Below are 56900 nucleotides of genomic sequence, written 5' to 3'. Positions count from 1 at the left end.
GTCGCGGCTCATGAGTCGCTCATGCTGGCTGCCCCACCATCCTCCCGGCGGTCCCCTGCAGGGCCGCGCGCAGTTCCGGGGTCAGGATCTGGCCCACCCGGTCCACCAGCAGCGTCATCTCGTACGCCACCTGGCCGATGTCGCAGGTCGGGGCCGCGAGTGTCGCTAAACACGACCCGTCGCTGATGGCCATCAGCAACATGATCCCGCGCTCCATCTCCACCACGGTCTCCTTCACCGCGCCCGCCTCGAAGCAGCGGGCGGCCCCCTGGGTGAGGCTGACCAGCCCGGAGGCGACCGCGGCGAGCTGGTCGGCGCGGTCGGTGGGCAGCCGGGCCGAGGAGGTGAGCAACAGGCCGTCGGCGGACACCACCACGGCGTGCGCCACCCCGGAGACGCGCTCCGCGAAGTCGTTGACCAGCCAGCCGAACTGGCCCGGCTTGGCCTGGGTCGGTGTCATCGTGCTCCATTCCTGGTCCGGGTCGTGCTCGGGGGGAACTCAGGCATCTGGCTCCTTGTCCTGGGAGGGGTGGTCGCGGCGCCGGGCCACGCTGTCGCGGCCGCGGCCGATGCCCCGCTGCAGGCTGCCCAGCCGCGAGCGCAGCGCCTCGGCGTCGCGTTCGAACGGGGCCGGGGCGGGGGTGGGCGGTTCGGCACCGACGCTGCCGGGCAGCAGCCGTTCGCGCGGGGTGCGCCGGGGCAGGCCGTCGGCGGACTGTTGCGGTCCGGTCCGGGTGAGCGCCTCGGCGGCCTGCCAGCCCGCGTCGGCGGCGAACCGCCAGCGCGCACCGGTCAGGTCCAGACCGGCACCGTCCGCGGTGTCGGTGTTGTCCACGATGTCTACGCCATCAACACCGTCTACGCCGTCAACACCGCCAACACGGTCTGCGCTGTCTGTGCTGCCTGCGCTGTCGATGCCGGGTGCGCTATCCACACCGTGCGTGCTGCCCCGGCCATCCGGACTGTCCGGACCGAACATGTCGTCCGTGCGCACGACACCGTCCATACCGTCCATCAGGTCCTGGCCGTCGGCGGCGTCGGGCTCGCCGTGCGCGGGTCCGGCGTGGTGCGCGCCGCGGGCGCGGTGGATACCGCGCTGGTAGCTGGACAACCGGACCCGCAGTTCCTCCGCACCCCGGCCGTGGCGCGCGGCCCCGGTCCGGTCGGCGCGGCGTTCCCGACGTGGTCCGCCCGCGCGCCGGTCGCGGTCCTCGACCCGGCCGGGCACCAGGTGCTGCCGCGGCGTGCGGCGCGGCAGCCCGGACTTCGTGTAGTCGGCAGGCTCGGCGGCCGAGACCGCCTGGGCGGTGTGGAAGCCCTGGTCTGCGGCGAAGTCCCAGTCGGGGCCGCGGCGCGCGTCGGCGGCGGTCGAGTTGGGGTCGTCGGTGACCGCGCGGAACCAGGCGGACACCATCTCGTCGAAGATCGGCGTCGTCTCGCGCAGCGCGTCCGGCGCGGGCGGGCGTTCGACGGGCGCGGCCTCCTCGGCCTGCCACCAGCCGCCCTGCTCGGCCGCCGGTCCCGGGTCGGCGGCGACCGGGGCGAACAGCTGGGTCTGCTCGGCGGGGTCCGGCGGCGGGTCGGCCTCAAGCGAGCGGCGCGGCGAGCGCCGGGGCAGCGGCACGCCGCCGTCGGCGCGGCCGGGATCCCGGGGGCGCGGCGGGGTTTCCGGCAGTTCGGCGCCGTCGCCCCCGGGCATCCAGGTCGGGTTGTCCTGGCCGGTCCGACGCGGCAGGGTGGTCCCGTTGCGGCCCGCCCGGCCGCGGCTCCCGTTGGCGCCGTTGACGCCATGAGCCCCGTTCGTCCCAGTGGATCCGTTGGTGCCATGGGATCCGTTGGTGTGCGGGACACCGGACCCGTTGGTGCCGTTGGATCCACCGCCGTTGGATCCACCGCCGTCGGATCCGTTGCTGCCGTTGACGGTCCGGCCGGTGCCGTTGGCGCGCCGGGACCCGTTGGCGCCCGTCGCGCGGGACATGCCCTCGAAGTCCGGCCCATCGTCGACGTCACCGCCCGCGAGGTCACCGCCCGCGTCGACGTCACCGCGGCCGCCGCCATCGGGCGCGGGATGCCCGTCGGCGTTCGGGGCGTCCGGCTCCTCCCGGGGCGCGGGCGGCACCGACGGCAGGTCGACGACGTTGCCGGTGACCAGGTCCGCCGGGATCGTCACGGTCGCGCGCAGCCCGGACTGGCTGCCCGCGCGCAACCGCACCTGCACGCCGAGCCGCGCGGCGAGCCTGCCGACCACGAACAGGCCCATGCGGCGCGCCGTGGACGCGTCGACCGCGCCGGTGTCGGCGAGCCGGGCGTTGGCGTCGGCCAGTTCCGCGGCGGTCATGCCGATGCCGCGGTCCACCACCTCGACGCGGACGGACCCGTTCTCGGAGTAGTGGTAGCTGGCGATGGTGACCTGGGTGGCCGGTGCGGAGAACGCGGTGGCGTTGTCCAGCAGCTCCGCGGTGAGCCGGACCAGGTCGCCGACCGCGTAGCCGACCACCAGCGCGGCGGGCGGCGGCTGGATGACCACCCGCTGGTACTGCTCGATCTCGGACACGGCCGCGCGCAGCAGGTCGCCCAGCGCGGTGGGCTGCTGCGCGCGCCGGGCCAGGTCGCTGCCGGAGAGCACCATCAGGTTCTCGTTGTTGCGGCGCATCCGGGTGGCGAGGTGGTCCAGCTGGAACAGCGTGGCCAGCTGGTCGGCGTCCTCCTCGTCCCGCTCCAGCCGTTCCAGCAGCTGCAGCTGCCGCTGCACCAGGCCCTGGCTGCGGCGGGACAGGTTCACGAAGACGGTGCTGTAGTTGGCGCGCAGCGCCGCCTGGTCGGTGGCCAGCCGCAGCGCCTGCCGGTGCACCGCGTCGAACGCGCGGGCCACCTGGCCGACCTCGTCGTCGGGCAGGTGCGCGATCGGCTCCACCACCGGGTCGGCGGTGTCCACGTCCCGGCTGTCCCGGATCCGCGCGACCGCGGCGGGCAACCGGGTGTGCGCGACCTCCAGCGCGCCGCGGCGCAGCTCGCCGAGCGACCGCAGCAGCTGCCTGCCGATCACGATCATGACCGCGGCGGCCACCACCAGCGCCAGGATGAGCACCACCGAGGCCAGGCCCGCGGCGTTCCCGGCGGCGTCCTGCATGGCCGCCGAGCGCGCGGTGATCTCGTCCCCGAGCAGCTCGCTGACCTTGCTGATCTGGTCGGAGACCTGCTCGGACGCGGACCGCCAGGCCACCGAGGTGATCGGCAGCGGCGCGCCGGGCGGGGCGCCGTCGCCGACCGCCAGCCGCAGCAGCCCGACCCTGGCGCGCACGCCGGGGGTGTCGTGCAGCTCGTCGTAGCGGGCCGCCTGCGCGGTGGTGGCGATGGCCCGGAAGTCGGCGACCCGCTCGTCCAGCCGGGACTGCGAGGCGCGCACCGAGTCCTGGTCGGCCGCGTCCAGCCCGCCCCGGGCGATGCCGATCGCGACCAGGCCCTGCTGGAAGTAGACCTCCTCCTTCGCCGCCTCCAGGTCGTGCAGGGCGGCGGCGGTGCCGGACAGCGCCGGGTCGGCGACCTCGCCGGTGATGGCCCGGTCGAAGTCCAGCAGCGCGCGGATCACCTTGGTGTACCCGGCGAGCGCGGTGCCGCTGTCCACCGAGCCCGCGCCGACCGGGCGGCGCAGCGCGCCCAGCGCGTCGAAGGCGGCGGTGACGTCGCGGAACCGGGCCCTGGTCACCTCGGAGTCGAAGCTGGCCCGGCCGACCGCGCGCATCAGCTCCTCGTGCGCGTAGTCGGCGCTCTGCCGCTCGCCCGCCAGCTCGGCGGCGATGTCGGTGCCGCCGGTGGCGCCGGTGGTGAGCAGGACGGCGGCTTTGGTGCGCTCGCGCTGCAGCCAGGTCAGCTCGCGGCGCAGGCAGTCGTCCACCGCGACCAGGCGGTCGACCCGCTCGTAGGAGTCGGCGCGGGCCACCTGGCCGCTGATCCGCAGCACGCCGAGGACGACGGCGAAGGCGACCGGGACCAGGATGACGGCGGCGAGCTTGATCGGGATGTTCCAGTCCCGCCAGCGGGTGAGCGCGGCCAACCGGGACCCGCCGCCTGCTTCCCCACCGGCGGCGACCCGGTGCGTCCGTCCGCCCGCGCCCGTCGTCGTCGGATCGACGGGGTCGACGGGGTCGATGACACCGGTGTCGAGTCGGGACACGTTCTCCCTCACGCGTGAGCCTCTGCGGCGGACACTTGCCGTTCTCGGAATAACTGCCGCACCGTCACCGCGCCGATCTCCTTCCAGGCGAAACCGGGTGACCGGTCTTTCCACCGGGCCACCGCGGCGGGAACCCGCGGGAATGCGGGCACACCGATTCTCGGGTTTCCGTCGGCCGCGCCGTCCTATCCGGACGCGCGGCCCCGGCGCGAACTTGAGCACAGATCGTACCCGTGGTCGGCGATCACGAAACCGCTCCGCGAATAGGCGGCTGACCAGCCAGGACACGGACGAAGCGGACAGTGCGGCGACCGCGGGGCGGCCGCCGGGACGCCCGGGATCGAAATTCGGTCACGCTTCGCATGGACATTCCCGGCTTGATCGCTCGAACGGGTCATTCCCCGCACAATGATCGAGATCATCCATCGTGGACAGCTTCCACCAGCGGATACCGTGGTCGGGCCACAGTCGATCATCCCAGTCGGAGCGTCCGGGGCGGACCGCGCGGGTACCGCGGAGGTACCCGCCGAAAGCAGGGTTCACCATTAAGTGTGAAGGGTTCGCGTCGAGGGGACACGCGACCAAACCGGTATCGTACAGTGACCCGCGCGGGTACCCACCCGTGCGCCGACCGCGTCCGACAATGCGACCGGCGAAACACCGACCGGACCCCGTCGAATCCCGGGCGCGAATCCCGTACCACCCGGACGCGGTTCCCGGGAATGAGCGACCGGCCGGACCGGTCGATCCGCGACGCCATTCCGCGCGACTATCCGCGCTCGACCGCGAGTTCGGCTGTGAGTTCGACAGCGAGTCTCGGTGAATGCCCGCCGGAATCCGCGCCGGGCCCGGCCGACGCCCCACCCGATCCGAAAGGAACCCGCATGACCGAGGTCGTCCCGCGCCGGGTCGCGCCGCGGCCGCGCCCCGCGTCCGCCACCTTCGGCGGCATCGGCGCCGAGCAGCCGGGCGTCGAGCCGCCCGCGGGCCCGGACTTCGCCGCGCTGCACGCGGGCCCCGAGTTCACCCGGCTGCGCGCCCGGTTCCGCCGCTTCGCCTTCGCGCTGACCGCACTGTTCCTGCTCTGGTACCTCGGCTACGTGCTGCTCGCCGCGTACGCGCACGAGCTGATGGCGATCCGGCTGACCGGCTCGATCACCGTTGGCCTGGCGCTGGGCCTGCTGCAGTTCGCCTCCACCATCGCCATCACCGCGCTGTACGTGCGCTGGGCGCGCAGGCGCCTGGACCCCGCGGTGGCGGCCCTGCGCGCGGACGCCGGGGTGGACCGGTGATCGCCGCCGCGAGCGAGCAGACGGGTGGCCAGGTGGGCGACCCGGTGCTCAACACCGTGGTGTTCGGCGCCTTCGTGCTGATCACCCTGTACGTGGTGTACCGGGTCAGCAGCCGCAACAGCTCCACCGCCGACTACTACGCCGCGGACGGCGGCTTCACCGGACTGCAGAACGGCATCGCGCTGTCCGGCGACTTCCTGTCCGCCGCCTCGTTCCTGGGCATCGCGGGCGCCATCGCCATCCACGGCTACGACGGCTTCCTGTACTCCATCGGCTTCCTGGTGGCCTGGCTGGTGAACCTGCTGCTGATCGCCGAGCTGGTGCGCAACACCGGCCGGTTCACCATGGGCGACGTGCTCGCCTTCCGGATGCGGCAGCGCCCGGTGCGCGCCGCGGCGGCCACCTCCACGCTGGTGATCTCGCTGTTCTACATGCTGGCCCAGATGGCGGGCGCGGGCGCGGTGGTGGCACTGCTGCTGGACGTGCACACCAAGGGCGGGCAGGCGCTGGTGATCGCGGTCGTCGGGCTGGTGATGATCTTCTACGTGCTGGTCGGCGGGATGAAGGGCACCACCTGGGTGCAGATCATCAAGGCCGCCGTGCTGCTGCTGTGCGTGGTGCTGATGACCGTGTTCCTGCTCGGCAAGTTCGGCTTCAGCCTGACCGACCTACTGGACCGGGCGGCGGCCAACAACAGCAAGGGGGAGAAGATCCTCGACCCCGGCGTGCAGTACGGCCGGACGCCGATCACCACGCTGGACTTCATCTCGCTGTCGCTGGCCTTGGTGCTGGGCGCGGCGGGTCTGCCGCACGTGCTGATGCGCTTCTACACGGTGCCCGACGCCCGGCAGGCGCGCCGCTCGGTGGTCTGGGCGGTGGGCACGATGAGCGTGTTCTACGTGGCCACCCTGGTGATCGGCTACGGCGCGTCGGCGCTGGTCGGCTCGGAGCGGATCGAGGCGGCCACCGGCAAGGAGAACGCGGCCGCGCCGCTGCTTGCCTTCGAGATCGGCGGCACCGTGCTGATGGGCGTGGTGGCGGCGGTCGCGTTCGCCACCATCCTGGCCGTGGTGGCCGGGCTGACGATCACCGCGTCGGCCTCGTTCGCGCACGACGTGTACGCGAACATCCTGCGCCGGGGCAACGCCGACGCCGTCTCCGAGGTGCGGGTCGCCCGGCTCACCGCGGTGGTGGTGGGCGTGCTGGCGATCATCGGCGGGATCATGGCCAACGGGCAGAACGTGGCGTTCCTGGTGGCGTTGGCGTTCGCGTTCGCCGCGTCGGCGAACCTGTCCACGCTGCTGTACTCGTTGTTCTGGAGGCGGTTCAACACCAGCGGCACGCTGTGGGGCATGTACGGCGGGCTGGGCTCGTGCCTGCTGCTGGTGCTGTTCTCGCCGGTGATGTCCGGCGCGCCGACGTCCATCGTGTCCGGTGTGGACTTCCACCTGTTCCCGCTGTCCAACCCGGGCATCGTGTCGATCCCGGTGTCGTTCGTCTGCGGCTGGCTGGGCACGGTGCTCAGCCGGGAGAAGGCGGATCCGGCGCTGGCCAAGGAGATGGAGGTGCGGGCGCTCACCGGCATCGGCCGCTGAGCCCGGCGGACCGCGCGGTACCACGAACGCCGCGAGGAACACCAGGGTCCGCCCACCGCGCCGCCGGGTGTGACGCGCGCAACACGGCGCGGGTGTCGATGTGGACACCCGACGCGCCGGGAACCGTCATCCGGTAGCCGTACAACGATTTCGCGCCCCGGTCCGGCTCGGGCCGGGGCGCCATGTTGCCGGGTCACCGATCCGGCGGGCTATCCGCTGGAACGCCACCGGCCCGGCCCCGGGCGGCGGTCCCCGACGACTCGCCGACCGGCCCGGCGGCTGACCACGGCGACGGGCCGGGTGTGACCGAGAACGCCCTGCCGCCAAGGGATCCGATCGCGTAACCCACCCGGTTCCCAGGCGTCACAGTGGCGTACCGCCGTCGCTCCCCGTCGCCCGGGACCCCGCCCGGTCCCGGTCCCCTCGCCCGGATGGTACGGCCACTGTGATCGAGTCGGTGACGGCCAGCCCGTCCACCCGCCCAGGTCGCGGTATTACAGTGCACGCCGTGCTCGACTCTGTGGCGTCGCCGGACCTGTCCCCCCGGCTGCGCGCGTTCCTCGCGGACCGCGCGCCCGCGACGCCGTGCCTGCTGATCGATCTCGCGGTGGTCCGGACCAACTACCACGCGATGCGCGCCGCGCTGCCCGAGGCCGCGATCTTCTACGCGGTCAAGGCGAATCCGGCGCCGGAGGTCGTGCGCGCCCTGGCCGCCGAGGGGTCCGCGTTCGACGTGGCCAGCACCGGCGAGATCGACCTGTGCCTGGCGCAGGGCGCGGCGCCGGAGTCCTTGTCCTACGGCAACCCCATCAAGAAGGCCGCCGACATCGCCTACGCCCACGCGCGGGGCGTGCGCCGGTTCACCTTCGACGCCGAGGGCGACCTGGAGAACCTGGCCGAACACGCGCCCGGGTCCCGGGTCTGGTGCCGGTTCCTGGTGGACGCCCCGCAGTCCGGCACACCGTTCGGGAAGAAATTCGGTTGCGCGCCCGCGATGGCGCGACGTCTCCTGATCCGTGCCCACGAACTGGGTCTGGCCGTGGACGGCGCCTGCTTCCACGTCGGCTCGCAGCACACCGACCCGGCCGCCTGGGTGGCCGGGATCGCCGAGGCGGGCGCGATCGCGCGCGACCTGGCCACCGTGGGCGTGCCGACCCGCTCGCTGAACCTGGGCGGCGGTTTCCCTGCCTCCTACCGCGACCAGCAGGCACCACCGCTCACCGCGCACGCCGAGGCGATCCGCGCGGCGGTGGCCGAACACTTCGACCAGGCCCCCGAGCTGGTCGTCGAGCCCGGCCGGGCCATCGTGGCCACCGCCGGGATGATCCGCTCGGAGGTGGTGCTCGTCTCGCGCAAGTCCGACGACGACGAGTACCGTTGGGTGTATCTCGACATCGGTCGCTACTCGGGGCTTGCCGAGACGGAGAACGAGTACATCGCCTACCGGCTGCGCACGGCGCACCCGGCCACACCGGACGGTCCCGTGGTCATCGCGGGACCCACGTGCGACGGCGATGATGTGATCTACCAGAACACCCCGTATCGTCTTCCGATGGCGCTGCGGGCAGGCGACCACGTCGACATCCTCGACGCGGGCGCGTACACCGCGAGCTATTCCTCGGTGTCCTTCAATGGTTTTCCGCCCCTTCCGACGGTGTTCGTCGGCTGATTCCCCTCGCAGGAGGTTAGACAGATGTCGTATGACCGTGCGCCCGATCAGGGCGTGGGCAACTTCGCGGGCCGACACGTGCTCGCCGAGTTCGACGGGGTCGATCCGTTGCTGCTCGACGACCTGGGCTTCCTGCGCGAGACGCTGGAATCCTCGTTGCGCGACGCCGGAGCGACCATCTGCGACGTGATCTCGAAGCAGTTCCAGCCGCAGGGTGTGACGGTGCTGGCGCTGCTGTCGGAGTCGCACGCGTCCATCCACACCTACCCGGAGATCGGGTCGCTGTTCGTGGACATCTTCACCTGCGGCGAGACCGCCGACCCCGAGCTGGCCGCCGCCCTGCTGCGGGACCGGCTGGGCGCGCTGGACGCCCGGATCACCACTGTCCACAGGGGACACCCGATTCCCACGGAGAGCGCCCGATGATCGTCGAACCGCTTGGTCCTGGCCTCACCCGGACGTGGGAGATGTCCGAGGTCCTGGTGGACACCCGGACCGACTTCCAGCACCTGGTGATCGGCAAGACCGCCCAGGGCCTGAGCCTGTTCTGCGACGACGACCGGCAGAGCACCGAGTTCAGCCAGCTCACCTACCACGAGGCGCTGCTGGTGCCTGGCCTGCTGCTGGCCCGGCGCATCGACCGCGTGCTCGTGGTCGGCTCCAGCGAGGGTGTCGTCTCCCAGCTCTCGGTGGCGGCGGGCGCCTCGGTGGTCGACCACGTCGACATCGACCGTCAGGCCGTCGAGCTGTGCGCCGAGCACCTGCCCTACGGCTACACCGAGTCCGAGCTGGCCGCCGCCGTGGCCCACGAGGGCCCGGTCCGCGTGCACTACACCGACGGCTGGCAGTTCCTGGTCGAGGCCGAGGCGCGTGGCGACCGGTACGACATCGTCCTGGTGGACCTGCCGGACGAGCGCCCCGAGTTCGCCCAGCACAACCGCCTCTACGAGGAGGAGTTCCTCACCCGCTGCCGCTCGGTGCTCACCGAGGGTGGCGTGGTGATCTGCCAGGCGGGCTGCCAGACCATGTGGCGCAACGAGACCCTGCTGCGCTCCTGGCGCCGGTTCGACCAGGTCTTCGACACCACGGTGTACTACGGCTCCGACGAGCACGAGTGGGCGTTCCTGTTCGGACTCGCCGAGTCCGTCCCGGACACCACCGCCCGGATGATCGAGCGCCTCGCCACGCTCCCGTACCGCCCTGAGACGATCGACGCGGACGCGCTGCGCGGCTGCACGATCCCCCCGTACACCGTTCGCAAGTCGCTGTGACCCGGGCCGGGTCGGGAGCCGCTAGAGCTTCCGGCCCGCCCGCACGCGGTGCGTGACCCGCCGCTCCACGACGAACGACACGAACGGGATCATCCCCGCGACCAGAACCAACAGCGTGCCCTTGACCGACCAGCGCGCCTTGAGCGCCAGGTCGAACGCGGTCAGCAGGTAGACGGCGTAGAGGAACCCGTGCGCGGGCCCGATGATGGCCACCGGTGTCGAATTGTCATAGCCGTACTTGATGACCATTGCCGTCACCAACGCCAACAACCCGACACCGACCACGTAGGCGAGCACCCGGTACCGGGCCAGCGCCCCGCGCACCCCGGGCGCGCCGACGGCCTGCGCCGGGTTCTCCTCGTCGGTCATGCTCATCGGGACTCCCGCTCCTGTTCCTGCCCCTGGTGGATCCGCACCGTCAACACCGGCGCGTCCGACTCGGGGGCCACACTCCCCTGCTCGCGTTCCCGGGCCCTGAGCTGCCGAAACCGCCAGAACATGTACGCGGGCGCCACCCCGAACAGCGGCCACTGCAGCACGTACCCGAGATTCTGGAAGGTCCCACTGACCGACTCGTACCGCTGCCACTGCCACCAGGCCAACCCGCAGCACACGGCCAGGGAGACCAGGGACACCCCGACCACGAGGACCCTACGCCCGACACCCGACCGACCGCTCACCGCCCGATGCTAACCCGACCCCCCTGAGAGACCCCCGTCACCCTGGCGGTCGTCCCGGCGGGGGAAACGCGTTCCCGCCTTCAGGAGCCCAGCAGTTCCCGGCCCCATTCCCCCAACGGCCGCAACGCGCTGTTCAAGGCGAGACCGCGAGCGCTCAACGAATACTCCACCCGGGGCGGCACCTCGCCGAAATCCTCCCGGACCACCACCCCGTCCCCTTCCAGTTCCCGCAGCTGACCCGCCAACACCTTCTCCGTCACGCCCAATACCCTGCGCAGCTCACCGAACCGGCACACCCCCTCGCCCAGCGCCCACAGGATCGAGACCTTCCACTTCCCCTCGATGACCCCCATGGCGGCGTCCACCCCGCAATGCCCGGTCCCCGGCCGATTCCGCACCAGACCACCCTTTCCCGGAGGAAACCACTATCCCCAAAGTACGTACTTGATGACACCGACGGCCGACCAGCACGCTCACCCCATGACCGTCACCCTCCTCGGCCTCGGCGCCATGGGCACCGCCCTCGCCACAGCCTGGCGCGACACCGGCGTCACAGTCTGGAACCGCACCCCTCGGCAGGTCCCGGGCACCATCGCCGCCGCCACCCCGGCGGCCGCCATCGCGGCCAACGACCTGGTCGTCGTCTGCCTCCTCGACGACCGGTCGGTCACCGAGGTCCTGGCGGACGCGGACCTCGCGGGCAAGGACGTCGTCAACCTCACCACCGGCTCCCCCGGCCAGGCCCGCGCCCGCGCGGGCCTCATGCGGGCCCGTGGCGCCAGGTTCCTGGACGGCGGGATCATGGCCGTCCCCGCCATGATCGGCACCCCGACGCCCGGCCACACCCTCTACAGCGGCTCCCGCGAGCTGTTCGACGACCACGAACGGACTCTCGCCGTCCCCACCGCGGCCCGCTACGTCGGCACGGACCCGGGATTCGCCGCCCTGTACGACATCGCCCTGCTGAGCGGGATGTACGGCATGTTCGCGGGCGTCACCCATGCCCGTGCCCTGATCGGCGCGGAGGCCGTCGACCGGGCGGGGTTCACCGAGCTGCTCACCGGCTGGCTGCGGGCCATGTCGGCCTCGGCCGCCGATCCCGGCGCGGGCGCGGGTTCGAGCCTCGCCATGCAGGTAGCAGGCATCCGCACGTTCGAGCTGACCGCCCGGGAACAGGGCGTCGACCCCGCGTTGCTCGCCCCGTACTTCACCCTGATGGCGCGCGGACTCACGGACGGCGAGCCGGACCTGGCGCGGTTGCTGACCGGTCCATAAGCGACTGTCCACTAGCCGCGCGCGGCCGCCCGTCGGGCATACTCATCGGCCAACCCGAACACCTTCTGCCCGTACTCCACGGAGTTGTTGTAGGAGAACACCGCCCCCCACCACCCCTTGGCAGAAGTCAGATCCCGCCCCTGCGCACACAGATACCGCCCGGCCGCCAGCGCCGCGTCATCGATCTGCTGCGGATCCGCGACCCCGTCCCCGTTCCCGTCAGCACCCCACTTCCGCCACGTGGACGGGATGAACTGCATCGGCCCCACCGCCCGATCGGCGGCCGCGTCCCCGTCGAGCTCACCCCGGTCGGTGTCCGCGATCGCCCGCACACCAGGAGATCCGTCCAACGGCACACCGATGATCGGTATCGACGGTCGCCCATCCGCACCCAGCACGGCACCGCCATAGCGACCATGATCGCTCTCGACGCGCCCGATACCCGCCAGAGTCGCCCAGGACAGACCACAGCGCGGCATGGCGGTGCGCACGACAAGCTCCGCGTTGCCATAGGCCATCAGCGCACGAGCGGGGACGCCGGTGGGCCCGGTGAGCTTGTTCGCCCAGGCACGCAAGGTTTCCACGCCCGCGGACCGCTCCGGCGCGACCGCGCCCGGTCCGGTGTCGACCGCCTCGATGGGCGCCGCGGAGTCCGGTTCGACCGCGGCGGGTTCCACCCCCGCGGCCGGGCTCCGCGCGTCCGTGTCCGACGCCGTGACGACCCGTACGACCCACACCACGACAGCGGCCACGATCAGCAGCGACAGCACGACCAGGAGTCGCGCCACCACGCCATGTCCGCGTCGGGTCCGGGTGTCCGCCACCGTGCTCCAGCCGGGATCGAGGCTCGACCGGGGCGCGGGCGCGCGCCGGTCGTGGACAGCATCGACGACGTGAGCACAGTGGCGCTACGCGAGGTGGGTCACGCGGCCCCGTCGCGGCGCTGCCGCTGCAGCCGGGCCACGCACCAGGCGGGGGCGCTGCCCCGGCGCAGGTGCTCCAGCACGGTGAGCGGGCCGAGCCTGCGGGCCAGGTCGGACGGGGCCAGCCCGGCCGCCCGGTAGTCCAGGGCGCGCTGGTCCAGCGGGCTCATGCCCGCGTCCCACCACTCCTCGGCCTCGGCCACGCCGCCGACCATCTGCCACCAGCTCGCCGCGGCGGCCAGCAGCTCCTGCGGCACCTCGGGGAGCCGCTTGCGCATGGCCGAGAGGTAGCGGGGGTCCGCGGTCTCGACCGTCGCCCAGCGCGCGGCCCCGGCACGGGCGCGCTGACCGGGAATTCCGGGCGTGGCCACGGTGGGGGCGTCGGCGAGCCACTCGGACGCGATCCGCCGCGCCTCGTCCGCGTCGGCGTCCTGCGCGCGCTCCGCGGTCCACTGCCGGACCAGGGCATCGACCCCGGGATCGTCGAGCATTCTGCCTCCTGGAGGTCTCATGATCACTCGATGGCTGAAACCGTAGGGGCAAGGACCGACAGATCGCCAGAGGCAAAACGGGCCAGTTCGGTGAACGGCGCCTCCCAGCCCGCAGATCCACCCGGACGGTCCAATATGGATCTTGCCGGATCACCGTTGGTGACCCCGATCGCGGGCAGCGTCGAGCCGGGACGCGCGCGGCGTCCCCGAACGGACCTGCCTAGGCGAAGAGGTTCTTCAGGAACGTGATGATGGCCTCGGCCCCGTCCCGCAGCCAGGACAGCAGCCCCTGGACCGCCCCGGCCGCCTGGGTTGGCTGACTGACCACGTAGAACAGCACCAGGGCGACCACCACGAGCATGACGACTTTCTTGGCGTTCATCGGTCCACTCCGTCCCCTCGCGCACCGCCGGTCACCATGATCCCCCAAAACGACGATCCGCGGCGGATCTTTCCGCCGAAACAGGGCACCCAGCGTGAGAAACCGGCCGTGGCCGACGTTCCCGGCCACCCACGGCGCCGAAGGCGTCACCCTACGGGTCCAAGGCGGGATCACGGAGCCGACACACCGGGACCGGCGGCCGATGTCCCGGAAACCGTGTCACCTTTGAGCCGCCGGCCGGTCCTGGACACCACGGCGACCGTTGGCGTTGTACAACTTGCCCCGCGTCACCGGAGAATCTCCCACGGCGCGGGGCCCGAGAGCCGTCACCCGGCGCCCTCCCAGCAGGCGGGCACCACCGCGGCCACCACGCGCGGCCGGACCGTGGCTGTGCGGACGCCACAAGCACCCGCACAGCCCGACACCCGGGCCATCAGGCGATCGCGCCCGACTCCCGCAGCCGTTCGATCTCCGCCGCGGACAGGCCCAGCTCGGCCAGCACGTCGGCGGTGTCGGCGCGCGGCTCGCTCGGCGGGTTCGGGGTTCCCGGCGCGGTACGGCCGAACCTGGGCGCGGGCGCGGGCTGCACCCGTCCGCCCACCGAGGCGAACGTGCCGCGCGCGACGTTGTGCGGGTGCGTGGTCGCCTCCTCGGGCGTGAGCACGGGCGACAGGCAGGCATCCGTGCCCTCGGCGAGCCTCGCCCACTCGTCCCGGGTCCGGGTCCGCACTGCGGCGGCGATCCGCTCCCGCAGGTCGGGCCAGGTCGACGGATCGAGGTGGTTCGCCCCCTCGGGCAGCCCGAGCAGCCGGGCCAGCGCGGCGAAGAAACGGACCTCGATCGCGCCGATGGCCACATACTTTCCGTCCGCGGCCGCGTATGTGTCATAAAACGGCGCGCCACCGTCGAGGAGGTTCTCCCCGCGCGGGTTCGGCCACAGACCCTGTCCGCGCAACCCGTGCAGGGTCGTGGTGAGCAGCGCGGCGCCCTCCACCATCGACGCGTCCACGACCTGGCCGCGCCCGGACGTCTGGCGCTCGAACAGCGCCGCCAGCACGCCCATCGCCAGCATCAGCCCGCCGCCGCCGAAGTCGCCGACCAGGTTGAGCGGCACGGTCGGCTTGCCGCCCGCCTGCCCGATCGGGTCCAGCGCGCCCGCCACCGCGATGTAGTTGATGTCGTGCCCGGCCGTGGCGGCCAGCGGCCCGTCCTGGCCCCAGCCGGTGATCCGGCCGTAGACGAGGCGGGGGTTGCGGGCCAGCAGCACGTCCGGCCCCAGCCCCATGCGCTCGGCCACGCCCGGCCGGAAGCCCTCGACCAGCACGTCGGCCCGGTCCACCAGGCGCAGCACCAGGTCGAGCCCGGCGGCGGACTTGACGTCGACCCCGATCCACCGGCGGCTCCTGGCCAGCGGGTCGTCCGGCACGGCCAGCACGTCGGCGCCCGGCGCGGCCCGGTCGACCCGGATCACGTCGGCGCCGAGGTCGGCCAGCACGGTGCAGGCGAACGGAGCGGGGGCGAGACCTGCGAGCTCGACGACCCGCAGCCCGGACAGCGGTCCCAACACGGACCTCCTCGAAGTCGGTGGCGGATCAGAGCGTGCGGGAGATGATCTCCTTCATGATCTCGTTGGTGCCGCCGTAGATGCGCTGCACGCGCTGGTCGGTGTAGATGCGGGCGATCGGGTACTCGGTCATGTAGCCGTAGCCGCCATGCAGCTGCAGGCACTCGTCGATCGCCTTCATGGCCCGGTCGCTGGTCCACCACTTGAGCATCGCGGCCGTGGGCACGTCCAGCTCGCCGCGCAGGTGCTTCTGCACGCAGTCGTCCAGGAACACCCGGGCGATCCGGGTCTCGGTGGCGACCTCGGCGAGGGTGAACCGGGTGTTCTGGAAGTTGTAGACCGGACGGCCGAACGCCTGCCGCTCCTTGGTGTAGGCCAGGGTCTGCTCCAGCGCCACCTCCATGGCCACCACCGAGGACACGGCGATGATCAGCCGCTCCTGCGGCAGCTGCTGCATCAGCTGCACGAAACCCTGCCCCTCGACCCCGCCGAGCAGGTTGGCCGCCGGGACCCGCACCTCGTCGAAGAACAGCTCGGCGGTGTCCTGCGCCTTCAAGCCGATCTTGTCCAGCACCCGGCCGCGGCGGAAGCCCGCCCGCCCGGTCTCCACGATCACCAGCGAGGTGCCCTCGGCGCCCTTGGCCGGGTCGGTCTTGGCCACCACGACCACGAAGTCGCACTGGCCGCCGTTGGTGATGAACGTCTTGGCGCCGCTGACCACGTACTCGTCGCCGTCGCGGACCGCCCTGGTCCTGATGTTCTGCAGGTCCGACCCGGCGCCCGGCTCGGTCATCGCGATCGCGCCGACCCACTCGCCGGAGGCCAGCCGGGGCAGCCAGGCCCGCTTCTGCTCCTCGGTGCCGTAGGCGACCACGTAGTGCGCGACGATCCCGTTGTGCAGCGACACGCCCCAGCCGCTGTCGCCGGACCGCGCCTGCTCCTCCAGCAGCACGACCTCGTGCGCGAAGCTCCCGCCGCCACCGCCGTACTCCTCGGGGACCGACAGGCACAGCAGCCCGACCTCCCCCGCCTTGTGCCACAGCCCCCGATCGACCTGCTTGTTCTCGATCCAGCGCTCGATGTTCGGGGTCAGCTCCTTGGCGCAGAAGGTGCGCGCGAGGTCGCGGAAAGCATCCAGGTCGGTGTCGGGGTCGGCGTCCATCCAGGGGGAACGCTGGGTCACGGGAATCCTCCCAGTTCGCGGTGACCGTCCAGAAACATTCCGGACTGCATGTAAGTTTGGTTTCGAAGGTACATGCTGGCCGGACTGACCGTAAAGTGCCGTGTCGGTCGAACGGAGGAGGGCGCGGGTGGCCGTGCGCACGCACCGCACGCAGCAGGAACGCCGCGAGCAGACGCGCGAGGCGCTGCTCGACGCGACCATCGACTGCCTGGTGGAACTCGGCTACGCCCGCACGACCGTGCAGGAGATCTGCGCCCGTGCCGGGGTCTCGCGGGGCGCGCAGCAGCACCACTTCACCACCAAGGCCGAGCTGATGACCGCCGCCCTTGAGCACCTGTTCGCCCGCCTGATCAACCAGCTGCGCGCGGCCGAGGCCGACCTGCCGCCGGGCCGGGCCCGTGTGGTGGAGGGCATCGACCAGCTGTGGGAGGCCTACTCGGGCACCCTGTCGACGGCGGCGGTGGAGCTGTGGGTGGCCGCCCGCACCGACGCCGAGCTGCGCGAGACGCTCCGCCCGGTCGACCGCGCCCTCGGCCACGCCACCCTGGAGTTCTGCCGCGCCGCGGCGGGCGGCGACCTGCCCGAGGCCGACGTGGAGACGGTGCTGCTGCTGAGCGTGAACTTCGTCCGCGGCCTGGCCCTGGACGCCATGATCGGCGGCGGCGCCGAGCGCCGCACCCGCCTGCTGGACGAGTGGAAGGCCACCGTCCTGTCCCGCTACCTGGGGTGACGGGCCTCCCCCGTCGGACGGGACCGCGCCTGCCGGATGCAGGCCGACCGGCCCGGTCCCGTCCACCTCCTGGTGCCTGTACTGCTTCCGCAGCGGCCGACCCGGCCCTCGCTCGGGTCGGCCCCTGCACCAGAGATGACAACCGCGGGACGCCAACGGGACGTTCGCTTTCGCTAATTGTCTGACAGCTGTGAGCACGCCCACGCTGACCTGCAAAGATCACCGCGTGACCGCTTCCTTCCCGCCGGTACCGCCCGGGTACCCGACCCAGCCAACGCCCCGCCCGCCGCTGTGGTGGGCCGGGTTCGTCGCCGCCTTCCTGCTGCTGGCGGGCGCGACCCTGACCGTGATCGGCTCGACCGCCACGGTCTTCCGCTTCACGCTCACCTACCCCGACGTCGAGCAGACCGGGGTGACCGAGCAGACGCTCTGGCACACCACCGTCAGCAACTCCTACTTCAAGGGCATGGCGGGCGCGCTCACCGACTCCCAGGGCATCCCGGTCGCCACCGGCGCGGGCCTGGCCGCGATCGCGGGTCTGCTGGCCCTGCTCACCGCGATCCGCGCCCGCCCGGCCCTGCTCACCGCCACCCGCGTCACCGCGGCCGCGGGCGCGGGCGTCGCCCTGGGCGCGGCCGCGATGGCCGAGCTGTCGGTCCTGGACTTCATCGACCTGATGAACCGCCCGCAGGACCCCGAGTCCCTGAGCTACCAGTTCACCAGCTCGATCGAGACCGGCATGACCCTCCTCCTGATCGCGGGCGGCGCCATCCTCCTGGGCGTCCTGGCCGCCCTCCTGCCGATCCGCAGCCGCCGCGTCGAACCGGCCACCCCACCGATGGGCTTCCGCCCCCCGTTCGGCCCGCCCCCCGGCTTCGCGGGCTCACCCCCCGGCCAGTTCCCCGGCACCGGCCAGTTCACCCCCGTCGGAGCCCCCGGCAGCACCCAGCCCGGCAGCCCTCAGCCCGGCACGGCCCAACCCGGCGGCACGCAGTCGGGCGCCGCACAACCGGAGGGCTCCCAGCCAGGCGCAGGCGAGCACGGCGGTGCCCAGCCCGGCGTCGCACACCCCGTGAACGCACCCGACCCGTTCAACGGCACGACGGCGGCCGCACAGGCATTGCAGGCGGAAGCCCCGGCCGGGCCGGGCACGGCACCTCAGCCCGGCGCGGTCCCGGGAGCCGCACCGCAGTTCGGTGCCACCCCGGTGTTCGCACAGCCGGGGCAACACGCCCAGCAGCCGGTGTCCGGCGGCCCGGCCCAGTTCGCCACCACCCCGGCCGTGACCCCTCAGGCCCCGGTCCCCCCGCCCCAGCCGACCACGCCCTACCCGATCACCGGCGCCCTGTCGGGCGGCCTGGAACCACCGACGGCTCAGCCCACGCCGCCTGCCTGGCCGGACGCCCCGGCAGCCGCGCCCACGCACCCGGCACCGACCGCCGCCACCCCGGAACCCACGCCCGAGGCCACCACCGAGGCACCTCCGCCCTCGACGGACACCCCGTCGTCCACGAGCGACGTCCCGGCGACTACCCAGGCCGAGCCTTCCTCGGAAGCGCCCCCGGCCGACGCGACCCCGGCAGTCACCGCGACCTCCGAGACCGTGTCCTCGCCTGCGACGACATCCGCCGAGGCAACCCCCACCGGGGTCGCCCCCGTCGAGCAGGCACCCGCCGCCCCGGCACGAGCCGAGACCCCGCCGAACGAGGCGGCATCGAGCAGCACCCCGGCAGGCGACGTGGCATACACCGACACCGCGTCGAGCGTCCCCACGCCAACCGCGTCCACACCGAGCGGCGCCACATCGACCGACTCCGCGTCCAGCGAAGGCGTACCGGGCGAAGCCGTGCCCGGTCCCGCCGCGACGGGTGGCTCCACGAGCAGTGGATCCGAGGCCGGTGGGTCCGGGGCAGCGGCGCAGGCCGGAGCCTCTGACGAGGAGCCGTCCGGGGATCCCGAGCGGACCCAGGTCGTGCCCAAGGGCTAGCCCCCGAGGACTGGACGTCCCGAAGTCGTTGTCGTCCCCGTGGCCGGGTACCGGTCCCGGGGACGACGCGTCTCCGAGGTTCGCCGAGTGGTCGCAGGCCATTGAGTTGTGTGAATCCTGTTCGCGTCACCTCCCCTGTCGAAACCCGCCCTCAAATCGCGAACAGCACTCGCATCACTTCCTTTCAGTCGGGCAGCGGCCGCGCCGGACCGGACAGTCGCATTCGGACGGTCGGCCTCGGGAGCGGGAGCCGCCACCCCATGGGGACGACCGCATACCCGTTCGCGTTCACCCACCGCAGTGTCCTTTCGACACCGTCGCGGGCCGTCTGTGCGCCCGGCTAGGCCGAACAGGTGACCAGGCCGATGTCGACCAGGGGACATGTCTGGGTTTGGTCCGTGCGCTGCGGGATGATCCAACCGTGTCCGGTGGCTCGGCGGGCGCGCGGCGGGTTTCCGCCGCGTACGTTCTGCTCACGCTCGCACTCCTCGGGGTAGCCGGGTGGTGCCTGCTGACACGCGCGTCCGCGCCCGGCGACGGAACCACGATCAACCTGGGTGACAACGCCCTGGCGGCGGACCGGGTCACCGTGGTCGACGGCCCGCCCCCGCTGCGCGCGGGCGACGAGGTCGTGGCCATCGACGGAACCGTTCTGTCCGAACGGGTCAGCGCCGCACCGGGCGGCCCTCCGGCAAGAACCGACGACGCATCGGTCTACCGCGTGCTGCGCGACGGCCACCTCCTCGACCTGACCGTGACCACCCGGCCCTACCCGTGGCTCGCCGCACTGGCCGACAGTTGGCCGACCCTGGCCGTCGGCTGCCTGGTCGCCGCGACGGCCGGGGCGATCTTCTGGTTCCGGCCGCGCGAACCCGCCGCCCGAGCCGCACTTCTGGCCACCGGCCTGACGGCGGTCACCACGGCGGGCGCCGCGTTCTTCCCCCTGCAGGCCCTCGACCTCGTGGCAGGCACCCAGTTCTGGCGCTGGTGGCTCGGCGAGGCCGCGTTCGCCCTGCTGTGGTCCGCCATGCTGCACTTCGCACTCGCTTTCCCCTCTCCTCCCGACTGGCGCCACTACCGCCGATGGGTCACGCTCGCCTACCTCGGCAGCCCGCTGCTCTACGCGGCGTTCACCGCAGGCGCCATGCTGTGGCTCGACTCCCCGACCGCCGTCCTGGCCGTGGTCGGCTCGCCTGCCGTGCCCGCCTTGTTCGTCTATCCGGTGCTCATCGTGGCCGTGCTTGCCGCGAGATACCTGACCAGCACCGATCCGGCTGTCCGGCGCAAGCTGCGCCGGACGGCCGTCGCACTGGGCGCGGGGGCGGTCGTCTACCTCGCCGTGTGGGTCCTGCCGACCGCCCTCGCAGGCGAACCACTGCTGCCACAGCGCTTCCACGCGCTCGCCTTCTCCGCCGTGCCGGTCGCCGTGGGTCTGGCCGTGCTGCGGCACCGGGCGCTCGACATCGAGGTGGTGATCAGCCGGTCGGTGGTCTACGGCGCGCTCAGCGCGGGCGTGGTGGGCACCTACGTGGCCGTCGTGGCGGGCCTGGCACTGCTGTTCCCATCGGTGGACCAGGTGTGGCAGCAGGCCGTGGCCGCCGCGTGCGTGGCGTTGGCGGCGCAGCCGCTGCGCAACCGCTTGCAGGGTCTGGTGAACAAGCGGTTCTTCGGCTACACCGACGACCCCTACCGCGTGGTGTCCACTTTGGCCGCCCGGTTGGCCGACACCGACGTGCCCGAGGACCTGCTGCCAGGCATCGTGGAGAAGGTCGCGCAGGCGCTGCGGCTGCCGCACGTGGCGATCGAGATCGACGCGGGCGGGCAGGCCGAGACCGCCGCGCGCGTGGGCACGCCCGGACCCGACGACACCGAGCTCCCCCTGCTCTTCCACGGCGAGCGGGTGGGCGCGCTGGTCGTCGGCGGGCGGGCCGTGCTGCGCCGACGCGACCGGGCCGCGTTGGCCGAACTGGCCCGGCACGCGGGCACGGCCGTCTACACCGCGCGTCTGACCCGCGACCTGCGCCGCTCGCGCGACCGCCTGGTGTGCGCGCGTGCGGAGGAACGCCGCCGTCTCCTGCACGAACTGCACGACGGTGTCGGCCCCACGCTCGCGGCCGTCTCGCTCGGTCTGGACGCGTGCGTGCGCGGGCTGGACCGCGAGGGCACGACCGGTGTCCTGCTGGTCCGCCTGCGCGACGAGCTGCACGGCGCCATCGCCGAGATCCGGCGGCTGGCGCACGGACTGCGCCCGCCCGTGCTCGACCGGATCGGGCTGGTGCCCGCGATCCGCGAGTACGCGGGCGCGCTGGCCAGCCGGTCGGCCCGGATCCCGGACGGCGGTGTGTCGATCATGCTGGAGGTGCCGGTCGCGTTGCCCGACCTGCCCGCGTCGGTGGACGTCGCCGCCTACCGGATCGTCTGTGAGGCGCTCACCAACGTCACCCGGCACGCGCGCGCGTCGTCCTGCGCGGTCCGGCTGTGGGTGGACGACGACCTGCACATCGAGGTCGTCGACGACGGCGTCGGCCTGGCCAGGCGGGCCGCCGGGATCGGGCTGGTGTCGATGCGGCAGCGGGCCGCCGAGCTGGGCGGGGACTGCCTGGTGGCGGCCGAGGACCGGGGCGGGACGCGGGTGCTGGCCACGCTGCCGCTCCCCAGGGAGAAGGTATGACCGCGGCTGGATTTCCATGTTCGCTCCTGGGCAGAGGTTTCCGGCGGCCCTGGTCGGGTCGCCGAGGTCCATGGTGCTGGCGCGCAAGGGGAAGCGAAAGGAGGCCCGGCGGGCCTGTGGACAACTTCGGGGGTTGTGGATGAATCCTCGGGTGCTGGTGGTGGACGACCACCCGCTGTTCCGGTTCGGGCTGTGCACCGTGCTGGCGGGCGAGCCCACGGTGTCGCTGGTCGGTGAGGCCGCGACCGGCGCGGAGGCGATCGCGGCGGCCCGCGAGCTGGCGCCGGACGTGGTGGTGATGGACGTGCACCTGCCGGACACGACCGGCATCGACGCGACCCGGGTGATCGTCGGCGAACGGCCGGGGACCGGCGTGCTGGTGCTGACCATGTTCAACGACAGTGAGTCCGTGCTCGCGGCCATGCGCGCGGGCGCGCGCGGGTACCTGCTCAAGGGCTCCGGCCAGGACGAGATCGTGCGCGCCGTGCACGCGGTCGGCCGCGGGGAGGCCATCTTCGGCTCCGGTGTGGCCGACCGGGTGCTGAGCTTCTTCAGCGAACCGACGCCTGCCGTGTTCCCGGAGCTGACCGGCCGGGAACGCGAGGTGCTGGCGCTGATCGCGGACGGCGAGAGCAACACGGTGATCGCGCGAGCGCTGTCGTTGAGCCCGAAGACCGTGCGCAACCACGTGTCCAGCATCTTCACCAAGCTGCGGGTGCCCGACCGGGCCCAGGCGATCGTGCGCGCCCGCACCGCGGGTCTGGGGTCGCCGCCGCGCGTCCGGGCAATTCCGGGACACCGGTCCCATGCGGTCGGGACGCCCGATCGGGCACCGTCTGGGTTCCACCCGGGGGACGAGGAAGCGGGGTAGGACATGCGGGAAGAGAATCGGACAGCGGTGCTCGTGCGGGCCACGGACCCGATCCTGCGCAACGGGGTGCACATGGCGCTGCGCGCCCGTCCGGAGCTCCGGCTGGTCGAGGAGGACGACGCCACCCCGGAGGCGGTGGCCCTGGTGGTCGCCGACCGGTTCGACACTCGGGCCGAGCAGCTGCTGAAAACCCTGCGCTGCCGCGGCTTCACGCACGTGGTGCTCATCGCGGGCGACCTGGAGGAGAGCGAGATCCTGGCCGCTGTGGAAGCGGGCGTGTGCGCGGTGGCCCGGCGCGCGGACACGACCCCGGACGTCCTGGTGCGCCTGGTGAAGGCGGCGGCGGTGGGTGAGGGTGCGTTGCCGCCGGATCTGCTGGGGAGGTTGTTGAACCGGGTTTCGCGGTTGCAGAGGCACGTGTTGGAGCCGCGTGGGCTGCACCTGGCGGGGATCACGAACCGGGAGACGGAGGTGCTGCGGTTGGTGGCGTCGGGGTTGTCGACGAAGGAGATCGCGGACCAGCTGTGTTACTCGCAGCGCACGGTGAAGTCGATCCTGCATGATGTGACGAACCGGTTCCAGCTGCGGAACAGATCGCACGCGGTGGCGTATGCGTTGCGGGAGGGGCTCATCTGAGCCGGTGGCGGTGGCCAGGACGCCTGGCCACCGCGCCGTGAACCGCACCCCGACAACATGGCACTCGACCGCACAGCACAACAGCCGCCCAGGTCGAGGTGGGCTCGCGAAGGGGGAGTCAGCCCGCGAGGCGGCCGGAGAAGGAGACGGAGGGGGTGCACTTGCCGGTGGGGGGTTGCGGCGCCCCGGGGAGTTGGCAGTTGACGGCCACCTTCAGTTCCTGGCCCGGCGGGAACGTCAGGGGTTCCAGGTAGTGGTAGTCGACGTCGCGGAAGTTGTTGAGGCCGAACTCCAGCAGGATCTGGTCGCCACGGAGGATGCGGAGGGTGCCCGCGTCGCCGCGGGGGTTTTGCAGGACCAAGTCGGTGATGACGAGGGTCTTGCCGTCCGGGATCGGGGTGGGGGCGGTGAAGGTGGGGAAGTCGGCGGGATTGGGGGTGGCGGTCGGGGTGGTGGTGACGCGGAAGTCGAAGGCTTGGCCGCGGGCGATGTCGACGCCCTCGGGACTGGTGACCGAGGGGGCGGCAGCGGCGGCGGTGTTGGCGTCGCCGGTCTTCTTCTCCACTGCTGCGGCGTGTTCTTCGGCGGCGGCCGCCTTCTTCTCCGCCGTGTCGGCCTTGTCTTCCAACCGCGCCTGTTCGGCCTTGACGAGCGCGGCGGCCGTGTCGCGCGCGGCGGACTCGATGCTCGGTTTCACCAGTGTCAGCCACAACGTCACCGCGACGATCGCCAACGCCAGCAGAACCAGCACGGCGGGCAGCAGCCACTTCGGCAGCAACTGGTGCTGCACGACCGTCCCCTCGGCGGCCATCGGCGGTACGTCACCGACGGCGACGACGACCTGGAACGGATGACGGCGTTCCTGTCCGCGCAGAAACCGGTCGTGGGGGCGGACGCGGAGGCGTAGGAACGCCGACGTGCCGGGAGCGATGGTCAGCGTCGGGTGGTCGACCGCGAGCCGCAGCGCGTCCTCGGGATCCGACACCGCGATCTCGACGCCCAACGGGTAGTTGCCCGCGTTGTCCACCACCAGCTCACACCGTGCACGCGAACGACACTTGATCGTGCGCGGCACCAATTCGACGCGCAGGTCCGTATACGGCAGAACCTCTACCGCGCTCTCCACCACCACGGAACCGGCAGGGTCCTCACGCGAGACAACGCGAGCCCCGAACGGAACAGGACCGGCGGCGACAGAACCGTCGCGGGGTGGGGTGAAGAGCAGTGTCACCTCGCCCTCGGTGCCGGGCAGCAGGTTCAGGACCGGCGGCTCGACCCGCACCCACTCCCCCGCGTCGCCGACCACGTCCACCGTGAACTGGTCGACGAGTGGGCCGGAGTTGGCGATCCGCACTGTCGTGCGCGCGGTGTCCCCCGGGGTGACGGTGAGTGTGTCGCCCGCGAGCGAGGTCGTGGCTCCCATGACCGGCAAGTGTCCGGACCGACCACACGCGCGCGGACCCTGCGATCGGGTGCGTCACCGGGCAGTGCCGCCTGCCCTTTGGTGCGCGTGACCGCGTCCGGTTCACCACCCGCGAGCCGGGTCGCGCGCGATGCGGACTTCCTAGGCTGCGATGGGCACCCGAGTAACCCTGTCGGAGGTCGCCGTGTTCCGTCGTGTCGCCGTGGCTGCGTTGGTACTCGCCGTGGGCGCGAGTGGGGTGATGGTGCCCGAGTCTGCTGCGGCGGTGAACGGGTCGACCGAGCTGGTGTCAGTGGACGCTGCCGGAGTCCCGTCGCCGACAGGCGGGCGGGAACAGGACATGTCCCAGGACGGGACGGCGGTGGCGTTCACGAGCTACTCCCCTTTGGACGGTCCAACGAGAGAGGACACCGACAACGTCTACGTCCGCGACATCGCCCGCAACCGGACTGTCCTGATCAGCCGAGGCCAGTTCATCGATGACGAGCCGGTTCCACTCCGGGGCAAACGTTTGCTCGCCGCGCAGATCTCGGAGACGTCCGCCGACGGCGACAGCTACCTGCCGACGATCTCCCGCGACGGCCGGTTCGTCGCGTTCCTCAGCCGCGCGACCAACATCACCGAGACCGACACCGACGTCAACATCCTCGTATGCGACCGCGCACCGAACGGCGTGTTCGACGCGCGCAGACCGGACGGGGCGATGGACTACCGCTACCACGTGGTCACCGCGTCCGAGCCCGACCGACCACGCATCTCGGCCGACGGCTCGCGGATCGCCTGGGAGGAACCGGACGGCCTCTTCGTGGCGGACCTCTTGGCGGGCACGCCTGGTCCTGCCCGCGCACTGCCGGTGACGATCGGGACCGAACGGGTCGATCGGGCCTACGACCCGGAGATCTCCGGCGACGGACGGTTCGTGGTGGCGGCCGCTGCCGCGTCGTCCTTCCACGCCGTGGTCCGTGTCGAGGTCGCCACCGGTCTCGCTCTGCGTGTCGATCTCGACGAGAACGGCGCGCCGCTCGACACGGACGAGTCGGTGGACTTTCGTCGGCCCGCGATCTCCGGGGACGGGTCGGTGATCGCGTTCGTGGCGGAGCAGGTCACGAGCCAACCGAACGTGTATGTCGTCCGGCCCGGTGTGGACTCCGTGTTGGCCTCGCGCAACGCGGCCGGTGTCCCGGTCAACGGGAGCCTTCCGGGCCTGTCTGCGGACGGCCGCTACCTCGCGTTCGTCACCGACGCGCGCGCCGTTCACGATGGCGCTGACGTGCCACTGGGCTACTACGAGCCATCCTGTCTTGAACCGTCGGACTACGTGTCTGTGCCGCCGCCGGATGAGAGTCGGGATGTGCGTGTGCAGTGTCAGGTGGTTGTGCGGGATCTACGCGCGGGCCTGACAGCGCTCGCTTCCAGTTGCGCGCAAGTCTGTGACGGGCAGAGCACACCGAGCCGGTGGGCTGAGGCGCCTTCTCTGTCCTGGGATGGTGCGCGGGTGGCGTTCGAGTCCGACGCTCGGTTGGCCGGGGGTGACGCGGCGGATGCGGACGACGTGTTCGCACATACCTTCGAGCCTGGCCTCAGCGCGGATGACGTCGACTTCGGTCCGGTCACGGTCGGTCATACGGCCACTCGGACAGTGTCGCTGTCGCACAAGGGGTTTGGTCCGCTGCCCATCGGTTCGTTGGCGCTTACCGGATCTGGTGACTTCTCGCTCGGGGCCGATGCCTGCTCGGGACACGTGCTGCATTCGGGCGAGAGTTGCGAGGTCTCACTTCGGTTCACGCCGTCCACGGCTGGAGACCGTGCGGCGGTTTTGGTCGCGCGAGGGTTCACCGTGGCGGTACGAGGGGAAGGGGATTCGCGGGTTGTTGTTCAGGCTGGTGCGGAGTTTGCGGCTGGTCCTGATCCGGTGGATTTCGGGGACCGGCTGTTGTTGTCGGATGGGCCGGTGGAGCCGCTGACCGTGCGGAACCTCGGTGGCGCGGCGATGACCGTGACCGGGATAGGAGTTGATTCACCGGAGTTCGGGGTCACGGGGTGCGTTGGAGCGGTCGTTGCGCCTGGGGGGTCGTGTGAGGTTCAGGTGCGGTTCTCACCGGGGGCGGCAGGGGCACGCACCGGGGTGGTGAGGTTCACTACCACGCCTGGCGAGGTGCATTTGGTGGGGGTTCGCGGAGCGGGAATCTCGCCGGTGTTGGTGGTGAACCCCGGGGTGCTTTCTCCTGGGCGCGTCACGGAGGTCGACGGGATCGGGTTCCCGCCCGGCCGGGCCGTGACCGTGGGGTTTCGCGACTCGGTCGAGAGCGTGACAGCCACCACCGGCTCCGACGGGCGATTCGGGGCTCAGCTATTGGTGTTTCCCAAGGCTTCGGTCGGACCGCGAGTGGTCGTCGCGGTGGTGAACGGGACAGGGATCTCGGTTGCGGCCGGGCTGCTGGTGGTCAGCAACACCGTGACACCCGCCGAGTTCGTCGGGCGGCGCTGACCGAGCCGCCCAAGCGCACCCCCCAGCACACGCCCCTCCCTCCCGGGGGGCTGACCCGCCCTATACGTGGAACCCTAGGCGGTCCGACTCGTTGTCAATATCGCCCAGTCGTGAGCTGTGGATGGATCGGCGGGGTTGTGGACAACCCGCACCGCCCCGGCGGGGCCGGAACCGCCGGGTCCGGTTGAGGGGTGTCGGGGGCGGGGGCTGGGGTTGCCGAGCGTGCCGAGGGGGGTGGCTGGGCATTAGGGTGAGGTCGTGACACCGGCGCCGTCCGACATCCCCGCTCTGTTGGCCATGGCGTTCCGCCTGATCATGGATGAGGTGCACGCGGCGCTGGCCGTGGAGGGGTTCGGCGATGTGCGGCCCGCGCACGGTTTCGTGTTCCAGTACCTGTCGCATCATCCGACGGCGACGGCCGTGGAGTTGGGGCAGCACCTGGGGGTGACGAAGCAGGCGGCCGTGCAGTTGGTGGATGAGTTGGAGCACCGTGGTTACGTCACCCGGGGGCCGCATCCGACCGATCGTCGCAGTCGTACGGTCACGTTGACCGAGCGCGGGTGGGCGTGTGTGCGGCGGGTGGTGGAGTTGTGGGGTGGGATCGAGAACCGGTGGGCGGACAGGGTCGGCCGGGAGCAGGTGGCCGGGTTGCGGACCGTGTTGCTGACCCTGATCGGCGACATGTCCGGTGGCGCGCCGGTCGCGTTGCGACCGGTCTGGTGACTCACCAGCGGTACGGTTCCAGCGGGGCGTCGAGTTCGGCGTCGACCAGGCGGTTGGCGTAGGTCGAGATCGTGTACGTGCCGATGCCCAGCACGACCTCCAGCGCGTTGCGGCGGGTGAACCCGGCGGCCAGGAACGTGTCCAGGATGTCGGGTTCGACCTCGCCGCGACCGGCCATGACGGCCAGGGTGAACCGGCGCAGCGTCTCCAGGCGTTCGTCCGGTAGGGACTTCTCGGCGCGCAGGGACTCGATGAGGTCGTCCGGGGCGGACTGCCTCGTCAGGGTGGCGGTGTGCATGGCGACGCAGTAGTGGCAGCCGACGTGGGTCGCGATCGTCATGACGACGGTCTCGCGTTCGAGCGGGGTCAGCGTGGTCCGGTCGAACGTGGCGGTGTTGGCGAGGAAGCCGGACAGCAGTTCCGGCGACTCGGCCAGCTTGGCCATGGGGGCGGGCAGGTAGCCGAACTTCGCGGTGGTGGATTCGAGGATGCGCCGCGATGCCTCGGGCGCGCTGTCGGGGGTGTGTGCGACGAACATGGGAACGACGGTACGGCGACGCTCGACAAGTAGTCAAGCTGATTGTCTATCTACTGTTCGGTGAAGAACTCGATCTCGGTCAGGGCCACGTCGGTCCCCTTGACGCTCTGGTACAGCGACACCACATGCACCTCCACCGAGGTCACGCCCGCGCCGTCGGCGAGATCGACCTGCTGCGGGTCCGGGTTGTCCTTGAGCTCCACGTCGGCGGTGCGGCCGGTGGAGAACACCAGGTGCAGCCGGTGCGGGCGGTGACGGGCCTGGAACTCGTCGCGGGCGCCGGTGCGGATGATCGCGCGGGACAGGGTCACCGGTTGGGCGAAGCGGGCCACCAGCACGGGTTCCGGGCCTGCGGCGGGGGCCGCCCAGAAGGTGTTGCTGAAACCGTCGAACGCGGACGCGCCCGGATGGTCGAGCAGCTCGCTCGTCGCGGTGATCTCCACGGGCGCCACCGGGGCGTACTGCGGCAGCACGACCCCCTCGACATCCTGTTCGAGCGCGATCGCGTGGGCGTTGACCCAGCTGCGGAAGTCGCCGGAGATCCCGTAGGCGATGCCCGCGATCACCAGCACCGCCGACACCACGCGACGCGTCACGCGGAAGACGGCACCGAACGCGGCTCCCAGCTTGGACTTGCCGCGCCGGTTGCGGGGCCGCTCACCGGATCTGCGCACCTTCGCGCCGCGACGCGGGAGCAGGCGGCGCCACCACGGGGTTCGGACGACGTCCGCCGCCGCCAACGAGTTCCCGCACCGGCCGCAGAACTTCCGCGTCGGTTGGTTGCCCTCGCCGCACTCGCCACAGACCAGGTCGCCGGGCTTGAGTGCCCTGGTCGGCGGCTGCCTGCGTACGGTCGGCCGCGCCGGAGCACTATCCTGCGGCAGCACCGCTCCCGGCTGCGAGTCCCCGGGCGTGATACCCGCCACCAGCCCGCTCGCCGCTGTCTGCCGGGCCGATGATTCGTCGTTGACCGACGGCAGTGCCGGTCTCGCGGAGTCGATGGAACCGTCCGAGGGCGATTGCTCGTCTGTGGTCGGAGGCAGGGGCAGCTTCGGTGGCACCTCGTTTCCTGGCGGAACAGGTGGTACTGCCAGCGCTGCATCTCCGGGTGGTTTGGGCGGCGCCGCGCTGCCAGGTGGCGCAGGCGGTTTGGGCAGGGCCGTGCTTCCCGGCGGCGCTGGCGGTTTTGGTAGCACCGCGCTTCCAGGTGGAGATGGTGGAACTCCCGGAGGAGGAGGCGGTTTGGGTATGCCGGGTGGTGGCGGCGGTTTGGGGGGACTCGGCGGCTGGGCGGTCCCTCCGGGTGGGAGAGGCGGGCGGGGTGGGCCCCCAGGGCGGGGTGGGGCGGGCGGGGTCGCGCCGGGGCGGGCCGGGGTGGCGGGGCCTGCCGGGCGGGCGGAGACCGGGGACACAGGCCGGTCCCCCACATCCAGGTAGAGCGCCGACTGCAACCGTGACAGCAGACCCCGCCGTGGGGCTTCCTCTTCTTCTTCGGGTTCTCTCGCCGCCGGTACCACAGGCGCGACCTTCTCCCCCGTCCACTCCAGAAACCCCCCGCACTTTCCGCAGAACGTGTCGGTATCTCCGTTGTGATAGGCGCAGGACTTGCAGACGATCACGGGGTCACCTCCACGCGGTGCACGACGTGGGCGGGTTTGGCGGCGGCGACGACATCCGTCACCAGGTCGAGGGGCGCGTCCGGCGCGCCCGACACGCGTACGGCCAAGCGGGGATGTGCGTCACCCGGCAGGTCCGCGTCCGGGTCGAGAGAGTGCGCCACCCCGCCACTGTCCGCGATCTCCACCGTGCCGCCGGTCAGCACTTCGAGGTTCGCCCGCAGTCCCGCGACCGTCCCCCTGGTCCGGTACATCTCGACCGCCGACGCGACGGCCGCGCGCCGCCGGGGCAACGGCCACCCCTCGTCGACCTCGATGCCCACCCAGCCCGCGAGCCACGCCAGGAAGTCCTCCGGCGCCAGCACCGGGTCCAGGTAGTCGACCACGCAGTCCAGTGTGGACAGAATGGGCGCGAGCATGTCGTCGAACCCGGCCAGGAAGCGTGCCGCGAACGGGTCCTCCTGGTAGACGGCGGGCAGCAAGTCCAGCAATGGCACGGCGGAGGTGAGGCCGGGCGTCAGTCCGCGCATGTCAGTCCTCCTCCACGCGCACCTGGTGGGCGAAGGAGAAGACCAGGCTGTGCCGGTCGACCGCCAGCCGCTGGGTCTGCTCGCCGCGTTCACCGGTGACCGGGTTGGCACCGAACAGTCGCACGTCCTCCACGATGTCCACGCCCCGCACGCGTTGCAGGAGCGCGTGGATGTCCCCCGCCTGCACCGGACGCCCGAACGTCCAACCCTCGCCGCCCGCGCCGCCGACCAGCGGGTTGAGGTATCGGTAGAGCGCGGCCAACGCGTCCGCGCGCACCTTCACCCGATCGACGCGGGGTCGGGCGATCACCCGGGCGACCACGGTCACGCCCCGGTACCTCGGCGGGGTCACCAGCACCCGGGTCCCGATCAGCCGCACCTCGTCCAGGCGGGCGGTGATCCGGGCGAGCGTGTCCGGCTCCGGCACCAGGTCGGCGAAGTCGAGCCGACCGTCGACCTCGGCCGCAGCGGGCACCACGAGCACCCGGACGGCGCCTGCGTCCACGTCGTCGTCGCCCGCCGTCACGCAGCGCACCCGGGCGATCCCCGGCGCCGACTCCCGGGTGATCACCTCGTAGTCCTCGGCGGTCACCGCCCGTCCCCGGCTGCGCAGCAGGATCGGGCCGCGAGCCTTGGCCTGGTCGAGCGTCTCGCCGTCGACGCCGCCGCTCGCCGCGTCCAGGTTCTCCACCCGTGCCACGAACGGGATCGACGAACGCAGTGTCTGGATCGAACCACGGGACACGTTGCCGACCCGGCCCCCGCCCACTGCGTAGCGGCGGACGCGGATGGTGCACCGATGCGGCGGGACCGCGCCGTAGTGGCGCAACGACCCGTCCGGTTCGCGGATCACCGGGCCGAACAGGATCGTGCCGGTCACGCCGTCGAGGTGGTAGTGGCGGTCGTCCGGTCCGCTGGCGGCGAACGTGCGCACCGGCGTCCACTCCTGCCAACCGTCCGGCGAGGAGGTCTCCAACGTCCCGGCCGTGACCACGGGCTGCCGCGTGAGCGTGAACTGTTGCCCCGGAACACCTTCCGACTCGCCCAGCACCTCCTCCTCGACAAGTTCGCTGTGCCGGGCGGTGATCGTTCCCCCGACAGTGCTGGCCGCGATCGAGGTGATCACCGGTGTCTCGTGATACGTCGGGTATCCCTCGTCCACCGCGACCACCCGCGCCCGCAGCCACCCCGCGCTCTCCCCGTCGAGCACGGCCATCGCGTGCTCCTCAGGCACGTGCACGTGGACATGCCCATCGGTGTTGAGCGCCCCCGTCGTGTCCTCGCTCACCCGGCAGTGGGCCCAGTCCTCCCCGTCGAACGCCTCCCACGTCAACGGCGGGTGCTGCGGATGCACACCCACCCCGCGCACCTGGCAGCCCACGTCCACCCGCACCACACACCTCGGCACGGCCTCGCTCAACCCGAGCAGCAACGCCTCCCCCACATCGGGAATCGTGGAGAACGCGGGAAACGACGTACCCATGCTCACCTGATCGGTCACGTCACCGGCCACGGTCACTGTCCGGCGCAGCACGCACGGGATGATCCGCAGGTTCTCCCCGGTGCCGAACACGACAGCGTCATCGGTCTCCCCTCGCGGCGTGGCGACCGCAGTACCCGCCGGAATGCCCACGGGCGCGATCGCGGGCGCGGAGAGCCAGAACGTGACCGGCGCCTGCGCGGGCGCGGGCGGGGTCAGCCGCAGCCCGATGAGCTCCAGGAACTTCACGTACAGCCGGTCCGGCACCTGGTTGAGCCGGAACAGCAGCTGGTCGGTCATGAACGCGAACGTCTCGATCAGCGTGACGCCCGGGTCGGACACGTTGTGGTCCGTCCATTCCGGACAGCGCAGCATCACCATCCGCTTGGCGTCGTCGACCAGGTCCTGGAAGCGGCGGTCGTCGAGGTGCGGGGCGGGCAGGCTCATCAGTAGTCGCTCCCGTCCTCGGGGATGGTGTAGAACGGGAAGACCAGGTTGCGGCGGTCGTTGGTGTCCTTGACCACGTACTGGATGTCGATGTGCAGGACGCTGCCGTCGCCCGGTCGCGGGGTCACGGTCACGCCCTCGATGTCGACGCGCGGCTCCCAGCGCAGCAGCGCCGACCGCACCTCCTGCGACAGCTCGGCGACGGTATCGAGGTTGACGGGCCGGAACACGTAGTCGCGAACGCGGCTGCCGAACTGCGGCCGCATCGGCCGTTCACCCGGGTAGGTGGCAAGGATCAACCGCATCGCCTGTTCGAGCTCCACCTCCCGGCGCACCAGCGCGATGCCGCCGCGCGGGTCGACCCCGAGCGGGAACGCCCAGCCCGCGCCGACGAAGTCCTGCGTCATCCGGCCCTCCTCAGTTCAGCCTGACCTGCGAGCCCTTGATCTCGGTGACACCCGGACTGCTCACCGCGACGCCGAGCTTTCCGCTGAGTTCCAGCCGTCCCTCGGTCTCCAGCCTGAGCCCGCCGGTCCCGGCCTTGACGGTGACCGTGCCCGTGCCGCCGCACTGGATGGTCAGCGACCCGGCGGGTGTGCGGCTGGCGGGCGGGACCGGGTCGCAGGCCAGGGTGACCGTGCCCGCGACCTGGTCGATGGTGAGCGCGAGCTTGTCGTCCGCGGTGCCCAGGGCGATCGAGGACGTGGTCGGGGGCGCGGCGCCGGGTGGGAGATCGTCGGTGAACAGCAGTCGGTTGCCCGCCGGTGTGGCGAAGCCGCGTCGGGTGACCGAGCCCGCGCCGTTGACGGCGGTGTCGACGTGCCCGAACGCGGTGTTGTCGTTGAGAAGCCCGCCGAGGACGTAGGGACGGCGCGGGTCGCCGAACTCGAAACCGACGAGTACCTCGTCGCCCACCTCGGGCAGGAGGAACGTGCCGGTACGACGACCCGCGCCCGGGTGGGCTGTGCGGGCCCAGTCGGATTCGTAGTTGTCGGCCAGCCAAGGCAGGGCTACCTTGACCCGTCCCTTCTTCTCGGGATCCTTGACGTTGGTGACCACTCCGCAGACCAGTCCGGTGATGCCTGCGGGTTTCGAGTGCGTGGTGGTCAGGCCGAGCAGACTCCGGTTCTGTCGTCCACTGACCCAGAACCGCGTGTGGTAGCCGTTCTCCTCGGCGTCGAACACGTGCCGGGCGTTGGTGACGACCCACTTGCCCGTGAACCGCTCGGGAACCCCGCCGATCTCGACTTCCGCGCCTGCCTGGATCGCCGGATCACCCGACGCGTCCCCTTCGGCCTCGGCGAAGGTGCTGGCCATGTGATCGGCGACGCCCTTGGCCACCTCGGCCGCCGCGGAATCGGCAGCGGCTCCTCGGGCGACCGGCCGATCGACGACGAGGTAGGCGGTGTTGCTGGCGGGGAGTCCGAGGTCGAGCTTGGGCAGGCCCGGGATCGAGGGCAGGGCAGGGAGTGTGGGGACCGGGAGCAGCCCGTCGGTGAACGAGTTCGCCAGATCGGCTGGATCCTCCTCGATCGTCGCACTGTGTGTGGTCGCGGTCGCCGATGCCACCGCCACCCGCGCGGCCTTCGAGTCCCACACCCGCACCTCGACATCGGGCGTGAGGTTGGCGGAAGACACGCGAGGCAGGAAGGTCAGGAGGTTGTCCTTGTAGGTGAGCTTGCAGGCCGGGCCGGGCAGGAAGTCGCCCGTGGACGGCTTGCGGAAGAAGAACTTGCCGCCCGCGACACCGGTCTCGTAACCGATCTCTCTCGCGCGCTGGGTAAGGAAGTCCCAGTCGGTCTGCGCGACCTGGGCGAGGTGCTCGTGCTCGACGACGGTCCGGTCGACGGTACCGACGGCGAGCCCGGCGCCCTTGGCGACCTGTTCGGCGATCTCCGAGTCGCGCATCCGCAGGAACGTGCGAGTACGGCGCGCGCGCTGCAAACGGTGTGCCTTCTCGTAACCGCGCACGACGGAGTAGATGAGCCCGTCGTGGCAGACGGCCTCGATCGCGGTGACCTCGCCTTTGATGAGGCTCTCCGCGCTGTCGCCGTCCGCGCGGCCTGCGGTGACCTCCACTGCGGTGCCGATGTCGAGGCCCGCGTCGGACACGACCGAGCCGGACTCGTCGTAGAAGGTCAGCTCGAACATGTCCGGCAGGTGCAGGTGCGTGTCCACGACCGCCCGGACGAGGTTCGGCGACACCGACGGTGACAACGGGAGCCCGACCGTGCCGACCTTGACGCCGGGCCAGACGATGGCGGTCACTCACGCCTCCCGCAGCTCGTGCGCGTTGGGCAGGTACACGGTCGTGCCGGGCCGCACCCGCGCGGGGTCCTGGATGCCGTTGACCTCCGCGATCCGCCGCCACGCACCCGGGTCGCCGTAGTTGGCGGTGGCGATGGACTGCAACGTCTCCCCCGCGCCGACAGTGTGTCTGCGCCGACCGGCCTGTCCGCCGGAGGTGGGGTTCTGCGGCAGCGAGCCCAACAGGGTCGGGATCTGGTCGAGCCCGAGGGTCAGTTCCGCGCGCACGGGGATGCCTGCGGAGGTGAACCGCGTGTACCGGATGCTGCACTTGGTCAGCTTCACCGTGTACATGAAGCCGACCATGGGCGGTCCCCACTGGAAAGTGAGTTCCGGCGGCTCTGTCTTGAGATTCTGGCCGGTCACCACTGGCAGCAGCTGACCGAGGAAACCCGCGTCCGGTGACATCCAGCCCAGGAGGGTGTCGCAGCGCAGTTTGGTGGTCATCCCCTCGAAGATGACCTTCGACAGGCCGATCGAGGCGCCCTTGACCTGTTTGGTGGGCTGCCGCGCCGAACCGGTGGACCCCTGTCCGCCGCCCGGTGACGCCATGACGCCGGTGCGGCCCATGCGCGACATCGTGATCTCGTCGGGGTTGAAGTCGAACGGCACGAACCCGATGTTCGGCACGCTGGTGCACCGCAACGACGCGGGCACGCGCGCGCCCGCCAACGCGGCGGCACCGATGCCAGCGCCGATGGCGAGGTCCGCGCCTGCGGAGAACCCGGCGGAGATGCTCACAGGAACCCCTCGTGTGCCAGTTCGAGTGTCTCGGTGGCGATACCCATCGTCATCGCGTCCAGGTCCGGCCCTTTCCATGTGGCCGGGTAGACGTTGCGCAACTGCCAGACCGCCACGACACCGGCGCGCGCGTCGAACAAGGTGATCTGGGCAGTACCACCGCCACCGCTGCTATCCGCGTCGATCCAGTTGGCCGCGCGATCCCGCAGCCAGCCCTGCACCTTGGCGGTGTCGGCCGCGTTCATCGCTCGGGCCAGGGTCACGTTCGGGTACTGGATCCGGCCGGGCAGGATCGGCTCGTACTGGTGGTTGCCGCCCTCCTTGATCGCCTCGGGGTTGAACTTCACCTGCAACCCCTGGCAACGCGCCCACCCACCCAGATCGACCCCGTCCACCGTGACGTGGAAGCGGGTGGTGAGCGCGAGCATCGTCTCCACACTGTGCAACGCCACCATGTCAGGCCCCCAACCTGCGCTGATCGTCCAGGAACCCCCGATGCGCCAACTCCAACGTCTCCACCGCGACCTGGCTGGCGCCCGCGTCCATCGTGGTGATCGCCCACTTCACCGGCAGCACGTCCCGCAGCTCCCACTCGGTGACCGGCCCGTCCGCGAGCAACGACGAGTGCAAGGCGATGGTGCCGACGTAGAGCTTGTGCTCCCAGGAGTTCTTGTTCAGCCAGTCGCGCACGGCACTCGTCTCCTCGGACACCGCTCGGGACAGACGAACATTCGTGTACTTGGTGTTACCCGGGAAGTAGAGCCGGTCGTTGCCGCCGTCGCCGCAGCGGTACTCGGCCACGTCCCAGGTGACGTCCAGGCCCTCGGCCTTGGTCCAGCTGCCCAGGTTGTACTTCTCCATGTTCTGCACGGTCACCACGAACCGGTTGCTGAGCCCGACCTTGCTGTTGTCACCGAGCACGACCCCCTCCTCTCAGCGGAAGTCGGTGAGCAGACCGGCCCGCTCACGATCGACGAGGAGTTCCAGGCGCAGCTTCCGCCGCAACCGGTCGTAGAGGCGGGTGGACAGGTCGTCCAGGTCCAGGCGGTCCAGGTCTATGTCGGCCTCCTCCTCCACCCGCTCCGGGGCTGGGCGTGCGTGCTGGACACCACTCTCTTGTGCCTGTGTCTCCAGAACTTGCCCGGCAGGACTGTTCTCGTCAGGTAGCGCTGACCCGTACGCGCGCTGTTGAGCGGCGTGGGTGAGTTCATGGGCCATCAACCCGCGCGGCGCGTTGTCCGGTAGGAAGACCTCTCCGTTGGCGGTGAACGGCGTGGTGCTCTGGTGGATGGGGACGTCACCGACATCGATACCCTGATTCGTCCACATCTCCCGGACAAGATCCGTCGGCGGCCGATCCGAGCTATCCACAGGCAGACTCTCCACCGCCCCGGGATTGTCGGTCTCCACCGGTAGAATTGCGACCGGGGGGCCAGCGGCCGAGCCCGAAGTTCGATCTTGCCCTGAGTCCACAGTGGATATCGGTGCACCCAGCCCCGACCTTCGGGTCTGCCCCAACGACGGCCTCCGCGCGGGCGCCGCCTGCCGCACCGGCTCGGACACCGGCGGCCCGCTCTGGCTGACCCACTCCGGCACATACCGCATCCACCCCGGCGCCCGATGCGGCTCCACGGGGATCCTCGGCTCGCCCACGTACTCGTCGGTCGCCTCGGTCAACGCCCGCCCCTCACTCATGCCAGGCCGCGACGGCCGGTGCACCAACGGCACCCGCTCCGCCGGGTCATCCACAACCCGCCGATTCATCCACAGCCCGGCATCGCCCTCTTCCCGAGCCCTGACCTGCGGAAATAGGATCGCCTCAAGGGCCTGCCCCCGGGCGGGAGGGGCCTGCCTCGCGGCGGTCGACATGCCGGTCGACATGCCGGTCGACACGGTGGGCGATTCAGTGGTCGACACAGTGGGCGATTCGGCGGACGACACGGTGGGAGATTCGGCGGGAAGGGCAGTGGGCGGGGCGGAGGCAAGTGGGGCCATGGGCGGGGTGGGAACAGGCGAGGCCTGGACGAGCGGAAGTGCGCCTGCGAGCTGCATGGCGGTGGGCGGCAGGGGGGTGGGTGGCAGGGCGGTGGACGTGCTGGGGCGGGGTATGGGCGATCGGGTGGGTGGGGTGATGAGCGGGACGGTGGTCGACGTGTCGGGTGGGAGCGAGGTCGGTCCGACCGGCAAGGCAGTGGGCGACTTCGCGGCGGTGGCTCGCGCGGACAGCGCGGAGGCAGTCGTGGCAGACAAGGAAGGAGTTGCCGGAGCAGGCATGTCGGGGCCAGGCGAAGCAGGGACGATCGGGGCGGAGGTGGGCTGGACGGGCAGGGCGGAGGTGGAAAGCGCGACGGGCAGGGCGAGCGTCGACGGAATGGGCAGGACAGGAGCCAAGCCGGTGGCAGATGTCGCGGGCTGAGCGGGAGCCGCCATGGGCATGGACGGTGTCGTGGGCGATGCGGCGATCGGCGTGGTGTCGGTCGCGGGCGAGGTCGGTTTCGGGGAGGGCAAGAGCGGTGGCCGTGTCGACGCGGATGCCGCGACCCGCGTTGTGTCGGACCACGCATGGGCGGACGGCAGCGGTTCGCCTGTGGTGGGGGAAACCGGCGGCGCGGTGGTCGACGGCAGACTCTGATCCGGCCCCAGCGACACCGTCGTGGTCGGCGAGGTCTCCTGCGGGACCTCACGAGCGACAGGCTCGGTTTCCCGGATCGAAGGCGCGACCGACCCCGACGAAACCTCCGGTGTGAATGACACAGCGGGGGAGCCCTCGTCGGGCCCCATCACCGAGGGAAGCCGGGTCGATGGCAGTACCAACTCCCCGGCAGGCAATGCGGCCATACCTTGGGAGGAAACGGCGACCGACCGGAAAGACGTGAGCGAACGGGCAGGAACCACATCCCCATCCCGTGGCGACGGCGTGGCAAGTCCCGTCACGCTGCCCGCGAAGGGCTCGACCGCCGCCTGCGTACGCGGCGTGAGCGTCAACGGTCCGGCCACCGGCGCGGCCCCGATCGTCAACGGCGCCCCACCCACGGCCGACCTCGGCGGCGGGCTCACGAGAACCCATTCCCGGTGCGGGCGCTCAAGGGGCCTGCGGCGGAACGGCCAGCGCATGCGGGGCCCCTCTCACTCGGCGAGTCTGGTGTGGATATGGCCGATCTCGCTGATCAGCCGCCTGCGGACCGGGTGTTCGAGGTCCACGATGGACTCGAAGGCCCAGTGCAGGTAGTAGGCGACGTACGCGACCTCTTCCCACAGCCGGTCGGCCGCGTACGTCAGGATCCCCCCGCCGCATCACCGGCGATGTCCACCGCGAAGCCGTTGTGGCAGTGGGGGCATTCGACGGCCACCTCTGTGTGGCCGTCGGAGTTGACACGCCGGTAGAGGTCGCGCAGGAAAGCCAGGTCCGACGCGAACAGGTTCTCCACCACGAACGTGTCCACGGCGGGCAGCTCGCCCAACGAGGTGACAGTGCGTTCCAACAACAACACCGTCAGATAGGCCGGGTTCGCCCGCGCGCGCTGATCGGTCTGCGTCGTCAGCTCGTCCCGCGCGGTGGCCAGACGCATGACGCCCTCGCGGTGGACGTTGCCGTGTTCGTCCACATACCCGCGCGGCAACGTGAACGGATACTCCGTGCGCAGGGCGGTCGACGCGGTCACACCGACACCCGCTGGATGCGCTCGCACACGACCGTGACGGTCTCCATCAGCACCTCGCTGGACCCGGCCTTCAGCGCGCCGATCTCCAGCTTCGCGGGCCACGCGTGTTCCAGGTGGTAGCGGGCGACGGGCTTGCCGTCCGTCCCGTACATCACCAGCGAGCAGCTCTTGCGGGCGGCCACGATGTCGCCCATCAGCACGGCCTCGTGCCAGGCCCACAGCTCCATGCTGGAGTTCTTGCCGCGCTTGAGCACGAGCGTGGCGGGCTTGGTCTTGCCGGGCAGCTTCTTGAGCACGACCTCCTTGTCCGTGGACTCCATCAGCTCCACCGGCTCCACCTCGGTGGTGATGCCCTGCAGCTCGGAGAAGGACGCGATCTCGTAGCCGTCGATGGTGATGGAGAACCGCGCCGCGGTGAGCGCGTCGTTGGGCTGGTTGGCGTTCAGGCCAGCGGCCATCGGATGCGTCCCTTCTACTCTTCGAGCCCAGCGCCCTCGGCGAACTGGGAGATGCGGAAGACCACGAACTCGGCGGGCTTCACCGGGGCGATGCCGATCTCGACGGTGAGGATGCCCGCATCGCGGTTCTCCGGCGGGTTGTTCTCCTCGTCGCACTTGACGAAGAATGCCTCGGCGGGCTGTCGGCCGAACAGGGCGCCGTCGCGCCAGACGCGGCGCAGGAACATGGTGACCGTGCGTTTGACCGAGTCCCACAGCTTGGGGTCGTTGGGTTCGAACACGACCCAGTTCGTCCCCTGCAGGATGGACTTCTCGACGTAGTTGAACAGCCTGCGCACGTTGAGGTAGCGCCACTCCGGATCGCTCGACAGCGTGCGCGCGCCCCAGACCCGGATGCCCTGTCCGCGGAAGGATCGGATGCAGTTGACCGCGATCGGGTTGAGCAGGTCGTGTTCGGCTTTGGTGATGTTGAGTTCCAGGGTGACCGCGCCGCGCACGACCTCGTTGGCCGGTGCCTTGTGCACACCGCGCGAACTGTCGTTGCGAGCCCAGATACCCGCGAGGTGCCCACTGGGCGGGACAAAGATCTGCTTACCCGCGACCGGGTCGGCGACTTTGATCCACGGCCAGTAGAGCGCGGCGTACTTGGAGTCGTAGCCTGCGACGTCCATCCGCCAGTCCTTCACCTCCTGCGCCTTGAGTCCGGGCGGGGCGTCGAGGACGGCGACGCGGTCGGACATCAGCTCGCAGTGCGCGATCATGGCCAGCTGCACCGCCTTGACGTCCTCCAGCGTGAGCGCGCCGCGCTGGTAGGCGGCCATCACGTCGGGCACGCACAGCATGGTGATCTCGTCGATGGCCTCCAGGCCGCCGAACCCGGTGCGGTCGGCCGGGTCGCCGACGTACTCCCGGGCGTCGATCGCGGCCGTGCCCGGCGGGGCGGTGAGCGCGGTCTCGCCGGTCGTCGGCGCGGTGAGGGCGCGGCCCTTGACCTCCTCGACCTGGACGAGCCCGGATTGCTGACGCAGCACGGTGGCGACGTTGGTCGGACCACGGCGGGTGGTGACGTTGTCGAAGGTCTCGACCGCCTCCCCGGCGCGTTTGACGACCAGTTTGAACGTGTCCTCACCCGGTTCGCTCGGGGCGGCGACCTCGACGGTCAGGTCCCGCGCGTCGGCGGCCCGCGCGGACACGGTGAACCCCGGCCGTCCCTCGGCGGCAGGCAGTTCCGCGACCGGCAGCGCGGCCGGGTCGGTCCCGGCGCCGCCGACGCGCACGACGTAGGCGACGCCGCCGCCGTTGAGGAAGTAGCCGTAGACGGCGTGCGCGAGGTAGCAGCCGGGGGTGAAGTCGCCGAAGGCGGCCTTGAACTGGGTCCAGTTGGTCACCAGGACGGGCTCGTGCCGGGGTCCGCGCTCGGCGAACCCGACGAAGGCGGCGACCGCGGTGCCGACGGCCTCGATGGGCCGGGAACCGGAGGACACCTCCTCCATGTACACACCGGGTGCGAGGTAGCTGCTGGCCATCTGCGGTTCTCCCTCACCGTGCGGCACGCCCGACGCGGGCCGTGGTAGCCGAGCTTGCTGTCTCCGCGACGCCCGCGCAGTCCGCCGCGGGGCGGTGGGTCGGGCGGCGGAGGCCGCCCTTTGGGGCGGGGCGCGCGCACCGATAGGACGAGCGGCGGACCGCTGTGCGCGAACGGCGCGCGCGCCGACACTGGGCAGCGTGATCACCGAAGTGGACGACGCGTTGTGCGTGCTGCTGAGGCGCGGACTGCCGGAGGGCACGGTGGTGCGGTTGGACCCGCCGAAGCCGACATGGCAGACAGAGCACCCGACGCAGGCAGTCGACCTGTTCCTGTTCGGTCTGCACGACGATCCGCGTGGACGTGAGTCCGGGTGGTCGGAGACGCGGGACGAACGCGGGGCGGTAGTGGCGCGGCGGTCACCGTCACGTAGGTGCGTGTTGTCCTATCTCGTCGCGGCGCGCGCGCCTGAGATTGATGAGGAGCACCTGTTGCTGGACCGTGCTCTGCGCACGGTGATGTTCACTGAAACGGTTCCCGTGGAGTGTGTGGAGGAACCGGTATTCCTCACTGTCGCGGATACCGACCCGGGCACGTTGTGGAGCAGCCTGGGAATGCCCGCGCGCGCCGCGTTCGTGATGACGGTCAGTGCCGCGCTCGTCCCGGACCCCGACGCGGAGCTCGCCCCGCCCGCGGAGAAACTCACGCTGCGGTCCGGCAAACCGCCGGCGCCGGTGAAACGGTGGACCCGGACGTGAGCCCCGGCGCACGACTTGGCGACAAGGTCGTCGGAACCGACACCCACGTCCTGATGGTGCCGTCCCCCGGCGGCCCGGTGCCGACCCCGACCCCGCTGCCGTTCACCGGCACGATCACCGGCGACTGCAGCACGGACGTGTTCATCACCGGCGCCCCGGCCGCGGTGGCCGGCTCGACCGCGACCAACGCTCCCCCGCACGTCGCGCCGTCGCCGTTCCAGAACCCGCCCACGAACCGGGGCACGGTCGTGCGCGGCAGCGGCACCGTCCTCATCAACGGCAAACCCGCCGCCCGCACCGGCGACACCGTCCAGACCTGCAACGACCCGGCACCCGCGCCCACCGCCTCGATCATCGCGGTGTCCACTGTGGACATCGGTGGCTGAGAAGGAGACCGACATGGCAGACGAGCCCGACCTGGCCCCCGGCGACAGCTCGGAGTGGGTGGCCTACCTGCAGCAGATGCTCAACCACCACTACCAGCAGACGGTCGTCCCCGAGACGGGTGACTTCGACACCACCACGGCGGGGGCGGTCCAGCACTTCGCGGGCCAGAACGACCTGTCGTCCGACGACCACGTCGACAGCGCCTTCTGGGACTGCCTGCTCGGCCGCGCCCTGTCATCCGGAACAACACCATCCGGAACGCCCCAGGTCACCGAGGTCGACTTCCCGGTGACCCTGCTCAGCCAGCCCGACGAGACCACCTGCTGGGCGGCTTCGATGGTGATGGTCCTCAACGCCCGCGGCGAGGACTACACGGTCGAACGCCTCTGCACCGAAACCGGGGTCGACCACGCAGGCAAGACCTGGGCGGAGGCCGAACCGATCGGCAAACAACTCGGCATGAGCAGCGTGTACTGCGCCTGCTGGACCGAACAGGGCTGGTCGGAGGTACTGTCCGCGAACGGTCCCCTGTGGACACCGGTACCGGGCGCGGACTACCACATCATCGTGGTGTCCGGCATCCGCAACGGCACGAACGGCGCCGAGATCCACGTCTACGACCCATGGCCCCCCGGCACCGGCGACGAATCCTGGATGGACTTCGCAGGCTTCACCCAACGCTACGAAATGGGCGAGGGCTACGGCGCCGACCTACTCCACTACTGACCGATCGCACCGCCACCCAAGCGAGCGGGCACGCCTCCGACCCCATTGCGCGGGCCCGCGAACGATGGGCGGGCCCGCAGGCGGCGCCGGAGCGGGTGTCGGACCCATCCGGCACGGCCACGACCGAGGCAATCGCGGCGGGCGTGCGCCACGTGGCGTTCGCTGCTGTGTGCGGGCATGCGGTGTTCGCTGCCGTGTGCCAGGGGACGGCGTCTGCTTGGCCTGTGCTTCCCGCTCGCCCCCACCTCTTTACTCGCAACGAATGACACGCCCGGGAAAGTTCCGCATCCACAACGCCCGACCGGGTGAAGCACTGGTGACCCTGGGTAGAAGTCAGGCCGCGGACGCGGTCTCCCGGACCTCCTTCGGGGCGTCGAGAGCGAGAGCGACCCGCACCATATCGTCCTCGCGGCGGACCGACACCGGAAGGCCGGTCGCCGTTGCGGTGCGGGCGAAGCCTGCCTCGGCGGGGAGGCACCAGGCGATCATGCGGCGGTGGCCTGCGGCGCGGGCGAGGGTGCCCAGGCGGGTGATCATGGCGGTGCCCAGGCCCTGGCGTTGCCAGCCGTCCTCGACCAGGACCGAGATCTCTGCCTCGGCCGGGTCGTTGGTGGGGATCAGTTGTGCCATCGCGACGACGTCGTTGCCGCACAACGCGAGCAGTGTCGTACCGCGTGGCGGCTGCAGCAGCCGGTGCAGCCAACGACGCGGTAACGTGCGTAGGCCCGCGTGGTATCGGGTGAACAACGATTGTGCGGAACACCGAGCGTGCAACGCAGCCACCGCGTCGGCGTCGGCCGGTGTGCCCGGTCGCAGGACGAGGCCGGCGCCGGTGGTCGTGATGACCGCAGTCGGTTCCGCCACTGCCACCTCGGCCGCCGCCAGGACCTCGCCGAACGCGGCTGCCCTGGCCAGTTCGACCTCGGTGAACGGCGCCCAGCCCCGACGCGCCAGCATGGTCAGGCCGGGCCCGAGGTCCAGCACGACCCGGTGTCCGCGCTGGTCACCGGATCCCGAGTCCACAACGGTCACCGCGTCCGCGCCGAGCAGTGTCCGCACCGACTCCGCCACCACGGCCGACTCCCCCAGCGCCGCCGCCGTCGCCCGCAGCACGGCCGTGGTGTGGTCGACCAGGTCGTGCACGTCGGCGCCGGTGATCCCCAGGCAGCGCCCACCCTCGGCCCGGATGTCGTCGATGAGGTCGGCGGGCGCGACCCCGCCGGGCGTGTGCACCACGATCTCGTCCACGACACCGCCGGGCACCGGCAGCACGGCCAGCCCGAGCACATTGCAGTCACGCGCGGCCAGCCGGGTCGCGACCCTGGCGAGCGCGCCGGGCCGGTCATCCAGCTGAACCCGCAGCCGCCATGTGTCCGGTCGGCCGGGATAGATCGGGGTACGTTCCATGGCCACCAGGTTCCCCGAGGACTGTTGCCGAACGGGTGTCTTCGTGTTTCATTCAGGTGAGCGGCCCGCATCCGGCCACACTCCCCGTCACCGCCGAGCCCCACGGGGCGCCCGGTAGGGGACCGAGGTCGTACGGGTCAGGCTCGGGCACCGGGTCATCGACCGGGCAGCCATCGCCGTCGGGGCCTGCCGCCACCTTCGGCAGTGACATCGAACCGGTTGAGCACCCGACCGGGCGACGGCCAAGCGGCGGCGACCGGGTCACCCACTTCCACCGCGACGCGGTGGACAACGACCTGGGCGCGGCCAGGACCTGGGTGGCCGAGACCGAACCGGAGGACGCGGCGGCCGCGCTCAGGCACCAGAGGTGTTTCGAGGCGACCGTGTCCGACCAGGTCTGGCGCACCGGGTCGCGGCCATCTCGTGCAGGGATCTGCCTGCTGCGGCGAAAGAAGAAAACTCGGCCGACACCCGGCTGAAGCCGATGCCCGACCGGAATCCCGCCCGCCACGTGCCAGGCGACGGCCAGGCCATCCACAGTAGACGCCCCGGTCTTGGAAGCCCCGGTCCCGGGCACGACAGAGTCCCGGGCACAGCGGGATCGGGACACGGCGGGATCGAGGCACGGCGGGATCGAGGACGCCCCCGATCCCCAGGCGCGGCGGGGTCCCGGGCGCCCCGATCCTGGGCGCGGCGGCCGGGAGTGGGCTCGTCAACGTCGTCGGCTCGACCATCAGCGATGACGCCAGGCGAGGGGGCATCTCACACACGACCCGACAGCCGGGACCGAGCAGGCACGCACTCAAGTCCATCCGGGCCGGGAACGCCCCATCGCCGCAACCGCGCAATTTGCCGTCAGCAAGTCCGAGTGTGGGACGGCACTTGCAAGGCCCTGGGAACACATGGCCCCGCCCACGTCGAGCGCGACCCAGCTCACATCCCGCCCACGCACCAAATAATGATCATGAGCACCGCGACGACCATCGACGGCACGCGGGCGCGGGATGATCACGGCCGTAGATCATCCCGAGCAGGCGGCCCGAGCCCCGGGGCGGATGCCCGAACCGGAACGAACGCGAGCCGCGTACGCGTCAGGCGCACCGCGTCAGGCGCACCGACGGGCCGCGCCGGGTTCGGTCGGGCCACGGTCGAACGCTGATGTCCACAAAGGATCCGCCAGCCGGTCCCGATCCGGGCGGGCTGGATGCTTGTCTCCCGCTCGCCCCCACCTCTTTACTCGCAACGAACGACACGCCCGGGATAGTTCCCTATCCACAGCGCACAACCGGGTGAAGCAACAGTCCAGCCCGGTCACGCTGGGCGTTCGGTCAGCAGGCCCCGGTCGTAGGCCATCGCCACGGCCTCGGCGCGGCGGGTCGCGCCGAGTTTGGCCATGATCCGGCTGAGGTGGACGCTCACCGTCTTCTCGCTGATGAACAGTTCCTCGCCCACCTGCTTGTTCGTGCGTCCGGCCGCCACCAGCGTCAGCACCGCGCGTTCGCGAGGAGTGAACAGGTCGACCTCGTCGCGCACCACGCCCGTCTCCTCCAGCGCGATCCTGGCCCGGCGGGCGGTCTTGCGCACCGCCTCCTGCAGCGGTTTCGCGCCGAGACGGGCGGCCACCTCGTCGGCCAGGCGCAGCTCCACCGCAGCGGCTTCCCGGTCGTCGTGCAGGAGCAGTGCCTCGGCGAGGCGGCGACGGCACAGGGTCTGCTCGTAGACGGCCCCGTAGCCGAACTCCGCCACCGCCGTGCGCCACCGGATCGGGTCGCTGGCGCCGTGCAGGCGGGTGAGTTCGGCCTCCGCGCGGGCCAGCCACGCTCGTCCCTCCGGGCCGAGACTGCCGGTTCGCGGCAGCCCGTTGACCGCCGTGTCCCGGGCGAGCGTGATCAGCTGCTCCCCCGCCGAGACCGCCGGTTCCACCTCGTGCCCCGACCGCCGAGCCGTCACCGCCAGGTCCGCGTGCGCCGCGATCCCGTGTGCGGCAATGCGAATCCCCGCGATCAGCCACTGCTCGCCCGCCTGCGCGACCCAGTCCAACGCCTCGCGCACGCACTCCACCGCGCGGTCCGGGCGTCCTTTCCACATCGCCAGTTCCGCGCCGACGCCGCCCGCGACCAGAGGGATCTGCAGGTCCCGATGCCAGTCCGACCGAAGCTCGGTCACCAACCGGTCGGCCTCGGCGAAGCGACCACGCGCGACCGCGACCATCGCGCCGACCGCGGCCAGCCGCGCGGACACCGTGCTGGACACCTTGTGCCCCGGCGGTTCCGCGGCCGCCTCGCTGCCCTCCCAGTCCCCCTTGGCGTAGCGGATGACCACCTGGACCAGGCGCAGCTCCAGCCCGCACGTGCTCCACGTCAGCCCGGTCGCCGCCGCGCGCGCCACGCCCTCGTCGACCACCTCGGCGGCGGAGTCCAGCTCGCCCGCCTCGTAGTGGTTGAGGCACAACGAATACCGCGCGCGCAGCTCGACCGTGATCGCCTCGACCTCGCGGGCACGGGTCATCGCCTCGTGCAGGCGCTCGCGGGACTCGGCGACGTTGCCCTCGACCTCGGTGAGCAGCGCGAGCGTGATCAGGGCGTCGGCCTCGGGTCCGCCGGCGTCCACCGAGCGGGCCACGGCGACGGCGCGGCGGGCGCGGTCGAGGGCGTCGGCGGGGCGTTTGAGCGCGCGGATGATGGTGGCCGACGCGGCCAGCACCCAGGCCTGTTCGGCGCTGGCGGGCCGGTCGGCGACCAGCGCCCACGCCTCCTCGATGGTGCCCAGCATCTCGTCCTCACGGCCGTCGACGCTGTAGAGGGCGGTGGCGAGGCGGCGGCGCAGGTCGGCGCCGCGTTCCGGTTCGACGGTGTCGCCCGCCACGGCGACGGCGGACTTGGCGAACGCGATGGCGCGTTCCGGGTCGCCCGCCTTGCCCGCGACCAGGGACGCGTGCCGGAGCAGGACGAGCTCGTCGACGTCGGCGGGGCGTTCGGCGGCGGGGACCGCGTCCCACAGGTTCAGCGCGCGCTCGACGTGTTCGAGGGACTCGGCAGGCGCGCCGAGCCGGGCGGTCTCCCAGGCGGCGGTGACGGAGGCGGCCAGCGCGGTGGGCAGCGCGTGGCTTTCCATGCTGTGGTGGGCGAGTGCGGCGGCGGCACCGCGTTTGCCGGTCTCCTTGGCGAGGTCGCGCGCGTAGGCGGCGTGCAGGCGCACGCGTTCGCCGGGCAGCAGGTCGCCGTAGACGGCCTCGCGCAGCAGGGCGTGCCGGAAGGCGTACACGTCGCCGACGTCGGGTACGAGGATGTGGTGCGCCACGGCTTCGCGCAGGCCGGTTTCGAGGTCCGTGTCGTCGAGTCCGGCGACCGCGCGCAACCGGGCGTCCGCGACGCGCCTGCCGCCCACCGCGGCCACCCGGACGACGCCTTGCGCGTCCTGGCTGAGGCGTTCGATTCGGGTCAGCAGGACGTCGACGAGGGTGGCGGGAATGCCGACACAATCCGACATCGAATAGGCGGCCAGCAGTTCCTCGGCGAAGAAGGCATTGCCCTCGGAACGGGCCGCGACTTCACGCAATGTCGGTTCGGGAAGACGTTCCTCGGCCAATGCCATGACGAAAGCGCGGGCGTCGGCGGCACCGAACGGCGACAGTTCGATCCGCTCGACCCGCAGCAGCCGCACCAGTTCCGCCAGCAACGGGCGCAACGGGTGCCGCCGGTGCAGGTCGTCGCCGCGATAGGTGCCCACGACCAGCAACCGCTGGGACCGCAGTCGGGACAACAGGAACGACAGCAGGGCGCGCGTCGACGCGTCGGCCCAGTGCAGGTCCTCCAGCACGAGCACGACCGGCTGGTCGACGGCCAGGTCGGTGAGCAGCCCGTGCACGGCGTCGAACAGCTGCAGCTGCCCGATGTCCTGCTCTGGCCGCGGCCCCGGCACCACCGAGGTCGCCAGCCCGGACGACATCCGGTTCGGGTCCGGCCCGGTGGGCAGCCCCATGTCGGGGAACAGCCTGCTCAGCGCGGGCCGGGTGGCGGCGCGGTCGGCGGCCGCGGCCAGGGCCTCGGCGAACGGCAGGTACGGCAGGCCCGCCTCGCCCGCGTCCAGGCAGCGGCCGGTGAGCACGAGCGCGCCCTGCTCGCGGGCGTGCGCGCTGAGCTCCTCGGTCATCCTGGTCTTGCCGACACCCGCGTCCCCGGCCAGCAGCACGGCCGCGGCGCGGGCCCCGGCGGCGGCCTCGACCGCCGCCCGGAGCCTGCGCAGTTCGCGGCCGCGCGCGACCAGGGGTATTCCGGAACCGAGACGCGGCATGACCGGCATGTTCGCACACCCCGCCGACGGCCCGCGCCGGTCAACGCGCGCCGTGGTCGCCGCGGCGGCCGACCAGGCCGTGCCACCAGCGGGTGTGCGCGGCGCGGGCCTCGCGCAGGTGCCTGCGGCTGGTCACGTCCAGGGTGCCGTGCCTGCGGTAGTCGGCGTCGGCGCGCACCAGCTCGACGGTCCACTCGTTCATCGTGTTCTCCTCAGGTTCGGCGACCGGTTTCCGGTCGCTGTCATGAGGAGGACGATGCCGCTGAGGGGTGGCGGCGAGGATCGGGTGATCACGCAGTACCCCGCCGCGGACCCCTTACCCGAGAGGTGTCGGGGGTCCGCGGCGGTGGGGTAAGGGGTGGGTGGCGCGGGTTGAAACCACGATGGGTGGCGGGGGTACGGGGCCACGACCGCTGTCGTGGCCCCGCCATCGAAACCGGGCCCGGACCGGGGTGCTGTCGATCACCCCGGGCTCGGTTTGGTCCCGTCGGGTCTATCTGGTCCCGATCAGGTCACCCTTCAGGGCGCCGACGAAGGCGCCCCATTCGATGTCCGCGAACGCCAGGTGCCCGTACTCCGCGTTCTTGGAGTCGCGCACCGCTGCGCCGCTTCTGCCGACCACGAGCTCCACGCAGTCATTCCCTGCTCCACTGCGGCTGCTCTTGCGCCATTCGACGCCCGCCAGGTCAGAAACGGTCACGCCCCACTCCTCTCATTGTTTTCCGGCGATCAGCAGACCAGCCTCTCGGCCGACCGCTGAACCAGGTCGACGGTGTCGTCAGGTGGCAACGCCGCCGCCCGTAAATGGTCGAACATCAACGAGTACCGGCGAACGTCGGCGGGCTGTTCGAGATAAACGGCCGTCGTTGAGTTCTCGACATAGACGACATCCGGATCCGCTTGTTCCGGGAAACCCAGGATCAGGAAGGGTGCTTCCATACCGGCGTGCGCGCCCGCGCTGAACGGCACCACCTGGATGGTCACGTTCGGCAGCGCGGACGCCTCCACGAGCTTCAGCAGCTGGCCGCGCATGACCTCCGGGCCGCCGGTGACCCGGTGCAGCACGGCCTCGTCCAGCACCGCCCAGTACTCCGGCGGGTGCGGGTCGGTGAGCAGGCGCTGCCGCTCCTGCCTGGCCTGCACGCGCAGGCTGACCTCGGCCGGGTCGGCGTCCGGGCGGATGGCCCGGATGACGGCCCTGGTGTAGGCCTCGGTCTGCAGCAGGCCGGGGATCAGCAGGGCCTGGTGGGTGTGCAGGGAGGACGCGTCGGCCTCAAGCCCGACGAAGGAGCCGGTGAACACCTCGTTGTAGGAGTGCCACCAGCCCTTCTGCCTGGCCTCGCGGGCCAGCTGCACGAGGGCGTCGCGCTGTTCCTCGGGAATGCCGTAGAGCTCCAGCATGTCCCGGACGTCCCGGGGGGTCACCCCCACGTGCCCGGTCTCGATACGGCTGATCTTCGAGGCCGAGCATTCGAGTTTTTCACCAACCTCGTCGATGGTGAGTTCGGCGGCCTCGCGGAATCGCCGCAGTTCACTGGCGAGTCTGCGCCTGCGAACCGTCGGGCTCGGTCCTCGGGACACGTCTCCACCTCGTTTCCGACCGAGTACGACGACCGGCCACAGCGTCGGGTGCGCCGTCCGCACGCCGTTGGCCAGTCTCGGTCCTGATCTTGTCGAGCACAAGGAGCCCGGGTACCGGTTCCACGACCCGGTCTGCCGGTTCATGCCGCCGATGTCACCCGATCGAGTGGTGCAACTTGCAAAAGTCCATTCGCAGACCGCAGGCTGCTGTTCGGGCGACGGATCGCCCGGAACAGACGAGGGACTTCCGGACCGGGGACGGGCGTTTGGCCGCACCGATGCGTCATCGGCCGATTCGGGCGTCCCCTTGAGAGCCGGGAGGCCACAGGGTGAGCGCGTCGATCTTCGGACACATGGAGTCCTCGCTGCGGGGCTACCTGGCCGATCTCGGCAGGCGCGCCGAAGTGGACACCGAGGACGCGGCCGCGCACCTCGCCCGGACCGAGCTGCCCCGCGTGGTGGCCGCGCTGCGCGCCCTGCTCGACGACCACCGGCCGGACACCAACGGCCGCTGCCCATCCTGCCGGACCCGGTTGCTGACCAAGGCACCCGCGCCGTGCCGGGCGTACCTCACGGCGCACCTGTGCCTGCTGGTCACCGAGGACACCTCGTACCGCGAACATCTCGCGGGCTGAGCCCCGGGGCCCGCGCCGCACCCCCATCCCGGCGCGCGCCCCGGACGCCGGCAGGACCGGGCCCCACCCCCGACGTGCCCGGTCCTGTCGGCCTTTCATTCGATGATCCGCAGCAGACCTTCCTGCACCACGGTGGCCACCAACCCGCCGTCCCTGGCGAAAAAGCGCCCGGTCGCCAGCCCTCGACCGCCGGACGCGCTGGGGGACGCGCAGTCGTAGAGGACCCACTCGTCGGCCCGGAACGGTCGGTGGAACCACATGGCGTGGTCGAGACTGGCGCCCATCACCCGGTCGGTACCCCAGTAGACGCCGTGTCTGGCGAGGACGCTGTCGAGCAGTGTCATGTCGGAGGCGTAGGCGAGGACGCAGACGTGCAGCAGCGGATCGTCCGCGAGCTTGCCGTCGGCTCGCATCCACACCTGGTTGCGCGCGTCCCGGGGACCGCTTTCCCGGGACAGCCAAGGAGGTTCGGACACGTAGCGGATGTCGATGGGCCGGATCCGGTCCGCCCACTCGCCGAACTGCTCCCGCAACCTTGGCGGGATTCGCTCGCTGTGCGTGGGAAGCGACTCGGGATCCGGAACGTCCGGCATGACATCCGCGTGCTCGATGCCGGACTCCACGACCTGGAACGACGCGGACAACGAGAAGATCGCCTTCCCCCGCTGCACGGCGACGACCCGCCGCGTGGTGAACGACCGACCGTCCCGGATGCGATCCACCTCGTAGACGATGGGGATGCTGGGATCGCCACCACGGATGAAGTACGCGTGCAGGGAATGGACACCCCGCTCCGGCGGCACGGTCCGCCCGGCCGCGACGAGCGCCTGCCCGGCCACCTGGCCACCGAAGACCCGGACGGACGAACCGTCGTCGGTGTGCGCGCCGCGATAGATGTCCTCCTCGATCTTCTCCAGGTCCAGCAACGCCACCAGCCGGTCGAGCACCGGCTGTTCACCTTCCGTCATGCCCTGGAGGCTAGTGGCTGCCCGGTAACCTGGCGTCCGGACGTCACACTCGGCGAAGGGGCGGGCACGTTGAGTATGGAGGACGGATCGATCGGCAGACGCATCCGCGAAATCCGACTGGCGCGTGGACTCAGCGTCACTGCGGCGGCAGGGTTGGCGGGAATCTCCCAGTCGTATCTCAGCATGATCGAACGCGGACAACGAGCCGTCACCAAACGAGACCTGCTGGAGAACATCGCCAACGCACTACGGGTCTCCCCGATGGAACTCGCCGGAAAGCCCTATCCGGCGACCGACAACAGCTCACGTGCGGTATCGGCTTCGATGGACGCACTCAACGACACACTGCTCGCATGGCGGGTCGGGGAGATTCCCGAGGACGTTCCGGCACGCCCGTGGGAGGCCGTAAAGGCGGACCTGGACACGGTGAACCACCGCCTGCGACCGGATGCCGACTACGAGGGCCAGGTGGCTCTGCTGCCCGGCTTGATCCGCGAACTCCTGGCGCTGTCCGTGGGCAGGACACGCGAGGTCGGCCTTGTCGGCCTGATCAGTGCCTACAAGGCGACCGCGTACCTGTGCCACGACGTCGGTGTCACCGGCCTCCCGGCACTGGCCGCCGAACACATGCGGGACGCGGCACAGGCCCTGGACGACACCGGGTGGATCGCCTATGCCGCCTACCAACGCGCCCAACTGCTCGGCGGCGTGAACAGGCAACGCCAGTACCGGCTCGCGACCGACGTCGCCGAGATCGAACAGGCCCGCGTCGAAACACGCGGCCTGGCCCACCTGACCGCCGCATTGTCCGCGGCGGTCCAGGGCGACGCGGAATTGGCCGAAACCCACCTCGGCGAAGCGGACGATCTGGCCGACCGCATCGAGCCCGATGTCAGTCCGTGGATGCAGACCAACTTCGGCCGCACCAACGTCCGCATCTGGCGAGTCGGTATCGGCGTGGAACTGGGCTACGGGGCGAAGGCCGCCGAGATCGCCGACCGGTGGCGCCCCACCGGGGTGAGCAGGTCCCGCCAGGCCGCCTTCTGGCTCGATGTCAGCCGGGCTCTCACCACCGACCGGAATCAACGTCACCGCAGCCTGGGAGCACTGCTCACAGCCGAGAAGCTCGCGCCGCAGAAGACCCGGACCAACGCTTTCGCCCGGGAAATCGTGTCCGGCGCGATTGGCCACGCCCAGCGGGACGCGGGCGGGCGGGAGTTGCGGGGATTGGCGTACCGGATGGGGGTGCAGGCGGGATGAACTCCGACGATCAGTCGATCGGCAAACGTATCCGCGAAATCCGGGTGGCCCGCAAGCTCAGCGTCACCGCGGCGGCGGGGTTGGCGGGAATCTCGCAGTCGTATCTCAGCATGATCGAACGCGGACAACGAGCCGTCACCAAACGAGACCTGCTGGAGAACATCGCCAACGCACTACGGGTCTCCCCGATGGAACTCGCCGGAAAGCCCTATCCGGCGACCGACAACAGCTCGGGCGAACTCATGGCCGCAATGGCCGAGGTGGCCGACACACTCATGGGCTGGCGGGTCGGCGACGTTCCGGACGATGTTCGGCAGCGCCCGTGGGAGGAGGTGACCGGCGACCTTCATGTGCTGACCCACAGGCTGCGTCCGAACGCGGATTACGAAGGCCAGGCGGCGATGCTCCCCACGTTGATCCCGGAACTGCTCGCGGCCGCACGTGGCCGCAGTCGCGAAGCGGCATTGCTGGGCCTGGTGAACGCGTACAAGGCGGCCGCGAGCCTCGCCCGCGATGTCGGCGTCGTCGGGTTGACGATGCTCGGCGCGGAGCGCATCCGGGAGACCGCCGAGGAGCTGGGCGACCCGGGAATGGTCGGCTACGCCGTCTATCAGCGCGCCGACATGCTCAGCGGCACCGACCGCCGTCGCCAATACCGGCTGGCCACCACGGCGGCCGAGAATGAACACGCGCGAGTCGAGACACGAGGCATGGCCCACCTGACCGCCGCTCTCTCCTCGGCGGTCCAGGGCGACGCGAGCCTCGCGACCACGCACCTGGCCGAGGCCACCGATCTCGCCGAACGGGTCGAAGCCGACGCCAGCCCCTGGATGCAGACCTACTTCGGGCGTACGAACGTCCGCATCTGGCAGGTCTGCATCGAGATCGAGCTGGGCCACGGCGCCAAAGCCGCCGAGATCGCCGATGACTGGCACCCCACCGGCATAGCGAGCTCCCGCCAAGCCATGTTCTGGCTCGACATCAGCCGAGCACTCAGCACGGAACGACACCGACACCAACGCGGACTCGCCGCTCTTCTCCGTGCCGAGAAACTCGCACCACAACTGACTCGCAACAACGCCTTCGCCCGCGAGATCGTCACCACCACTCTCAACCACGCCCGACGAGACGCGGGTGGGCGGGAGTTGCGGGGATTGGCGTATCGGATGGGGGTCGACGCGGGCAAGTAATGGGGAATCGCCCGCGGGGACCGCTGACCGGGTGACCATCACAGGTTGTGATCGGCGCGGGCGGCCCGGGACATAGCTTTCCGGCAACGAGCGGAATCGACCGGAATCGGTGATGCGTGACCAGGACTCCGAAAAGCATCATGCTTGGCCTGTTGCTGCGCCAGGCCCGAAAGTCGAGCGGGCTCTCCTTGCGGGAGCTGGCGTTTCGGATCGGACGGGACGCGCCCACATTGTCGCGGTGGGAGAGTGCGGAACGGACGCCCAAGCGGGAGAGCGTCGCGCATGTGCTTGGGGTGCTCGGGGTTCGAGGTGAGCGGTACGGGCATTTCATGTCGCTGCTGGATGACGCCGATGAGGCTTATCGGGTCGCCGCGACCGAGATCGAGAAGGCCAGGCAGTGGGCGGCCTGCCTCGAATTCGAACGAGCAGCCACGCGAATCACGTATGTCTCCGGCGACCAGCTGCCCGAGTTGCTCTGCACGCAGGCGACACTGGCGACGACCCTGCGCGCGGAGGGTGTGCCCGACCAGGACATCGAGGAGCGGGTCGGCAGCCACCCTGACCGGCAGCGGATCCTCACGCGGCACCAGCCGGTCGCGCTGCGCGTCCTGCTCGGGGCAGGCGCGTTCCAACACGACATCGGCGGCCCCCGGATCGCCACTGCCCAATGGGACTATCTGGCCGAACTGTCCCGGCTGCCGAATGTCGATCTCCGCGTGCTCCCCGCCGGTTCCGGTCGACACGCCGGGACCTTCACCCTCGTCGACTCCCTCGGCCTGCGGTCCGCGCTCATCGGCAACCGCTTTGCCGGGGTTTGGGTGCATCGGGTCGAGGATGTGCACGGCTGTGAGCGGAACGTCCGGTCATTGCGCGCCCGCGCTCTCAGCCCCGTCGACTCGCGGGATCGGCTGGTCGACGCCGCGCGGCGGTTCGTCGTCGCGCCGGTTGCCTGAAAGGAGTCGTCATGTCCGGGAGCACCGACGAGATCTTCGCGCTCATCGACGGCATCAACGGTCTCATCGCGCGCTTCGATCAGGCGTTGAACGGGTTGGAGGAAACCCTGTCGGACGCGGAGACCCGGATAACGGCACTGATCCGCGAAACCTAGGCGTCGAGCAGGTCGCGGAGGCGGTGCAGGCCCCGGAGGACGGCTTCGCGGTTCTTGGCCGAGCTGAGCCAGGCCGGGAGTCGCGCCACCATGCTCAGGCTCCAGCCATCGGGCTCTCGGCGTTGTTCGCGGATTTTGGCGGAAACGTGGTGTTCCAACGCATCCAGGTGGGGCTCGTTGAACGCCCACAACGTGTGTCCGCGAACCTCGGTACGGAGCCACAGCGGTTCCCGAAAGTACGGATCGACATCACCACCCCATTCACTCCACGTAGTCCGGTCCCAGTCGGCGGAATGGCCGCACGACACGCACGCGAGACGGCGGGAACGGTCCCACGGGCGTTGTTCGCCGGGGAGCGGAGTGGAGACGGCGCGGGCCATGCAGCGGGGGCAGGCGATCAGGATGGGGAACGCGGCGTAGTCGTGGAGGTGGGTTCGGGGGTCCTGGCTGCGTTCCACCGCGTCATCATCGCAGTGCAGGCAGCATGCACCGCATGGATGTCACCGTGCGGGCGCTGGAGTGGCGCGACTGGCCGGATGTGCGGCGGATCTACGCCGAGGGCATGGCCACCGGGATCGCCACGTTCGAGACCGAGGTGCCCGAGCAGGCCGTGTTGGACGGGAAGTGGCTCGCCGGGCACCGGTGGGTCGCGGAACTGCACGACCGGGTTGTCGGCTGGGGCGCCGCGACCGCTGTCTCCGCGCGCGAGTGTTATCGCGGGGTCGTCGAGACCTCGATCTACGTCGACGGGGCCCATCGCGGTCGCGGGATCGGCAAAGCGTTGCTGCGCGGGCAGATCGAGGCCGCCGACGCCGCCGGTATCTGGACTGTCCAGACGTCGATCTTCACCGGTAACGGGCCCAGTATCGCGCTGCACCACGCCGCCGGGTTCCGGACCGTCGGGATCCGAGAGCGGATCGCCCAGCGGGACGGTGTCTGGCATGACACCGCCCTGCTGGAACGACGAGCATCCTAGTGTGTCGTGATCCTGCTGTGCTTACTTGGCGTTGTTGTCCACGAGCTTTCTGACGTTCTGCTGGACCAGGCGGACCTTGGCGAGGATCTCGTCGGCGGTGGCGGTCCAGCGGAACGGCTGGGCGTTGGTGTTCCAGTGGGTGATGTAGTCGCGGATCTGCTTGATCAGGACCGAGACGGAGCTGAATGTGCCGCGGCGGATGGCCTGGCGGGTGATGATCCCGAACCAGATCTCGATCTGGTTCATCCACGACGAACCGATCGGGGTGAAGTGGAAGCT

Annotated in this window: 56 protein-coding genes and 2 pseudogenes (1 of these 58 running past the window's edge); 23 read left to right on the top strand and 35 right to left on the bottom strand. The window is 71.0% G+C overall.

The annotated features are described in order from the left end of the window. The 3 genes in view from C503_RS0105185 to C503_RS38030 are tightly spaced (at most 39 nt apart) and all read right to left on the bottom strand, a layout consistent with a single transcriptional unit that may run on beyond the window. Window positions 1-12: the start of a DUF742 domain-containing protein gene (locus C503_RS0105185; protein ID WP_018681125.1), read on the bottom strand. It extends 549 nt beyond the left edge of the window; the window shows 12 of its 561 coding nt (coding positions 1-12); its start codon is at window positions 10-12; its stop codon lies beyond the left edge, outside the window. Between the two features lie 7 nt (window positions 13-19). Next, the gene (locus C503_RS0105180; RefSeq protein WP_018681124.1) at window positions 20-460 is read right to left on the bottom strand and encodes a roadblock/LC7 domain-containing protein; all 441 of its coding nucleotides are present in this window, start codon (window positions 458-460) and stop codon (window positions 20-22) included. Between the two features lie 39 nt (window positions 461-499). After that, a complete protein-coding gene (locus C503_RS38030; protein WP_156892985.1) occupies window positions 500-4186 on the bottom strand; it encodes a sensor histidine kinase in 3687 nt (1228 codons plus the stop codon). Window positions 4187-5058: 872 nt separating this feature from the next. Here C503_RS38030 and C503_RS45690 point away from each other — a divergent pair. From C503_RS45690 to C503_RS0105150, 5 genes are all read left to right on the top strand, one after another. Next, a complete protein-coding gene (locus C503_RS45690) occupies window positions 5059-5466 on the top strand; it encodes a DUF485 domain-containing protein (RefSeq protein ID WP_018681122.1) in 408 nt (135 codons plus the stop codon). Then, on the top strand, window positions 5463-7061 hold the full coding sequence (locus tag C503_RS0105165) for a solute symporter family protein (protein ID WP_018681121.1): 1599 nt from the start codon (window positions 5463-5465) through the stop codon (window positions 7059-7061). Before C503_RS45690 ends, C503_RS0105165 begins: the two co-directional genes overlap by 4 nt. Window positions 7062-7560: 499 nt before the next feature. Continuing rightward, window positions 7561-8730: a type III PLP-dependent enzyme gene (locus C503_RS47670; protein ID WP_018681120.1), complete on the top strand. Its 1170-nt coding sequence runs from the start codon at window positions 7561-7563 to the stop codon at window positions 8728-8730. A 24-nt stretch (window positions 8731-8754) separates the two neighbouring features. Next, window positions 8755-9156 carry an adenosylmethionine decarboxylase gene (speD, locus tag C503_RS47665; RefSeq protein ID WP_018681119.1) on the top strand — a complete coding sequence of 134 codons (402 nt, stop codon included), beginning with the start codon at window positions 8755-8757 and terminating at the stop codon, window positions 9154-9156. Then, the gene (locus C503_RS0105150; RefSeq protein ID WP_018681118.1) at window positions 9153-10001 is read left to right on the top strand and encodes a spermidine synthase; all 849 of its coding nucleotides are present in this window, start codon (window positions 9153-9155) and stop codon (window positions 9999-10001) included. Before speD ends, C503_RS0105150 begins: the two co-directional genes overlap by 4 nt. Window positions 10002-10022: 21 nt before the next feature. Here the strand turns inward: C503_RS0105150 and C503_RS0105145 are convergent, their stop codons facing one another. From C503_RS0105145 to C503_RS0105135, 3 genes are all read right to left on the bottom strand, one after another. Beyond that, window positions 10023-10370, bottom strand: coding sequence for a DUF3817 domain-containing protein (locus C503_RS0105145; protein ID WP_033400249.1), 348 nt, complete (start codon window positions 10368-10370; stop codon window positions 10023-10025). A gap of 2 nt (window positions 10371-10372) precedes the next feature. Beyond that, entirely contained in the window at window positions 10373-10681 is a 309-nt protein-coding gene (locus C503_RS38025) for a hypothetical protein (protein ID WP_084476788.1), read from the bottom strand. Window positions 10682-10761: 80 nt separating this feature from the next. Further along, complete coding sequence (locus C503_RS0105135) at window positions 10762-11082, bottom strand: winged helix-turn-helix transcriptional regulator (protein ID WP_033400248.1); 321 nt, start codon at window positions 11080-11082, stop codon at window positions 10762-10764. A 46-nt stretch (window positions 11083-11128) separates the two neighbouring features. Here C503_RS0105135 and C503_RS0105130 point away from each other — a divergent pair, with 46 nt between their 5' ends. Continuing rightward, window positions 11129-11956, top strand: a complete 828-nt coding sequence (locus C503_RS0105130; protein WP_018681114.1) for an imine reductase family protein — start codon at window positions 11129-11131, stop codon at window positions 11954-11956. Between the two features lie 11 nt (window positions 11957-11967). Here the strand turns inward: C503_RS0105130 and C503_RS0105125 are convergent, their stop codons facing one another. From C503_RS0105125 to C503_RS0105105, 5 genes are all read right to left on the bottom strand, one after another. Continuing rightward, entirely contained in the window at window positions 11968-12780 is an 813-nt protein-coding gene (locus tag C503_RS0105125; RefSeq protein ID WP_245572407.1) for a lytic transglycosylase domain-containing protein, read from the bottom strand. Between the two features lie 98 nt (window positions 12781-12878). Next, complete coding sequence (locus tag C503_RS0105120) at window positions 12879-13370, bottom strand: hypothetical protein (RefSeq protein WP_018681112.1); 492 nt, start codon at window positions 13368-13370, stop codon at window positions 12879-12881. A 220-nt stretch (window positions 13371-13590) separates the two neighbouring features. Beyond that, window positions 13591-13752, bottom strand: a complete 162-nt coding sequence (locus tag C503_RS46660; protein ID WP_018681111.1) for a hypothetical protein — start codon at window positions 13750-13752, stop codon at window positions 13591-13593. A gap of 433 nt (window positions 13753-14185) precedes the next feature. Then, the gene (locus C503_RS0105110) at window positions 14186-15319 is read right to left on the bottom strand and encodes a CaiB/BaiF CoA transferase family protein (RefSeq protein WP_018681110.1); all 1134 of its coding nucleotides are present in this window, start codon (window positions 15317-15319) and stop codon (window positions 14186-14188) included. A gap of 25 nt (window positions 15320-15344) precedes the next feature. Continuing rightward, a complete protein-coding gene (locus C503_RS0105105; protein ID WP_018681109.1) occupies window positions 15345-16478 on the bottom strand; it encodes an acyl-CoA dehydrogenase family protein in 1134 nt (377 codons plus the stop codon). 148 nt (window positions 16479-16626) lie between these two features. Here C503_RS0105105 and C503_RS0105100 point away from each other — a divergent pair, with 148 nt between their 5' ends. The 5 genes from C503_RS0105100 to C503_RS0105080 all read left to right on the top strand — a co-directional run bounded on the left by C503_RS0105100 (window position 16627) and on the right by C503_RS0105080 (window position 23394). After that, window positions 16627-17229, top strand: coding sequence for a TetR/AcrR family transcriptional regulator (locus C503_RS0105100; RefSeq protein WP_018681108.1), 603 nt, complete (start codon window positions 16627-16629; stop codon window positions 17227-17229). A 226-nt stretch (window positions 17230-17455) separates the two neighbouring features. After that, the gene (locus C503_RS0105095; RefSeq protein ID WP_156892984.1) at window positions 17456-19216 is read left to right on the top strand and encodes a hypothetical protein; all 1761 of its coding nucleotides are present in this window, start codon (window positions 17456-17458) and stop codon (window positions 19214-19216) included. Window positions 19217-19637: 421 nt separating this feature from the next. Beyond that, complete coding sequence (locus C503_RS43015; protein WP_018681107.1) at window positions 19638-21887, top strand: sensor histidine kinase; 2250 nt, start codon at window positions 19638-19640, stop codon at window positions 21885-21887. A 139-nt stretch (window positions 21888-22026) separates the two neighbouring features. Beyond that, window positions 22027-22758 carry a response regulator transcription factor gene (locus tag C503_RS0105085; RefSeq protein ID WP_033400247.1) on the top strand — a complete coding sequence of 244 codons (732 nt, stop codon included), beginning with the start codon at window positions 22027-22029 and terminating at the stop codon, window positions 22756-22758. Between the two features lie 3 nt (window positions 22759-22761). Beyond that, on the top strand, window positions 22762-23394 hold the full coding sequence (locus tag C503_RS0105080; protein WP_018681105.1) for a response regulator transcription factor: 633 nt from the start codon (window positions 22762-22764) through the stop codon (window positions 23392-23394). 118 nt (window positions 23395-23512) lie between these two features. Here C503_RS0105080 and C503_RS0105075 read toward each other — a convergent pair whose 3' ends face one another. Beyond that, window positions 23513-24817 carry a COG1470 family protein gene (locus C503_RS0105075; RefSeq protein WP_018681104.1) on the bottom strand — a complete coding sequence of 435 codons (1305 nt, stop codon included), beginning with the start codon at window positions 24815-24817 and terminating at the stop codon, window positions 23513-23515. Between the two features lie 151 nt (window positions 24818-24968). Between C503_RS0105075 and C503_RS0105070 the strand changes: the two genes are divergently transcribed. Together C503_RS0105070 and C503_RS0105065 are read left to right on the top strand one after the other, a co-directional pair. Continuing rightward, window positions 24969-27305, top strand: a complete 2337-nt coding sequence (locus C503_RS0105070) for a choice-of-anchor D domain-containing protein (RefSeq protein WP_018681103.1) — start codon at window positions 24969-24971, stop codon at window positions 27303-27305. A gap of 258 nt (window positions 27306-27563) precedes the next feature. Further along, on the top strand, window positions 27564-28028 hold the full coding sequence (locus tag C503_RS0105065; RefSeq protein WP_018681102.1) for a MarR family winged helix-turn-helix transcriptional regulator: 465 nt from the start codon (window positions 27564-27566) through the stop codon (window positions 28026-28028). Between the two features lies 1 nt (window position 28029). On the opposite strand, the gene C503_RS0105060 is transcribed toward C503_RS0105065, so the two are convergent. From C503_RS0105060 to C503_RS44305, 10 genes are all read right to left on the bottom strand, one after another. Further along, the gene (locus C503_RS0105060) at window positions 28030-28566 is read right to left on the bottom strand and encodes a carboxymuconolactone decarboxylase family protein (RefSeq protein ID WP_018681101.1); all 537 of its coding nucleotides are present in this window, start codon (window positions 28564-28566) and stop codon (window positions 28030-28032) included. Window positions 28567-28616: 50 nt separating this feature from the next. Beyond that, the gene (locus tag C503_RS38015; RefSeq protein ID WP_018681100.1) at window positions 28617-29627 is read right to left on the bottom strand and encodes an NADase-type glycan-binding domain-containing protein; all 1011 of its coding nucleotides are present in this window, start codon (window positions 29625-29627) and stop codon (window positions 28617-28619) included. A gap of 554 nt (window positions 29628-30181) precedes the next feature. Then, window positions 30182-30712 (bottom strand): phage tail protein, encoded by a 531-nt coding sequence (locus C503_RS0105050; RefSeq protein ID WP_018681099.1) that lies wholly within the window; start codon window positions 30710-30712, stop codon window positions 30182-30184. Window position 30713: 1 nt separating this feature from the next. Beyond that, on the bottom strand, window positions 30714-32639 hold the full coding sequence (locus tag C503_RS0105045) for a putative baseplate assembly protein (RefSeq protein WP_018681098.1): 1926 nt from the start codon (window positions 32637-32639) through the stop codon (window positions 30714-30716). After that, window positions 32639-33046, bottom strand: coding sequence for a GPW/gp25 family protein (locus tag C503_RS0105040; protein ID WP_018681097.1), 408 nt, complete (start codon window positions 33044-33046; stop codon window positions 32639-32641). Before C503_RS0105040 ends, C503_RS0105045 begins: the two co-directional genes overlap by 1 nt. A gap of 10 nt (window positions 33047-33056) precedes the next feature. Next, window positions 33057-34907, bottom strand: coding sequence for a phage baseplate assembly protein V (locus tag C503_RS0105035; RefSeq protein WP_018681096.1), 1851 nt, complete (start codon window positions 34905-34907; stop codon window positions 33057-33059). After that, window positions 34908-35687 carry a CIS tube protein gene (locus C503_RS43010; protein ID WP_018681095.1) on the bottom strand — a complete coding sequence of 260 codons (780 nt, stop codon included), beginning with the start codon at window positions 35685-35687 and terminating at the stop codon, window positions 34908-34910. After that, complete coding sequence (locus C503_RS0105025; protein WP_018681094.1) at window positions 35684-36142, bottom strand: phage tail protein; 459 nt, start codon at window positions 36140-36142, stop codon at window positions 35684-35686. The genes C503_RS43010 and C503_RS0105025 overlap by 4 nt, the downstream gene beginning before the upstream one ends. 1 nt (window position 36143) lies before the next feature. Further along, on the bottom strand, window positions 36144-36608 hold the full coding sequence (locus C503_RS0105020; RefSeq protein ID WP_018681093.1) for a phage tail protein: 465 nt from the start codon (window positions 36606-36608) through the stop codon (window positions 36144-36146). A 12-nt stretch (window positions 36609-36620) separates the two neighbouring features. Next, on the bottom strand, window positions 36621-37016 hold the full coding sequence (locus C503_RS44305; protein ID WP_156892983.1) for a hypothetical protein: 396 nt from the start codon (window positions 37014-37016) through the stop codon (window positions 36621-36623). Window positions 37017-38115: 1099 nt separating this feature from the next. Between C503_RS44305 and C503_RS0105005 the strand changes: the two genes are divergently transcribed. Continuing rightward, complete coding sequence (locus C503_RS0105005; RefSeq protein ID WP_018681090.1) at window positions 38116-38319, top strand: hypothetical protein; 204 nt, start codon at window positions 38116-38118, stop codon at window positions 38317-38319. Between the two features lie 494 nt (window positions 38320-38813). Here C503_RS0105005 and C503_RS48755 read toward each other — a convergent pair whose 3' ends face one another. The 4 genes from C503_RS48755 to C503_RS0104990 are packed head-to-tail and all read right to left on the bottom strand — an operon-like array spanning window position 38814 to window position 41333. Then, a complete protein-coding gene (locus C503_RS48755; protein WP_342663369.1) occupies window positions 38814-38966 on the bottom strand; it encodes a DUF6760 family protein in 153 nt (50 codons plus the stop codon). Further along, window positions 38963-39349 (bottom strand): hypothetical protein, encoded by a 387-nt coding sequence (locus C503_RS38000; protein ID WP_018681089.1) that lies wholly within the window; start codon window positions 39347-39349, stop codon window positions 38963-38965. The genes C503_RS48755 and C503_RS38000 overlap by 4 nt, the downstream gene beginning before the upstream one ends. Beyond that, window positions 39346-39807, bottom strand: coding sequence for a phage tail protein (locus C503_RS0104995; RefSeq protein ID WP_018681088.1), 462 nt, complete (start codon window positions 39805-39807; stop codon window positions 39346-39348). The genes C503_RS38000 and C503_RS0104995 overlap by 4 nt, the downstream gene beginning before the upstream one ends. A gap of 14 nt (window positions 39808-39821) precedes the next feature. Beyond that, entirely contained in the window at window positions 39822-41333 is a 1512-nt protein-coding gene (locus C503_RS0104990; RefSeq protein WP_018681087.1) for a phage tail sheath family protein, read from the bottom strand. A 199-nt stretch (window positions 41334-41532) separates the two neighbouring features. Between C503_RS0104990 and C503_RS0104985 the strand changes: the two genes are divergently transcribed. The 3 genes from C503_RS0104985 to C503_RS0104975 are packed head-to-tail and all read left to right on the top strand — an operon-like array spanning window position 41533 to window position 43203. Then, window positions 41533-42090, top strand: a complete 558-nt coding sequence (locus tag C503_RS0104985; RefSeq protein WP_018681086.1) for a Pvc16 family protein — start codon at window positions 41533-41535, stop codon at window positions 42088-42090. Beyond that, on the top strand, window positions 42087-42476 hold the full coding sequence (locus tag C503_RS0104980) for a PAAR domain-containing protein (RefSeq protein WP_026315980.1): 390 nt from the start codon (window positions 42087-42089) through the stop codon (window positions 42474-42476). The genes C503_RS0104985 and C503_RS0104980 overlap by 4 nt, the downstream gene beginning before the upstream one ends. A gap of 13 nt (window positions 42477-42489) precedes the next feature. Further along, on the top strand, window positions 42490-43203 hold the full coding sequence (locus tag C503_RS0104975; RefSeq protein WP_156892981.1) for a papain-like cysteine protease family protein: 714 nt from the start codon (window positions 42490-42492) through the stop codon (window positions 43201-43203). A 333-nt stretch (window positions 43204-43536) separates the two neighbouring features. On the opposite strand, the gene C503_RS37995 is transcribed toward C503_RS0104975, so the two are convergent. From C503_RS37995 to C503_RS0104940, 6 genes are all read right to left on the bottom strand, one after another. Then, window positions 43537-44610 (bottom strand): GNAT family N-acetyltransferase, encoded by a 1074-nt coding sequence (locus C503_RS37995; protein WP_018681083.1) that lies wholly within the window; start codon window positions 44608-44610, stop codon window positions 43537-43539. Between the two features lie 52 nt (window positions 44611-44662). Beyond that, window positions 44663-45187 carry a hypothetical protein gene (locus C503_RS46655; RefSeq protein WP_169514496.1) on the bottom strand — a complete coding sequence of 175 codons (525 nt, stop codon included), beginning with the start codon at window positions 45185-45187 and terminating at the stop codon, window positions 44663-44665. A 734-nt stretch (window positions 45188-45921) separates the two neighbouring features. Beyond that, the gene (locus C503_RS0104960; RefSeq protein ID WP_018681081.1) at window positions 45922-48912 is read right to left on the bottom strand and encodes a helix-turn-helix transcriptional regulator; all 2991 of its coding nucleotides are present in this window, start codon (window positions 48910-48912) and stop codon (window positions 45922-45924) included. 31 nt (window positions 48913-48943) lie between these two features. Continuing rightward, window positions 48944-49105 (bottom strand): hypothetical protein, encoded by a 162-nt coding sequence (locus tag C503_RS45680; RefSeq protein ID WP_018681080.1) that lies wholly within the window; start codon window positions 49103-49105, stop codon window positions 48944-48946. Between the two features lie 291 nt (window positions 49106-49396). Then, window positions 49397-49603 (bottom strand): DUF397 domain-containing protein, encoded by a 207-nt coding sequence (locus tag C503_RS0104945; protein WP_084476782.1) that lies wholly within the window; start codon window positions 49601-49603, stop codon window positions 49397-49399. Window positions 49604-49632: 29 nt separating this feature from the next. Further along, window positions 49633-50484 carry a helix-turn-helix domain-containing protein gene (locus C503_RS0104940; protein ID WP_018681077.1) on the bottom strand — a complete coding sequence of 284 codons (852 nt, stop codon included), beginning with the start codon at window positions 50482-50484 and terminating at the stop codon, window positions 49633-49635. Between the two features lie 329 nt (window positions 50485-50813). Here C503_RS0104940 and C503_RS0104935 point away from each other — a divergent pair, with 329 nt between their 5' ends. Beyond that, entirely contained in the window at window positions 50814-51119 is a 306-nt protein-coding gene (locus tag C503_RS0104935) for a hypothetical protein (protein ID WP_018681076.1), read from the top strand. Window positions 51120-51214: 95 nt separating this feature from the next. Here C503_RS0104935 and tesB read toward each other — a convergent pair whose 3' ends face one another. Next, the gene (tesB, locus tag C503_RS0104930; protein ID WP_018681075.1) at window positions 51215-52087 is read right to left on the bottom strand and encodes an acyl-CoA thioesterase II; all 873 of its coding nucleotides are present in this window, start codon (window positions 52085-52087) and stop codon (window positions 51215-51217) included. 75 nt (window positions 52088-52162) lie between these two features. Here tesB and C503_RS0104925 point away from each other — a divergent pair, with 75 nt between their 5' ends. From C503_RS0104925 to C503_RS45675, 4 genes are all read left to right on the top strand, one after another. Then, window positions 52163-53347 carry a helix-turn-helix domain-containing protein gene (locus tag C503_RS0104925; RefSeq protein WP_026315978.1) on the top strand — a complete coding sequence of 395 codons (1185 nt, stop codon included), beginning with the start codon at window positions 52163-52165 and terminating at the stop codon, window positions 53345-53347. Then, on the top strand, window positions 53344-54537 hold the full coding sequence (locus C503_RS0104920; RefSeq protein ID WP_018681073.1) for a helix-turn-helix domain-containing protein: 1194 nt from the start codon (window positions 53344-53346) through the stop codon (window positions 54535-54537). The genes C503_RS0104925 and C503_RS0104920 overlap by 4 nt, the downstream gene beginning before the upstream one ends. A gap of 116 nt (window positions 54538-54653) precedes the next feature. Further along, window positions 54654-55490, top strand: a complete 837-nt coding sequence (locus C503_RS37990) for a helix-turn-helix domain-containing protein (protein WP_156892979.1) — start codon at window positions 54654-54656, stop codon at window positions 55488-55490. A gap of 11 nt (window positions 55491-55501) precedes the next feature. After that, a complete protein-coding gene (locus tag C503_RS45675; protein ID WP_018681071.1) occupies window positions 55502-55645 on the top strand; it encodes a hypothetical protein in 144 nt (47 codons plus the stop codon). Here the strand turns inward: C503_RS45675 and C503_RS0104905 are convergent. Then, on the bottom strand, window positions 55642-56103 hold the full coding sequence (locus C503_RS0104905) for a hypothetical protein (protein WP_018681070.1): 462 nt from the start codon (window positions 56101-56103) through the stop codon (window positions 55642-55644). The genes C503_RS45675 and C503_RS0104905 overlap by 4 nt on opposite strands. Window positions 56104-56141: 38 nt before the next feature. Here C503_RS0104905 and C503_RS0104900 point away from each other — a divergent pair. Continuing rightward, window positions 56142-56621: pseudogene (locus C503_RS0104900) on the top strand (N-acetyltransferase family protein); the annotation flags it as partial. Window positions 56622-56642: 21 nt separating this feature from the next. Here the strand turns inward: C503_RS0104900 and C503_RS46650 are convergent. Continuing rightward, window positions 56643-56900, bottom strand: a pseudogene (locus C503_RS46650) (IS630 family transposase); the annotation flags it as partial.

Origin of the sequence: Actinokineospora enzanensis DSM 44649, assembly GCF_000374445.1 — a bacterium.
In the GTDB taxonomy this organism is placed as follows: Bacteria; Actinomycetota; Actinomycetes; order Mycobacteriales; family Pseudonocardiaceae; genus Actinokineospora; species Actinokineospora enzanensis.
The sequence above is the reverse complement of the archived record's forward strand: the minus strand, read 5'-3'. Positions and strand labels throughout refer to the sequence as shown.

Excerpts from the sequence above, each read along its gene's own strand:
- C503_RS0105180 (WP_018681124.1), bottom strand. The coding sequence starts at position 460 with ATGACACCGACCCAGGCCAAGCCGGGCCAGTTCGGCTGGCTGGTCAAC.
- C503_RS45690 (WP_018681122.1), top strand. The coding sequence starts at position 5,059 with ATGACCGAGGTCGTCCCGCGCCGGGTCGCGCCGCGGCCGCGCCCCGCG.
- speD (WP_018681119.1), top strand. The coding sequence starts at position 8,755 with ATGTCGTATGACCGTGCGCCCGATCAGGGCGTGGGCAACTTCGCGGGC.
- C503_RS0105150 (WP_018681118.1), top strand. The coding sequence starts at position 9,153 with ATGATCGTCGAACCGCTTGGTCCTGGCCTCACCCGGACGTGGGAGATG.
- C503_RS0105145 (WP_033400249.1), bottom strand. The coding sequence starts at position 10,370 with ATGACCGACGAGGAGAACCCGGCGCAGGCCGTCGGCGCGCCCGGGGTG.
- C503_RS0105130 (WP_018681114.1), top strand. The coding sequence starts at position 11,129 with ATGACACCGACGGCCGACCAGCACGCTCACCCCATGACCGTCACCCTC.
- C503_RS0105120 (WP_018681112.1), bottom strand. The coding sequence starts at position 13,370 with ATGCTCGACGATCCCGGGGTCGATGCCCTGGTCCGGCAGTGGACCGCG.
- C503_RS46660 (WP_018681111.1), bottom strand. The coding sequence starts at position 13,752 with ATGAACGCCAAGAAAGTCGTCATGCTCGTGGTGGTCGCCCTGGTGCTG.
- C503_RS0105105 (WP_018681109.1), bottom strand. The coding sequence starts at position 16,478 with ATGGACGCCGACCCCGACACCGACCTGGATGCTTTCCGCGACCTCGCG.
- C503_RS0105085 (WP_033400247.1), top strand. The coding sequence starts at position 22,027 with ATGAATCCTCGGGTGCTGGTGGTGGACGACCACCCGCTGTTCCGGTTC.
- C503_RS0105080 (WP_018681105.1), top strand. The coding sequence starts at position 22,762 with ATGCGGGAAGAGAATCGGACAGCGGTGCTCGTGCGGGCCACGGACCCG.
- C503_RS0105075 (WP_018681104.1), bottom strand. The coding sequence starts at position 24,817 with ATGGGAGCCACGACCTCGCTCGCGGGCGACACACTCACCGTCACCCCG.
- C503_RS0105070 (WP_018681103.1), top strand. The coding sequence starts at position 24,969 with ATGGGCACCCGAGTAACCCTGTCGGAGGTCGCCGTGTTCCGTCGTGTC.
- C503_RS0105060 (WP_018681101.1), bottom strand. The coding sequence starts at position 28,566 with ATGTTCGTCGCACACACCCCCGACAGCGCGCCCGAGGCATCGCGGCGC.
- C503_RS0105050 (WP_018681099.1), bottom strand. The coding sequence starts at position 30,712 with ATGCGCGGACTGACGCCCGGCCTCACCTCCGCCGTGCCATTGCTGGAC.
- C503_RS0105045 (WP_018681098.1), bottom strand. The coding sequence starts at position 32,639 with ATGAGCCTGCCCGCCCCGCACCTCGACGACCGCCGCTTCCAGGACCTG.
- C503_RS0105040 (WP_018681097.1), bottom strand. The coding sequence starts at position 33,046 with ATGACGCAGGACTTCGTCGGCGCGGGCTGGGCGTTCCCGCTCGGGGTC.
- C503_RS0105025 (WP_018681094.1), bottom strand. The coding sequence starts at position 36,142 with ATGGTGGCGTTGCACAGTGTGGAGACGATGCTCGCGCTCACCACCCGC.
- C503_RS44305 (WP_156892983.1), bottom strand. The coding sequence starts at position 37,016 with ATGTGGACGAATCAGGGTATCGATGTCGGTGACGTCCCCATCCACCAG.
- C503_RS0105005 (WP_018681090.1), top strand. The coding sequence starts at position 38,116 with ATGGGCATGGACGGTGTCGTGGGCGATGCGGCGATCGGCGTGGTGTCG.
- C503_RS0104995 (WP_018681088.1), bottom strand. The coding sequence starts at position 39,807 with ATGGCCGCTGGCCTGAACGCCAACCAGCCCAACGACGCGCTCACCGCG.
- C503_RS0104990 (WP_018681087.1), bottom strand. The coding sequence starts at position 41,333 with ATGGCCAGCAGCTACCTCGCACCCGGTGTGTACATGGAGGAGGTGTCC.
- C503_RS0104975 (WP_156892981.1), top strand. The coding sequence starts at position 42,490 with ATGGCAGACGAGCCCGACCTGGCCCCCGGCGACAGCTCGGAGTGGGTG.
- C503_RS37995 (WP_018681083.1), bottom strand. The coding sequence starts at position 44,610 with ATGGAACGTACCCCGATCTATCCCGGCCGACCGGACACATGGCGGCTG.
- C503_RS0104960 (WP_018681081.1), bottom strand. The coding sequence starts at position 48,912 with ATGCCGGTCATGCCGCGTCTCGGTTCCGGAATACCCCTGGTCGCGCGC.
- C503_RS45680 (WP_018681080.1), bottom strand. The coding sequence starts at position 49,105 with ATGAACGAGTGGACCGTCGAGCTGGTGCGCGCCGACGCCGACTACCGC.
- tesB (WP_018681075.1), bottom strand. The coding sequence starts at position 52,087 with ATGACGGAAGGTGAACAGCCGGTGCTCGACCGGCTGGTGGCGTTGCTG.
- C503_RS0104925 (WP_026315978.1), top strand. The coding sequence starts at position 52,163 with ATGGAGGACGGATCGATCGGCAGACGCATCCGCGAAATCCGACTGGCG.
- C503_RS0104920 (WP_018681073.1), top strand. The coding sequence starts at position 53,344 with ATGAACTCCGACGATCAGTCGATCGGCAAACGTATCCGCGAAATCCGG.
- C503_RS45675 (WP_018681071.1), top strand. The coding sequence starts at position 55,502 with ATGTCCGGGAGCACCGACGAGATCTTCGCGCTCATCGACGGCATCAAC.